Here is a 55,270-nt window from a genome sequence, read left to right as displayed (position 1 = left end):
TACACACCGAGGGCGACCTCGTCGACCGTGCCGAAGGCGATCTGCCGCACGCGGCCTTCTCGATCGACGATCATCATCGACGGCGTACCCCGGAGTCCGTATCGCTGCATGGTCGCAGGGATGTCGTGACCTGCGACCGGACGATCGATCGCCACCGGGAACTCGATCCGGTACTCCGAGAGGAAGACCTCGAGCGCCTCGCGTCCCATCACGGCATGATGCTCGAAGACCGTGTGCAGCCCGAGGACGACGAGCTCGCTGGGATCGAACATCCCGTGAAGGCGCTGCGCCAGGGGGAGCCCGTGACTCACGCATCCGGGGCAGAGCATCTGGAACGCTTCGACGATCACCACTCGTCCGCGGAGGGATTCGGGGCTGATCGGGGCGCTGTTCACCCACCCCGAGACGTCGAGCGCGAACGTATCGGCGTCGGGCAGCGACTCAGGCACCGGCGGTCTCCTCGCGAGAGGGCAGCCGCTCGGCGACGTATTCGGTGAGGTCTGCCAGACGGTTCGAGTAGCCCCACTCGTTGTCGTACCAGGCCGACACCTTCACCTGGTCGCCGATCACGCGGATCAGGCCCGCATCGAGGATCGAGGAGTGCGGATCGGCGACGATGTCCGATGAAACGATCTCCTCCTCCGTGTAGCGCAGGATGCCTTTCAGCGGCCCCTCTGCGGCCTCCCGGTATGCGGCCTTCACCTCTTCGACGGTCACGGGCCGCGAGGCGGTGACGGTGAGGTCGGTGATGGAGCCGGTGAGCACCGGCACGCGCAGGGCGAAGCCGTCGAGCTTTCCCTCGAGTTCGGGGATGACCCGGCCGATGGCCTTGGCCGCTCCCGTGCTGGTCGGCACGATGTTGACTCCGGCCGCTCGAGCGCGGCGGAGGTCGGAGTGCGGACCGTCCTGCAGGTTCTGGTCGGCGGTGTACGCGTGCACCGTGGTCATCAGGCCGGCCTCGATCCCGAAGGCATCGTGGAACACCTTCGCGACCGGTGCCAGGCAGTTCGTCGTGCAGGAGGCGTTGGAGATGATGTGGTGCCGCTCGGGGTCGTACGTGTGCTCGTTCACGCCGAGGACGAACGTGCCGTCGTCGCCGGTCGCCGGCGCTGAGATGATGACCTTCCGAGCGCCGGCCTCGACGTGCTTCGCGGCGAGCTCAGCTTTGGTGAACAACCCGGTCGACTCGATCACGATGTCGACACCGAGATCGGCCCACGGCAAGCGCAGGGGATCACGTTCGGAGAACACGCGGATCGCCTGCCCGTTGACGAACAGGTGGGTATCGTCGTGCTTCACCGGCCCCGGCAGGGTGCCGTTGGCTGCGTCGTACTTCAACAGGTGCGCAAGAGTGCGCGTGTCGGCGAGGTCGTTGACGGCGACCACCTCGAGATCCGAGTTCTTCGCGAGCAGGGCTCGGAAGTAGTTGCGCCCGATGCGTCCGAAGCCGTTGATGGCGATCTTCGTGGACATGATGCTCCCTCCTGTGCCGGGTTCCGGCATTGTGACTTTTGACCTATGCCAAAAATATCATGGGGAGAGAGGCCGGGGGCTGAACACCCTTCCGTTGACGGCGTGCGGAGGCGTTCGGGTCGGATCCAATGCCGGAATACCAAGTAGTGAAGCCTTCGAGAGCCGAAGATGATGGTCGATCTACATAGCCGAACAAAGGGGTATTCGTGGACAGAAGCCGAGTCGTTCTCGAGAGCATCATGCGTTATCCGGTGAAAGGCCTGGCGGGTGTGCCCACGCACGACTCCGTGCGGCTCGACCCCGGTCGTGGATTGCGCTGGGACAGGGCATTCGCGATCGCCCGCAACGATTCGACTCTCGACGCCACGGGATGGCGACCCCGCGAACACTTCTTCCACCTCGCCCGCCACGAGCACCTCGCCCGGATCTCTCTCGGGCTCGTCGACGCAGACTCCGACTCGCCCTTGCTGACTGTCGAGACGTCAGCGGGAGCGGCGTCGGGAGGACTCGGTGGTTCGTGCCCCGAGAGTGATATGCCGACGATCGATTCGCGGACCATCGACGATCTCCTGCGTCGAACTCTGGGGACGGATCGTGACGAGCCTCGGCTGGTGGCCACCACATCGGCGGGGCTATGGGATTGGGAGCACGCAGATCTATCGCTCATCAATCTCGCCACTTTGGAAGAGCTCGGACGTGAGGCTGGCGTGCGCTTCGATCGGCGTCGGGTCCGCGGGAACTTCTACCTCTCCGGGCTGAAGCCTTTCGAAGAGTTCGAGCTCGTGGGGCGACGAATCCGCGTGGGCGACGTAGAGCTCGAAGTGTTCCAGCCGACCGATCGCTGCCGCGCCACCACTATCCGTCCGGAGGAAGGCGTATCCGACCTCAACGTTCCTGCCCTCTTGGCCGCGCGCTATGGCCACGCCTTCTGCGGTGTCTATGCGCGGGTCGTCCGGGGAGGAACCGTCCGCGCAGGCGATGAGGTTCGCGACACAGGCGCTGCTGCGCTCTCCGCTCGGGAAGGCAGACCCAGCTGGCCGCGCACCGCACGCGTGGTGGGTCGGGTTGAGGAATCAGATGATGTCGTGAGCCTGTGGCTCACAGACCCACTCGACCTCCTCACCACGGCAGCTCCGGGAACCCATGTGCAGGTGCATCTTCCTGGCGCTCCCACCCCCAACTGGCGGTCGTACACGATCTCGGGAACCGCTCCCGGGAGGTTCCGCATCAGCGTGAAGCGCGATGGGCTGGTGTCAGGGATGCTGCACGACGCGTACGAGGTCGACGAGAAGATGCTCGTCACAGGGCCGCATGGTGTCGGGAACGACGACGCGTCGCGCGACCTTCTGGTGGTCAGCGCCGGCATCGGTATCACCCCCACGTTGGCTGTGCTGCGCTCGCGCGCAGCACAGGGTGGGACCGGGCGAGTGCGCGTTATGCACAGTGTGCGCGATGCGGCGTCACTGCCTCTATGGGCGGAGGCATGTCAGGCGGTCGCCGAGATTCCGGATGCGACGGCGCACCTGCACGTCACACGCACAGACCCACCGGAGCACCGGGGCGGCTTCACGGCCGTCGGGGAATCGATCGGTGCCGCTGCCCTCGCGTCGGCGGTGGCGGAGTTGGATCTCGACCGCGCCGATGCGTCCGTGTGCGGACCGACGGGCTTCGCGACCGACATGCGCGACCTGCTCACCCGACTCGGGTTCGCCCCCGATCGCATCCGCATCGATGCCTTCTACTCTCCGGCGAGCCCGGAGTGGGGACCTCCGCGCACGCCCCGAGCCGAGCTCCCGCTGAACGTCGATTCCGCGTCTGAGTCCTTCGTGTGGGAGCCCGCGGCGGGGAGTCTTTTGAACGCCGCCGAGCGTGCGGGGCTCGACTGGCCGAGTGAATGCCGCGTCGGGGTCTGCGGCACCTGTGTGCGCACCGTGACCGACGGAGAGTTCGAGTACCTCAACGAGCCGGTGTTCGAGCCGGGGCCAGGGCGAGTCGTCGTCTGCAGTGCCGCGCCTCTGACAACGCTGCGCCTGGATGAGCCACTCACACCAGGCCTCAGCTGAAGAGCACCACCAGGTACACCGCGAACGTCACCAGGTGCGCCGCGCCGTGCATCGCGGTCACACGTTTCGCGGCGAATGTCGTCACCGACAGCAGCAGCGTGACGCCGAGCATCAGCAGGTTCGCCGGCGACTCCGCGAGCACGACCGTCTGGCCGGTGAACATGCCGATGATCAGCACTGCGGGGATCGTCAGGCCGACGGTGGACACCAGAGCTCCGAGGCCGAGGTTGTTCACGCGCTGGGCTTCGCCGCCGAGTGCAGCACGCACTGCGGTGATCGACTCCGGCAGGAACACGATCCCCGCGATGAGCACGCCGGCGAGGGCGACCGGCGCTCCGAGGCGACCCAACCCGTCGTCGAGCAGCGCAGCCATGTCGTGCGACAGGAGGACGATGGGGATGACGGTGATGACAAGCAGCGCGAGGCGGACGATGATCTCCGTGCGGTGCTCGGCCAGCACCTGGCGGATCCCGCCTGCGGCTTCCGCCTTCTCCTGATGCTGCGCGGTCTGGAGCAGGCGCGGGTCGACCTCGGTGAAGTCACTCGCCTGCGCACCCATCTGCCGGTAGAGGAAGAAGGCGTAGAGCACGACAGTGAGCACGATGATCGGGATCTCCTGAGCCGTCGTGTACGAGCCGTCGGTGCCGATCAGGGCGGGAAGGCCGAACGCGAGCGCGACGAGCACGACCAGCATCGACAGGTACGCCGAGGTGCCGGTGCGGTTGTGGGCCATACCGCGATGGCGGAGTCCGCCGAGGAGGAGAGCGAGGCCGATGACGAGGTTGAGGATGATCATCGAGACGGCCATGACCGAGTCGCGGGCGATGGTCGCATGCTCGCCCGGTCCGAGCATGACCGCGGAGATCAGGATGACTTCGATCAGCACGATCGACAGCGTCAGGACGAGCGAGCCGTAGGGGTCGCCGAGCCGATGCGCGAGGGCCTCGGCCTGCTTCACGACGCCGAACGCGCAGACGAGGATCACCGCGATGATCGCCCCGAGCGCGATGATGAGGACGGGTACTGGCACAGGGGGCGCCAGCACCGGGTGGAGGAGGAGGAGTGCTGCGAAGGCGCCCCATCCAAGCACGACGCGGACGATATCCGTGACGCCGATCAACTGCCTAATCTCCGTGCGTGACATCGCCGGACTCCTTCGAGGTGGGGCCGTCCCCGAATGATAACCACGACCGGGTCGTCCCGGCCGCAGCGCTGTATCAGCGCACTGCATCTGATGGTACGCGGTCGGTCGTGGCGGGTGGCCTCGCGATCGACGGCGGTGGGCTCACTCCCGAGCGGAGGTCTGGGAGAGTGCGTCGATGTAGCGCTCCACATCGCGGCGGAACGCCGATTCACGACGTCGACGGCGCTCGACGCACGCCCATTGCGCAGTAGCCCAGACGAGGAATCCCGCGGCGAGGACGAGCTCGAGCCAGATTCCCCGCACGCCGACGGAGAGCGCGGCGGCACTGACCATCGAGAACGAGGTGATGCACAGGACGAGGGTGGCGCGGGCGGCCCTGGGTTCGCGGGACACGATCCAGACCGGCCAGGCGGAAGGTTGATTCACGGGAGACTCCTGTCGGGGTCGTCCCCGGTCTGTCTCACCGTCAGAGGTCGTCCTCCGTCGTTGTTTCCTCCCCCAGGGTAGCAAACCGCGTCGGCGTCGCGCCCCTTCGCAGGGCGGGCACGTTCTCTGATAGCTTGGCGGCAGGTTCGATCCTGAACCAGCGGACGAGGGCGCAGTACCCGCACAGCGACAAGACTGACCAGAAGGTCATTTCGTGTTGCCATGTGCGTGTGGAACCGCCTCGCATCCTCCCCGTCGTCCCTCCCGGACGTCTCCTCCCCGCGCGTCGCAGCAGCCCTCTCGTGCTGTCATCCGGCCGCGGGCGGTCCTGCATGCGCAGCCTCAGAGCTCCCTGGCCAGCAACGACCGAAGAGGATCGCACCATGTCACGTGAGTCTCCGACTCTGGATCCGACGGCGCACAAGAAGGCACCGCCCCTCGGCGGACGCTTCGTCGGCGCCGCCTCGAACTACATCGACGAGCGCACCAGCGTCTCCGGGCTCCTCAAGGAGTTGAGCCGCAAGGTCTTCCCCGACCACTGGTCGTTCATGCTCGGCGAGATCGCACTGTGGGCGTTCGTGGTGGTGTTCATCTCGGGCACCTTCCTGACCTTCTTCTTCCAGGCCTCGATGGTGCCGACCCACTACACGGGCGCATATGCGCCGATGCGCGGGATGGAGATGACCGCCGCCTTCGACTCGGCCCTGCGCATCTCGTTCGACATCCGCGGCGGGCTCCTGGTGCGACAGATCCACCACTGGGCCGCGCTCGTCTTCGTGGCAGGCATCGGACTCCACATGCTGCGCGTGTTCTTCACGGGCTCGTTCCGCAAGCCGCGTGAGCTCAACTGGGTGATCGGGTTCGTGCTGTTCGTCCTGGCGATGGCTGAGGGCTTCACCGGCTACTCACTGCCCGACGACCTGCTCTCCGGCAACGGCCTCCGCATCATCGACGGCATGATCAAGGGTCTCCCCCTCATCGGCACCTGGACCTCGTTCATGCTCTTCGGCGGAGAGTTCCCGGGGACCGACATCATCGGACGCCTCTACACGCTGCACATCCTCATCCTTCCGATGCTGGTGATCGCGCTGATCGTGGTGCACCTGATGCTCATGATCATCAACAAGCACACCCAGTTCGCCGGCCCCGGCCGCACGAACGACAACGTCGTCGGCTACCCGATGATGCCGGTCTACGCGGCGAAGATGGGCGGCTTCTTCTTCATCGTCTTCGGGGTGATCGTGGTCCTCGGCACGTTCTTCCAGATCCTGCCGTTCTGGATCTACGGACCGTACGACCCCTCGCCGATCTCGGCCGGCACGCAGCCGGACTGGTACATCGGTTTCGCCGACGGGGCACTCAGGCTCGCGCCGCCGAACTGGGACGTCGTGATGTTCGATCGCACCTGGTCGTTCGGGATCATCGTCCCGGTCGTCGTGATGGGATTGTTCATCGTCACGGTCGCGATCTACCCCTTCCTCGAGGCGTGGGTCACGGGAGACAAGCGCGAGCACCACATCGCGGAGCGCCCGCGCAACTCGGCCACGCGCACCGCGATCGGCGTGGCGGGCATGATCTTCTACGCCGTCCTGTGGGCTGCGGCATCGTCCGACCTCATCGCGACGCACTTCATGCTCACGATGGAGGGGGTCATCCATTCCCTGCAGGCACTGTTGCTCCTCGGGCCCATCAGCGGCTACTTCATCACGAAGCGCATCTGCATCGCGCTGCAGAAGAAGGACCGCGAGATCGTGCTGCACGGCTTCGAGTCGGGACGCATCGTGCGTCTGCCTGGCGGCGAGTTCGTGGAGGTGCACCAGCCGGTGGACGAGTACGACCGCTGGAAGCTCATCGATGTCGAGGGCTATGCGCCGCTCGTGGTGCGTCCGAATGCCAAGGGACGCATCCCGTGGACGGAGAACGTGCGCTCGGCCGTGTCGCGCTGGTTCTTCGAGGACCGCTTGATGCCGCTCACGCAGGCCGACATCGACGCGGTCGATGCCCATGGCACGCACGCAGCAGCTGAGGTCGAGACGGGAACGGCGGCCGATGCGGTGGGCAGCGGGAATGCCGACCACCGAGAGAGCTGATCGCTGGCGTCCGAGTGCGGCGTTCGGGCTCTGCGTCTCGGGCGTCGTGCTCGGGTTCTTCCTCGGCGGGTTCCAGGGCGCGTTCGGGGCCTTCGTCGTGGCCGTCGGGGTGATTTCCGTGCGTCGAGCGCGAGCGAAGCAGGAGTCCATTCCGAAAGCGGCATGTACCTTCGTGGTGTTGAAACGCGGCGGGCTTCCGCTCGCGACGATGCTCTTCCGGTTGCCCGATGGCAGTGCGGAGGCGATGGCGGATCATCTGCGTGAGCGCGGCTGGAGCACCCTCGAGCCACCCCTGGACGGACCGCTCACTCCTGTCGGTCGGGTCGGCGTCGCATTCCGGGGGGACCGGATCCTGACGGTGCACGACCTCGGTGACATCGACGCGCGACCGCTCCTCGTTGCTGATCGGGTGACCGACCTCCCCTCGGACTGGGGTCGGGCGGCGCAGCAATCGGGCTACGTGCTCCTCCTCGTCGAGGAGGGCGTGTACGCCCCTGGTGCGGCGCCAGCTCTGGGGGCGTACGCGCTCCTGCAGGGAGTGGAGCACGTCATAAGGCCGTATTAATTTCCCGGTCAGAAGCAAATTTGACTTCCCCTGGTTCCGGGCTACGGTCGGAGGTTACGCCAGCCACCGAAGGGGAAGCGAGTAACCATGTCCGGAAAGTCCATCCAGGGTCGCGACAGCAAGAAGACGCCGCAGCTCTCGCTCAAGGAGAAGCGAGCAGCGAAGCGGGAGAAGAACGCACCAGCCGAGTTCATCAAGCCGCGCAAGGGCGCGAAGGGCTGAGCGGACTCGATGAGGCGGGCGCATCTTCGCATCGAGGGGATGCGCCCGTCGTGCCTCAGCGGAAGACGCGGGTGATGCCGCTCTCCATCTGGGTGAGCTGGATGTAGACCAGGAGACGGAGGGTCGGCCCCAACAAGGCGCGGAGAACGTGACGCACGACCGTACGGCGGCGCCGGGTGCCCGCCCAGGTGAGGGTCACCTGGAGTTGCATTCCACCCGCGGCATGTTCGAGTGCGAAGGTGATGACTCTCGCTGAGTCGTTGTCTGAGTCCGGATACGTGAAGCGCCAAGTCACGTACGCCCGGTCCTCGAACCGATCGAGGTAGATCTGCTGACGCATGCTGGAGTTTCTGACGGCGACCGGCTTGCCGTTGCGGGAGGTGCTCGTCGTCGCATCCCAAGGGCCGAAGGGCGTGGCGCCCGCATGCACCTCATCGACCACATGGTCCCACTCGGGGATGCGCGTCGCTGACGATAGCAGCGCCCACACGTCGTCGAGCGGGGCGGGAACGAAGATCGAACGCCTGCCGGAGAAGCTGTTCTTCTCGAACGTCGCGGGCCGCGAGAGACCGAGGCGCTGCGCATCATCCAGGCGGGATCTCAGCTCGTCCGGGTCGAGGTCGAGTCGTCGCAGGATCTCCTCGATGAGACCGCTCGGTTCGTCCACGAGCGCACGCAGCACGGCTGCGGAGTCACCACGACGGCCTCCGCTCGACGCCTCGGTCCATACCGCAACCGCTCGTTCTGTCCATTCGTATCCCGAGGTTTCGTGGAAGACGATGCGACCAGAATTCTCCCCCTCTGAGGCGACGCCGACGAGCTCAAGCTGAGCAGCGTGCTGTGCGGTGACCGCTGAGCGAGCAGTGTCGAGGCTGCCACCCATGCCACGCAGGACTTGTCCACCCGCGTGTGGGTCGATCGTCAGGGCGAGAAGCAAGTGATCGATGTCGGCGTCACGCACGCCGAAGCGGGAGGCTTCCTCCATCGCGGCAAGCGACAGGGCGTGCAACGTGGTGGCGGCCTGAACGAATCGGCTCATGAGTTCCTCCTGGGGACGATGATCGTCGGATCGATCCGCTTGGCATGCTTCTTGTGCACTGCCTGGCGGGTGACGCCCAGGGCGTCGGCGATCGCCTGCCAGCTCATACCGGATCGCAGGGCGGCTTCGACCTGGCGCAGTTCGAGGGCATCGGCGAGCGTGCGCAGTGATGCCACCGCTCGCAGCCCCGCACGAGGGTCGGTGGTATCCGCGGCGACCTGTGCGACATCGAGGGATTCCATGCTGTCAACCTACGTTGCTTAGCGAGGCGCTGTCAACCCGGGTTGCTAGCGGAGTGGGATCCGGCGCCTCACTCCCCCGCGCCCTCCTTGAACTGACGCTCCCAGTCGCGCAGTTCGGATCGCCCGATGAGCGAGTCCAGCGACACCTGGAACAGCAGCCCCTTGCGGGCATTGACCTGCTTGATGTTGTCGACGATCTGGGTGGTGACGGCTGCCAGCGCGTCGCGCACCTCACCGACCCGCTCATCCGGTGCGTCCCACAGGTCTGGTCGGGTCAGCAGATCGAGCAGGTAGTCGGGCTCCAGCGCCGCGACGAGTCGTGCCAGCTTGTCCGAGTACTCCGCCTCGGCGAGCACGCTCTGGTCTTCCCCCGCCTTCGCATCCAGCCGCACGAACAGCTGCTCCACGTGGGAGGCGAGCGCATCGATGCCCACGGCCGTCTCGGCGGCGACGGGGTTGTTCGGCACGTTCGCGTAGTCGGCGCGCAGCTCGCGCAGGCGATTCACCCGCAGACGGATGCCGGCGGGCATCGGATCGGTCGCTGCGACGGCCTTCGGTGCGCGGCGGCGCCCGCGGAGCAGGCCGATCGCCGTGCCGCCGGCGGCGAGCAGCACGACGCCGCCGATCACGACCGGTAGCAGCCAGTCGACTCCCCCACCGGCGCTTCCGCCCGGCGACGACGGCGTCTCCTCGACGATCTGCTGCACGGTCTCGACGAGTGCGGTCTGGGTGTCGCCGCCTGCTGCGGCCTCGTTCGTGTTCGCGATGGCCAGCGCTTCGTCGCTGTCGATGGCCGTCGATGTGGCCTGGAGATCGTTCCCGATGGCGAGGATCACGGTCTGCTGATTCGCTCCCCCCGAGATCTTCTCGAGGATGTACGTGCTGTAGGGGCTGTCCAACGCGGCATCCTTCGGGAGGACGACGACCGCGATCGAGCCGTCGGTCGGCACGACACCGGCCAACGCATCCGTGACCGTCGACCCGCCCTGCATGCCGGGGGCGACGTACACGTTGCCCCCGGCCAAGCCGGCGATCGCGTCATCGATCCACCCCGATCCGGATGCCGCGACGATGACCATGCCCACCTCAGAAGTTGTTGATCACGGAGGCGAACACGAGATCGATCCGCTCGGCGTCGGAGGCGTCGAACATCTGGCCGCCGGTGGCATCCGCGATGCGCTGCAACGCCGAGGTGTCGGCGCCCGAACCGTAGGCGATCGGGAAGATGCGCACCGGGGCGTCGGAGCCGCCCTCCTTCGTGCTCTTGCCGATCTTCGCGATCAGCGAGTCGAGCGAAGTCGTGGAGTCGGTGTCTTCGCCGTCGGAGAGCACGACGATCGCGTTGATGCGTCCGGGCTCGGCGCGCTCGCTCATGGCCTCGTATGCCGTGAGGATCGCGTCATACAGCGGGGTGCCGTTGCGCTGCGCGTAGCGGAGGTCGTCGAGTGAGGAGTCGAGCTTCTCGCCGTCAGCGCCGAGCGGGGTCACATCGCGCAGCTCCTGGATGCCCTCGCCCTCTTCGGAGGAGATGCCGGTAGTGAACGCCCACACGCCCACCTCGTCGGTCGACCGGAAGTGGTCGAGCGTAGTCTGGGCGCCCTCGATGGCGCCGTCGAGCCGCGAGCGACCGTCGCCGATCGGGTCGTCCATCGAGCCGGAGATGTCGATGAGCTCGAGCACCGACGAGGGCTTGCGCACCTGCGTCCACTGGTCGATCGCGGTGGAGATCACGTCGACCTCGGGCTTGGGCAGCGTCACCGTGGGCTGTGCCGGATCCACGCCGAAGTTCGCGGTGAACAGGTCGCCGAGCGGAACCGACTCGTCGAGCGGGCGGAACCCGTACTCGGGCAGGACCTCCTGGGCGGGCTTGGTCTGCAGGAACTTCGCGAAAGCCTCCCCCGCGGTCCGCTGCTCGGGCGTGACCCACTCCGCGCCGAGAACGGTGACGGGGTTGTCCGACCACATCGAGCCGCCAGAGGGGTACACCGCGACGAGCTTGGTCTTCGGTGGAACCAGGGTCTCGCCCGGCTGCACGGTGTGCGAGTCGGGGTTGCCCTTGTTGTAGTTGAGCAGCGACGTCTCCTCGAGCGCGACGGCCGAGACGTAGGCCGATCCGTTCGCGCCGTTCTGCGTCTCGTCGTAGAGCGTCGACAGCACGTTGCCGGTGGTGTCGCCGTAGTGGATCACGCACTCCTCGAACACGCGCGAGAAGTCGGCCGCGGCATCCACGTCGGCTGAGGTGAGGCCTTCGGCCTTGCCGGATGCCTCGTACGACTGCATCAGGATGGTCGAGAGCCCGGTGGTCGAGGTGTTCGGGTTCGTCTTGGAGATCTTGAACGCGCCCCAGATGTCTTTGCCGACGCTCCCCCAGCCGTCCGGGTTCTGGCACAGGCCCTCGAGCTCGGTGATACTGATGGGCTTGTCCGGCCAACCGAGCGCCTTCGCCATCGGCTCCGGCATGCCGAAGACGACAGGGGTGCGGGTGAACGACGCAGGTGTTCCGACGAGGTTCGGCGACGCGGCTGCGGCGACGCGGTCGGTCCAGACGGTGGATGCCGGCGACCACAGAGTGGGCCACAGGGCGCGGTCGTCGCTCGGCCAGTCTTCGCCCGAGGTGAGGTAGCGCGCGGCATTGCCGGATGAGACATTCGTCGGTCGCACCGTGGCGCACGTGTCGAGCGCGTCGTGCTCCGAGGACTCCTTGAACGCGGTCGCCAGCTCATCGAGCATGTTGACCTTCTCCGACGAGGTCGCGATGGTGATGTGCGTGCATCCGTCGTCGGGGAAGCCTTGGCCGCCCTCGGGTGTCGGGTCTTCTCCCCCGCCCGTGCAGGCCGCGAGAACCAGCGCGGCGATGGCGGCCGTCGCGAGGGCGGCAGGTGTTCGCCGGAAGATGGTCCGTCGTGCGGTGCGAGGCGCGCTCATGCGCCTAGGCTACCCAGGTATCGGCCTCCCGATCACGGGGTTCCTGCGCGCATGAACTCCTCGGCCTCTTGCACCTGCTCCGCAGAGGGACGGATGCCGGTGTAGAGGACGAACTGCTCCAGCGCCTGCAGGGTTGCGACCTCGGCTCCCGTGATCACGGTCTTGCCCGCCGCGCGGCCCGCGGCGATCAGCGGTGTCTCAGCGGGCAGCGCCACGACGTCGAACACGACCGATGCCGCGGCGATCGCCTCCCCCGAGAATGCCAGGGCGTGCTCCTCTGAACCGCCGGCCATGCCGATCGGCGTGACGTTGACGAGGATGTCCGCCGTGGCGTCGCCGACTTCTGCCGCCCAGGCGAAGTCGTACAGGCCAGCCAGGGCGCGTCCGTTCTCCTCGTTCCTGGCGATGATCGTCACTCGCGCGAACCCGGCGTCGCGGAACGCGGCGGCGGTCGCCTTCGCCATGCCGCCCGACCCGCGCAGCAGCACCGACGCCGCGGAATCCAGCGCATTGCTCTCGATGAGCTGCGCGATCGCGGAGTAGTCGGTGTTGTGGGCGGTGAGCACGCCGCCGTCGTTCACGATCGTGTTGACCGAGTCGATGGCGCTCGCCGAGGGATCCATCCGGTCGACGAGGGCGATGACCTCCTCCTTGTAGGGCATCGAGATCGCGCAGCCCCGAATGCCGAGTCCGCGGACGCCGGCGATGGCCTGACCGAGGTCCGTAGGCGCGAACGCCTTGTAGATCCAGTTCAACCCGAGTGCCTCATAGAGGTGGTTGTGGAAGCGCGTCCCGTTGTTGCTCGGCCGTGCCGACAGCGAGATGCACAGGGTCATGTCCTTGTTGAGCAGCGTCACCCGATCAGGCTACTCGCGCCGCGGTCACGCCTGGGGCGATGCGTGAGGGCGGGGTCCGGCCACGTCTGGAACACCGAAAAACCCGTGGTGAGATCGAGCGATCTCTCCTATGGTGAAGGTGCATGCACAAGGGGATTGATCGTCCCGTTTCTCCCCACGAAACGGCGGCCCACCCCAGGGGCAGACGATCCGTGCATGCGATTGGGCCCTCTCGAGTAGTTCAGTCCCCAATGGGCTACTCGAGGGGGCCGCTATCGTTCATCCTCCCACCGAAGTTGAAATTTGTCCCCCAAAAGGGGGACAAGAGCTTCGAAAAGGAGCTAAGCTGTTTCTGACGCACCCTCCGGTCGTCTTCGGCCCTCATCGCTCCCCCCGCGGTGAGGGCCACACCATTTTCCAGGGGCCTTCCGCTCGCTGCGCCCGCCGATCGACCAGATGACGGCCGGATGCCGCTCGTGCAACATTTGGATTACCTTCTTGCTGCGGCTATTCCCCTCGGGGTCTCCTCCACTAGCGTTAGCGATGTCGGGGCATCCCTGCGTCGGCTTCTTCATCAGCAGAACAGGCAGTACATGAGCACCCAGGGCACGGTTAAGTGGTTCAACTCGGAGAAGGGCTTCGGCTTCATCTCCCCCGACGACGGAGGCGCTGACGTCTTCGCACATTACTCAGCCATCGAATCGTCCGGCTACCGGTCTCTCGAAGAGAACCAGCGAGTCGAGTTCGACGTGGCGCAGGGCCCCAAGGGCCTTCAGGCAGAGAACATTCGCCCCGTCTGAGACGGGCGGAACTCAGAACTCCCCGACCGGATCGCGTCCCTGATGCGTCATCCGGCGGGGAGTTCTGTGCTTTCCGGCGTCCGGAGCGGGTGCGGGAGCACCTCGAACGTCGGGCCGTCCGCCGTGTCCGGCAGGCGTCAGGGCGGGTTCAGCCGAGCAGCAGCGAGCGCAGTCCGTCGACCGACGAGACGCGGAACGCGGCGTCGTCTCCCTCGTGAGAATCGCTGAAGCCCCACTCGACGAAGACCACCGGCACGTCGTTGGCATTGCCGCCCTCGACGTCATGGTGCCGGTCGCCGATCAGCACCGGTCGTGAAGTGTCGGCACCGAGCTCGCGAAGTCGACGAAGGGCCTCGGCCACGATGTCGGTCTTCGAGGCGAGCGTCGACTCATCGGGGGTCGCGCCGACCGTCGTCAGGAACGCGGGACGGAGACCGAAGTGGTCGACCAGTGCATCGACCTGGTTCTCGGGCTTCGAGCTGGCCGTAGCCTGCGGCACGCCTGCCGCGTGCAGCTCATTGATGAGATCGACGACGCCCGGGTAGGTCGCGACGTCGGTCGTATAGCCATCGGCTTTGCCGAGGGTGCGGTAGAAGGCGACCGCCTCGGCGGACTGCTCCGGCGTCATGCCCGCCTGGTCCTGGAACGACTGGAACATGGGGGGACCGATCCAGTGCACCAGCTCTTCGCGCGTCGGCGCCGGGCGGCCGAAGTGCGTCAGCGCGACATTGAGCCGGCGGAGGATGCCGATGGATGCGTCGACGATGGTGCCGTCGACGTCCCATAGCACGCAGGAGTAGGGGGAGTGAGGCATGCCTCCAGCCTATGGGCGTGCGAGGGGGCGACCGCCCTCCCTGCACAGGTGTGCAACCGAAAAGGTTCTACACACCTCGTGTGAGCACGTACTGACCACATATAAGGTCGTGACAACGGCGGATGCGCGGGCGAGAATGGGGGCATGTACGTGTCGGTGGAAGTCATCACGATGCTGGCGACAGCAGCGACGCTGCTGGTGGCGATCATCAGCGGATTCGGTTGGATGATCAACCGGATGGACGCGCGATTCGCGGCGCAGGACGTGAAGTATGAAGCGCGCTTCGAGCGGATCGTTGAACGGTTCGATCGGATCGATGAACGATTCCGTGAAGTCCAGCTCGAGATCACCGAGGTGAAGATCGCGGTCGCGCGCCTCGAAGGACCGACTCCACGTCTGCTGTCGGCACGCTGAACGCGCTGACGTTTCGGCAGGCGCGGTTCAGAACAGGCGGGGGATGCCCGACTCGATGCCCTTCATGTCGTCGTAGTCGAGCACCAGGCAGCGGATGCCGCGGTCTTCGGCGAGCACGCGGGCCTGGGGCTTGATCTCCTGCGCGGCGAAGACGCCCTGCACGGGGGAGAGGTGCGGGTCACGGCCGAGCAGCTCGAGGTAGCGGGTCAACTGCTCCACGCCGTCGATGTCGCCGCGGCGCTTGATCTCGACGGCGATGGCGGCACCTTCGGCGTCTCGCACCAGCAGGTCGACCGGGCCGATGGCTGTCGGGTACTCGCGGCGCACGAGAGTCGCACCCTCGGAGATGCGGTCCACCTGTTCGGCGAGCAGTCGCTGCAGGTCGGCCTCGACGCCGTCTTTCTGCAGCCCGGGGTCGATGCCCAGCTCGTGGGAGGTGTCGTGGATGATCTCGTAGATCTGCACCCGCAACGCATCGCCGGTCTTCTTGTGCGTGACGCGCCAGACCTCGACGACGCCTGCGCTCGCCTCTTCCTCGCCCGGGTCTTCGCTCGACAGCGAACACGGTGGGCTCATCCAGTTCAACGGCTTGTAGCTGCCGCCATCGGAGTGCACGAGCAGACTCCCGTCTCCCTTGTGCACGAGCAGACGCGTGGCAAGCGGGAGATGGGCATTGAGCCGACCGGTGTAGTCGACCGAGCAGCGGGCGATGACGAGACGCACCCGTCGAGCCTACTTCGTCGGGGGTGCTGCGCGGTCGCACTCGACGGGCGCGGCGGTCATCGGTCGAGGAAGGAGCCGATCGCCTGGAAGAGGCCGAGCTCGGTGGCCGCCGAGCGGGCGATGAGGAAACCGATGATGCCGATGATCCATGCGGTGTTCTCGGCGCCGGTGCGCTCCATCCAGGCTGCGAAGCGCTCCAGCGGGCGCTGCACCAGGGGAGCCGCGACGAGGCGGAGGATGAGCAGCACGACCGCGGGCAGGATCATCAGTGCGCAGTAGCCGACGAGCGACAGCACGCGTAGAGGAGTGTCGATCCCGGCATCGGCGAGCATGGTCATCGCGACGATATAGGGGAGCATGGTGGCGATCTCGACCAGTCCGGCGGCGATCGCCACGGCCATCACCGCGGTTCCGCGGGTGCGCGGGTCGAGCAGTCGGTCCCGCCAGCGACTGATGCGTCCAGGACCAGGAGAGGCGTCCGTTGCGGCCGCGGCCGCGGGAGAGGGTGGGGTCATCATCGAGGAGCCATCCGCGTCGCGGGCCGTGGGCATTCCCGTCCACGGTGAGACGTTCGGGGCGACGGCGGGTGGTGACGGCGTCGTCGCGGTCGTCGCGGTCTTCGCGGCCTTGTCGCCGGTCGGCATCGCGAACGCGGTGATGAGGAGCGCGACACCCACGACGAGGCGGATGACCAGGCCGGTGGGGGATGCGAGGAAGTCGGAGGCGACGTCGACGAGGTTCACGAGCCCCCAGAGGAAGAGGAGCCCGACGAGCAGATAGAACGCGGCGATCGTCACCAGATACAGCAGGATGCGTCCGGCGCGCACCCGTCCGGGATGCAGGAGCAGGAAGACCGGGATGAGGAGCGTACCGACGCTCAACCCGTCGATCAGCGCCAGGAGCGCGAGGGAGAGGGGGAGCGGCAGCCCGCCGAAGAGTTCCATGTCTCCACGTTCACGGAACAGCGTCGGCCCCGGATCGGGCGAAAGTATCGTCTCCGCCGAGTTCCTCATCCCTTCGTCGGATGCGCGGCGGCGCGCACCGTGGTTGCATGAGGGCATGCACGAGCCGGTCGAAGGCGGATTCGGCGCCTGGTACCGCCGGCACCGCTGGTGGGCAGACCCGCTGGGGATGGCGCTCCTCGCGGTCGCGATGGCGGCACTCGGATTCCGCGGCATCTGGGGGCCGTTCTCGATCCTGGAAGACCCCGTCTCGCCGTGGTGGGCGCTGGCACTCGCGCTTCCGGCCTGCGCGCTCGCCCTCGGCAAGAGGCGCATGCCTGTGCCGGTCCTGGTGCTCGTGACAGTCCTGTTCGTGGTCGATCTGCTCACGGTCGGCGGCATCGGCACCCTCGTGGTGCTGCTGGATGTGCTGTGGACGGCGGCGTTCCTCGCCGGCCCGAGGGGTCGTCAGGTACTGCTCGTGCTGCTCGGCGCCGCGACGCTCATCCTCTTCGTCGTCGCCTGGCTCTTCACCGACGTCTCCTTCGCCGTGGCCTTCCTCATCGGCGTGCAGTTCGGTGCGATCTTCGGCACCGACTACTGGTGGGCGGTCGCCGTCTCCCAGGCGCACGAGCTCGCTGAGTTGCATCGTCAGCGCGCAGAGGATGCCGCCGCTGTCGCTGAGCGCGACCGCGCCGAGGCCGTCCAGCGGGAGCGCGAGTCGATGGCGAGAGAGCTGCACGACGTGGTCGCCGGCCACGTGATGGCGATGGCGATCCGTGCGGAGGCTGCACTGTCGACCCGGCCCGACCGCGCGAAGGACCGAGAAGCCCTGCAGGCGGTGCGCGATGCGGGGCTCGACGCCCATGGCGCCCTGCGATCGATGATCACGGTGCTCCGCCGCGGCGACGGAACCCTCGCGCCCACGCCGCGCTGGGCGGATCTCGGCGGCATCGTGCAGGAGGCGGAGCGCGCGGGGCTCGTCGTGCGCCTCTCCGTGGACGAGGTCGATGATCTCGGTGCGGCGCTCGAGCAGGCCGTCATCCGCATCGTCCGGGAGGCTCTGACCAACTGCATCCGGCATGCGAGTGGCGCCGACGTCGACATCGTGATCCGGCAGGACGATGCCGAGGTGCGGGTGCAGGTGCGCTCGCGAGGCGGCGTGGCCAGTCGTGCCGCCGCACATGGCGACGAGGGCTGGGGGCTGCAGATGCTCCGTGAGCGCGTCGCCGCGCTGGGCGGTGTCTTCACTGCCGGGCCGGTCGCCGGCGGATGGTCGGTCGAGGGCGCGATCCCGACGGAGGTGAGGGCATGACGGCCCCGAACGTGCTGCTCGCCGACGATCATGGCGCGATCCGAGCGGGGCTGCGCATCATGCTCGAGGCGCAGGGCATCACGGTGGTCGGCGAAGCCGCGGATGGCGATGTCGCGGTGCGCAACGCCGCTGCGCTGCGGCCGGACGTGGTTCTCATGGACCTGCGGATGCCGGGGCGGGACGGGATCTCGGCCACCAGGGAGATCGTCGAACGAGGCCTGGGAGATGTACTGGTCCTGACGAGCTTCGATGAGGACGAGCTCGTCTTCGGGGCCATACGCGCGGGAGCAGTGGGGTTCCTCCTCAAGACGGTCGACGCGCCCACTCTCGCGCAGGCCGTGCGGGCTGTCGCCGCGGGTGAGGGCGCACTGGACCCCCGCGTGACCCGTCGTGCGCTCGCCGCAGTGGCCGAGAGCGCCGTGCCACCGGTCGCCGTTTCACGGCAGGCGGTGTTCCCAGATCTGACGGTCAGGGAGCAGGAGGTGCTCGACGGGATCCTGCAGGGGTGGTCGAATGCCCAGCTCGCCACGCGGCTGCGCATCTCGGTGCCCACGGTCAAGACGCATGTCTCGAACGTGCTCACCAAGCTCGGCGCACGCAGCCGCTCGCACGCGGCAGCGCTCGTGCGCGGTCGCGAGGACTGAGTCTCAGTCCTGTGCGGTGGTCGCGACCGGAGTCTTCTCGTCTTCGCGCAGCGGACGGGCGGCACCCGAAAAGAGCCCGGACATCACGACGAGCGCGACCAGGATGAACAGCGTGTTCAGCAGCCCGATGTGCTCGCTGATGACACCGAGCACCGGAGGCCCGCCGAGGAAGGCGACGTAGCCGATCGTGGCCGCTGCGCTCACCCGTGCTGCCGCCTTGGCCGGGTCGTCTGCCGCAGCCGACATGCCGAGCGGGAATCCGAGGGATGCGCCGATGCCCCAGAGCGCCGCACCGACGAGCACGAGTGGGAACGTGGGGGCGAGGATGAAGAGCAGAATGCCTGAGGCCGCCGCCACGGCGAGGATGCGCAGCACCAGGACGCGACCGAATCGATCGACGAGCGGCCCGCCGAAGAGGCGAACCACGGTCATCCCGACCGAGAAGACGGCGAGGGAGATGGCGCCCGTGCCCTCGGCGAAGCCATGACCCTGCTCGGTGCCGAGAGCGATCCAGTCGTTGGCGCCGCCTTCTGCGAACGACATGCCGAGCATGACCACGCCGATCAGGTAGGTGCGCGGCTCGCGCCACGCCTCGAGGGCGGTGTGCATGCGTGCGCGGAACGAGGGCTTCTCGTGCGGCTCCGGATCGAGGGCAGCCTCGCGCACGGGCACCTGGAAGAAGCAGACGACCGCGATCACGGCGATCAGGGCCCCCATGATCGAGGCATGGGTGGCGACGTTGATCGCGAGCTGGGCCGCGAGGGCGCCGATCCCCGCGCCGATCACCGTGCCGAAGCTGAAGAAGGCGTGGAAGACCGGCAGGATCGTCTTGCCCATCTGCTGCTCGATCGCGGTCGCCTCGACGTTCATCATCACGTCGACCGATCCGTTGCCGAAGCCGAACAGCACCATGCCGAAGATGACCACCGGCACGGAGCTGAAGACGTTCGCGCCCAGGCCGACGAGGACGATGCCGGTCGCGAACGTCAGCATCGTGAGGAGCATGCCCCGGCGCGCACCGATGCGCGCCATCACCACGGGACCCGTCGAGATGCCGATGATCGATGAGATGCCCATGCCGAGCAGGATGAGCCCGACCTGTGCATTGTCCAGGCCCAGTGCCTCCTTGATGCCGGGCACCCGCGACGCCCACGTCGCGATCGACAGGCCGCTCGCGAGGAAGATGGCGAAGATCGCCGCGCGCCAGCGCACGAACTGCGAACGGGTGAGGGCTGTTTCCATGCCGGACAGCCTATCGAATCGATTCGACCCAAGGGAAGCGAGGGGAGCTATCCTCGAAGTATGAGCAGTCAGGAGACGCCGCGTCGGCCCACGATCGCCGACGTCGCACGCGAGGCGGGCGTGGCCACGTCCACCGCCTCGGTCGTCTTCAGCGGCAAGGCGAACGTGGCAGCCGCCACACGGGAGCGCGTGCTCGCTGCCGCCGCCGAACTCGGCTACGCCGGACCAGACCCGCGCGCGGCATCCCTGCGCCGAGGGCGCAGCGGCATCGTCGCAGTGGTTCTCGAAGGGCACCTGCGCGCGGCCTTCCTCGATCCGGTCACCACGGCCATGATGGACGGGCTCACCGACGGACTCGCAGATCTCAGCGCCGGCATCCTCCTCATGCGCGATGAGCCGGGGGAGGAGGGCGCGGCGATCACCCATGCCCCCGTCGATGCGTTCGTGTTGATCGGATGCTCCGGACGCACCAGGGCCTCACTCGAGGTGGTCGTCGGCCGTGGCCTTCCGGTCGTGGTGATCGAAGGAGATGCCGGTGAGGAGATCCCGCGCATCACACTGGACAACGTCGCCGCCTCCGCCGACGTCGCCCGTCACGTCCGCGACCTCGGTCACCACGACGTCGCACTCGTCACGCTCCCGCTCGACAGCGACCGGGAACGTGCGCCGGTCACGCCGGAACGGATCGCGAACGCGACCGTCGACGTCACGGTCCATCGTCTCGAGGGCATGCGGCAGGTGTTCCCGGACGCCCCGGCCATCTCGGCGTCCGGCAGTCTCATCGACGAAGGAGTCCTGGTGGGGCGGATGCTGCTCGCAGATGCCGCAACGCGGCCCACGGCCGTGCTCGCGCAGAGCGATTTGCTCGCGGTCGGAGTGATCCGCGCCGCCGAGGAGCTGGGTCTGCGGGTGCCGGAAGATCTCTCGGTCGCCGGATTCGACGGCATCCCGCTCGACGGCCTCGGCGATCTCGCGCTCACCACGAGCGTGCAGCCGGCCGTCGAGAAGGGGCGCGCAGCGGGTGAGCAGGTCGCCCGCATGCTCGGGGGCGATCGCGGAGTGACGCAGCACCTCACCTGTGTGTTCCGCGCCGGCACGACGACCGGACCCGCGCCGCGCTGACGGGCGCATCGCGACGGTCAGCTCCGCTCGGGGCCGATCGGCAGCGCGGTGTCGCCGAAATCGAGGATGCGGTAGCGGCCGCAGTCGACCACCTCATCGGGGATGGCCGGTTCGGGGAGGGCCCATGGCACCGTCTGCGCGTCTTCCACGAGGAACGACACCTCGCCGACGTCGAAGTCCCGCCGGTTCACCAGCCAGGCGTATCCGTTGAGCTCATGATCGACCTGAACGAGATGGGCAGGATCGTCGAGATGCAGCTTGGGCAGGCGCACGGTCCAGAACTGACCGGCACCGGTGCGGCCTGAAGCATTCACCCAATCGGTGACGCAGACGAGATCGGGATCGGCTTCCTCGCTCGCGGCGGCGAGTCGCGGGACGCTCAGCACTCCGCCGACCACGAGCACAGCGGCAGCAGCCGCGGCGAGGAGGGACTCCACGCGGAAGGGCATCCGCCAGGAGTGCGGCAGAGCGACGAGCGTGAGCACAGGCGCGAACGCGAGGGGCTGGAGGTAGCGGGCCGCATGGGTGCCGAGTGCGATCGCGCCGATCAGGACGAGCGCCGGCATGAGCCACGCGACGGCTGCGACGAACCGGGTTCCTGCGTCGCCGGCGCGCACGGTGCGCAAGACCGCGAGCACGATGAGGGCGACGACGATCAGGGCGCCGAGAACTCCGGGCGGAGTCGAGATCCGGTCGGTGAATAAGCCTGCGTAGTACCCCAGCGACTCGTTCCACAGTTCGGGCTGAACGTAGCCGGCGCCGGTGTTGGCGATCCATGCCCGAAGCGGAATGCGTCCGAGGAAGCCGAGTGCGGTGCCGACCAGCAGCACGGCCAGGAGCATCGCCATCCGGACCCTCTGCGGCGATCGGATGGCCATCACGGCGAGGAGGAGCGTGATCGGGACCACCGCCCACACCGCGTAGAGCGGGTTTGACAGGGTCGACACAGCCGCCGTGGCCCCGAGGGCGAGGAGAAGTCCGACACCGCCTGATTCGCGGTCCATCACCCGGCGTGCCAGCCCGACCGACAGCACGACGGCGACCACTGTGGCCGAGTAGTACGTGGTCGTCGACTGCAGCGAGGCGAGATCGAGGGCATCGCGCGAGCCCGACAGGTCGGTCATGGCGAGGACGCAGAAGGCAGCGAGCCCCAGGAGCGACCACGTCACCGGTGCCGTGCCCTCGCGCCGGCGACCCGCGACGACGCGGATCGCTCCGTAGAGGGCGAGCATGTTGAGAACGGCATTTACGGCGAGCAGGCCGTTCACGCCGAAGGGAAGGAGGAAATCGAGCAGGGCGAAGGCCGCGGACTCGGGCACGAACAGCACGCTCGACATCGCCCAATCCAACGGCTGGCCCGAGACGACCGACCTCGCGAACAGGGCCACGATCAGGGAATCTCCGTCGCGGAACAGCAGCTCTGAGCGGGCGGATGAGGCGACCTGCGCGGTCGTGATCAGAGCGAACGCGAGAGATCCGAGCCACCCGGCCAGCTCTCGCACCCACACCCGCCGCATGCGACCACTCTTGCACGATCGTGCAAACTGCGAACCTCGGGACCTTCTCGCCCCGGTAAACTGAACGGGACACCCCCCCGCCTGAGCCGTGAGGCCGACGATCCCCGAGGGAGCCGCGTATATGCTGATGCTCCTCGCTGTGTTCCTCCTCGGGTCGCTGTTGATGCCCGTTCTGGTGCGCTGGCTCGGGGCTCAGGCTTTCGCGATCGCGGCCCTCGTACCGGCAGCCGCTTTCGTGCATGCGCTCGTCATGACGCCGCAGGTCCTCGACGGCCCGGTGCCCTTCGAGTCGGTGGAGTGGATTCCGCAGCTCGGGCTCAACCTGTCCATGAACATGGACGTGCTCGGCTGGGTGCTCACGCTGATCGTCACCGGCGTCGGCGCCCTCGTGCTTCTCTACTGCCGCTGGTACTTCTACGAGGACTCGGCCGGAGTCGGACAGTTCGCCGGCGTGCTGCTGGGCTTCGCCGGTGCGATGTACGGCCTCGTCCTGACCGACGACCTCGTGATGCTCGTCATGTTCTGGGAGGTGACGAGCATCCTCTCGTACCTCCTGATCGGCCACTACCGCCGTCGTGCGGCCAGCCGTCGTGCGGCGCTGCAGGCCCTGCTCGTGACGACTCTCGGCGGACTCGTCATGTTCGTCGGCGTGGTCCTCCTGGTCGTGGACACCGGCACCTCGAGCATCCGTGAGATCCTCGAGATCGCACCCACCGGACCGCTGGTGGACGCCGCGATCGTGATGCTCCTGATCGGTGCCATCAGCAAGTCGGCCCTCTTCCCCTTCCACTTCTGGCTCCCCGGTGCGATGGCCGCCCCGACTCCGGTCAGTGCGTATCTGCACGCGGCCGCGATGGTGAAGGCGGGCATCTACCTCATCGCCCGCTTCGCGCCGATCTTCGCGTTCAGTGCACCCTGGCGGCCGATCGTCATCACCCTCGGCATCGTGACCATGCTGCTCGGCGGCATCCAAGCCCTCCGCGAGACCGACCTCAAGCGCATCCTCGCCTTCGGCACCGTGAGCCAGCTCGGCTTCTTCGCGATCGTCGTCGGCTACGGCACGCAGGCGACGGCTCTCGCCGGTCTCGCCCTGGTCATCGGGCATGCGCTGTTCAAGTCGGCGCTGTTCCTGATCGTGGGAGTCATCGACCGTCAGCTGTCCACCCGTGACATCAACGAGCTCTCCGGCGTCGGCAGGCAGGCGCCTGTCATGGCGACTGCCGCGTTCATCTCAGTCGCATCCATGGCCGGAATCGCGCCGACCATCGGATTCGTCGCCAAGGAGTCAACGCTCACGGCCCTGCTCGATGATGCTCAAGGCGGTTCGGCCTGGGGTCTGGTCGCTCTCATCGGAATCGTCCTCGGTTCTATGCTCACTGCGGCATATGGGGTGCGCTTCCTCTGGGGTGCCTTCTGGAAGAAGCGCGACGAACGGGGCCAGCAGCTGCCGGACACCGCATGGCCCGATCCGCCGGTCGGCTTCCTCTCCGCGCCGATCATCCTCGCCGGGGTGACGCTCGCCGCGGGTATCGGTGCCCCAGCGCTCGACACGGCTCTGCAGGGATACGCGCTCACTGCGACGCCAGGACTCGACCACGCGGGTGAAGCAGTCGAAGGCCCGGGCCACCTTGCGCTCTGGCACGGCTTCGAACCCGCACTGGGCATCTCGATTCTGTCGATCCTGCTGGGAATCGGGCTCTTCCTGCTCACCCGCAGGACCGGCTGGGACCGCAAGGCCCGGCTCCTGCGATTCACCGCTGCCGACGTGTACTACTTCGTCATGCGCGGGGTCGACCGTCTCTCGGTGCTCAGCACCACTCTCACGCAGCGAGGCTCTCTCCCGGTCTACGTCGGCACCATCTTCGTGGTCTTCGTGGCGGCCGAGGTCACGGCCCTGATCGGGAGCGACATCGATCGCTACAACCTGTCCCTGTGGCACACCCCTGCCCAGATCGTCGTCGCACCGATCATGGCTGTCGCCGGAATCTTCGCCGTCCGCGCGCAGAAGCGCTATACGGGTGTCGTGCTGGTCTCGGTCACCGGGCTCGGGATGGTCGTGCTCTTCGCGACGAGCGGTGCACCCGACCTCGCCCTGACGCAGATCCTGGTCGAGACGGTCACGATGGTCACGTTCGCCCTCGTGCTGCGGCGGCTACCCGCCCGGATGGGCGAGCACAACGCCTCGGTCGGTCGCATCCCGCGCGCGCTGCTCGCGATCGGCGTGGGAGTCACGATGGCTTTCGTCGCCGTCGTCGCCACTCAGTCCCGCGTCGCCGATCCGATCTCCGAGGCGTTCCCGAAGCTCGCCTACGAGATCGGCCACGGCAAGAACGTCGTCAACGTGGCGCTGGTCGATCTTCGCGGCTGGGACACGATGGGCGAACTCTCGGTGCTCGTGCTCGCGGCGACCGGTGTGGCCTCCCTCGTGTTCGTCACGCATCGCGCAGACCTGCTCGCGGCCACGAAGAACCTTCCGCGTGCCACCCGCCGGGCTGCCCGCAGTCGCCCACTCGTCGAGACCACCGAGGGCATCAGGTTCCAGACCTCCGAGAACGAGAGCAGCCCGCGTGCGTGGCTCGTCGGCGGACAGAAGATGAAACCGGAGAACAGGTCGATCCTGCTCGAGGTGATCGTCCGCGTCCTGTTCCACACGATCATCGTGGTCTCGATCTTCCTGCTGTTCGCCGGCCACAACCTCCCAGGCGGAGGCTTCGCCGGTGGACTCGTCGCCGGAATGGCGCTGGTGATGCGTTACATCGCCGGCGGTCGCTGGGAACTGGGTGCGGCAGCACCGACCGACGCGGGTCGACTGCTCGGCACCGGGCTCATCCTCGCCGTCGGCACCGCGGTCGTCCCCCTGTTCTTCGGGCTCGCACCGCTGACCAGCACGTTCTGGGAGTGGGAGATCCCCGGCATCGGACACATGGAGTTCGTCACCTCCACCATCTTCGACGTGGGCGTGTACCTCGTCGTGATCGGGCTCGTCCTCGACGTGCTGCGGAGCCTCGGCGCCGAGGTCGACCGTCAGGCAGCGCTGCGTACGACGCCGGGACCTGAGGGCTTCCTCTCCCGGGGCGGGAGGGACAGCTGATGGACGTCTCCCTCACCCTCATCGTCATCATGGCGATCCTCTTCGCGTGCGGTGTGTACGCGATGCTCGAGCGCAGCCTTACCCGCGTGCTGATCGGCTTCCTGCTGCTCGGCAACGCGACCAACCTCCTGCTGCTGATCGTGATGGGTGTTCCGGGCAACGCTCCCTTCTTCGGCACGGAAGGCGAGATGAGCGACCCGCTTCCGCAGGCGCTCACACTCACGGCCATCGTGATCACGTTCGCCGTCTCGGCGTTCCTCCTCGCCTTGATCTACCGCTCCTGGCAGCTCGGCCAGGCCGACACCGTCGAGGACGACGAAGCCGACATCGCGCTCCGCGAGCGCACCGACGCCGACGAAGACCTCATGGACGACGAGTCCGAGACGGACGACGACGACGCCACGACCGACTTCGTCGGGGTGCAGACGGCTCCAATCACGGTGCTGCACATGCGCGATCACCCCTCCATCCACGACGATGCGCCATTCGACGCCCCGACCGGTTGGGGGAGCGAACACTCCGAGTCCTCAGACGAGGGCCGTGAACCGAGCCCAGACAAATCCCACGACCGCGATGAGAACGAGGAGGACAGGCCATGACCGCCCTCGTCCCGCTCCTCGTCGGACTCCCGCTTCTCGGCGCCGCGATCACCCTCGTCTTCGGCCGCAACGCACGCCTCCAGGTCGTCGTCACCGTGGCCACGCTGGCCGCCGTCTCGGTGATCGCCGCCGTGCTTCTGGTCGTGGTCGACTCCGGCGCACCGCTCGCCGTCTCGGTCGGCGGCTGGCCGGTGCCGTTCGGCATCGTGCTCTACGTCGACAGGCTCGCAGCCCTCCTGGTGCTCATCTCCAGCATCGTGCTGCTCGCCGTCCTGCTCTTCTCGATCGGCCAGGGCGCGGCCGACGGCACCGACGAGACACCCATCTCGATCTTCAACCCCTCGTATCTGATCCTCGCGGCTGGCATCTTCAACGCCTTCATCGCCGGGGATCTCTTCAACCTGTACGTCGGATTCGAGATCCTGCTCGTCGCCTCGTACGTGCTCATCACGCTCGGCAGCACCGAGTCCCGCATCCGCACGGGCGCGGTCTACATCGTCGTCTCGCTGGTCTCATCGATCCTGTTCCTCGCCTCGATCGCGATGATCTACGGTGCGCTCGGCACGGTCAACATGGCTCAGATCGCTGAGCGGATGTCGGAGCTCCCGCAGGAGACGCAGCTGGTGCTGCACCTGATGCTCGTGGTGGCGTTCGGCATCAAGGCGGCCATCTTCCCGGTGTCGTTCTGGCTGCCTGACTCGTACCCCACCGCGCCGGCTCCGGTCACTGCCGTGTTCGCCGGCTTGCTGACGAAGGTCGGCGTCTACGCGCTGATCCGCACCGAGACGCAGCTCTTCGCCTCGAACAGCATCGACACCCTGCTGCTGATCATCGCGCTCGCGACCATGATCGTCGGGGTGCTCGGCGCAGTCGCGCAGGCCGAGCTCAAACGAATCCTCTCGTTCACGCTCGTGAGCCACGTCGGCTACATGATCTTCGGTCTCGCGATAGCGACGCCGGCGGCGATCGGCGCGACGGTGTACTACATCGTGCACCACATCGTCGTGCAGACGACGTTGTTCCTCGCGGTCGGGCTCGTGGAACGTCGAGCGGGAAGCACGTCGATCCTGCGAGTCAAGGGACTGCTGAAGGTCGCGCCCGTCATCGCGATCCTCTACTTCGTGCCGGCGATCAACCTCGGCGGCCTGCCACCCTTCTCGGGCTTCATCGGCAAGTTCGCCCTCTTCGAGGCGGCGGCATCCGTCGGCACACCGCTCATGATCGTGCTGATCTTCGGCGGCATCGTGACCTCGTTGCTGACCCTCTACGCCCTGATGCGCGCCTGGAACCTCGCCTTCTGGCGCGAGGAGGAGGACTCCACCGAGACCGAGGGCCGCATCTCCTACCTCGGCAACGCTCCGGCGGCCGACGAGCAGCAGGAACGTCGTCGCATCCCGAAGATCATGACCGTCGCGACCGGTGGAATGGTCGCTGTCACCCTCGCCCTGACGATCTTCGCCGGCCCCCTCTATGCCCTCTGCGATCGCATCGGCGCCGCACTGCTGCAGCCGGTGAGCCTCGTGCAGCTGGAAGAGGAGGTGGGCTGATGGGCCGAGACCTCAAACGCCACCTCTGGCGTGACATCCGGGTGCAGCTGCCGTTCCTGGCCTGGCTCGTGGTGCTCTGGATGCTGCTGTGGGCGCAGTTCACCGTGCTGTCCTTCCTCACCGGTCTCGTCGTCGCGATCTTCGTCACCCGCGTCTTCCGCCTGCCGACCGTTGCGCTCTCGGGCCGGATCAACCTCTGGTACGCCGCGCTCTTCGTGGTGCAGTTCCTGTTCGCTGTGCTCAGCGGAGCGCTCTCCGTCACGGTGCAGGTGTTCGACTTCCGTCGTCAGCCGGGCACGGCGATCATCGCGGTGCCGCTGCGCTACGCCGATGACCTGGTGATGACGCACGTCGCGGTCGTCTCGTCTCTGATCCCCGGATCACTGGTCGTGGAGACAGATCGCGACCGGCGCATCCTGTACCTGCACGTGATCGGAGTCCGAAACCTCGCCGACGTCGAGGAGCAGCGCGCCGGGGTGCTCCGCTGGGAGCGTCGGGTCGTGCGCGCACTCGGCGACCCCGCTCAGTATCGGGCCCTCAAAGCCGACGAGCGGGCCGGTCTCGGCGCGACGAAGGGCGGTGCCCGATGAACATCCTGCTCCTGCTGATCATGGTTGTGTTCGGCATCGCCGCGATCCTCACCCTGATCCGCATCGTGCGCGGGCCGTCGATCCTCGACCGCGCCGTCGCCTCCGATGTGCTCCTCACCGAGGTGATGTGCGTGCTCGGGGCCGAGATGGCGATCAACGGTCACACTCGCAACATCCCGGTGCTCCTGATCATCGCGGCGATCGGGGTGTTCGGGTCGATCTCCGTCGCCCGGTTCGTCGCGAGAAGGGACAACACGACACCATGAACGTGTTCGGTCTCATGATCCCGGATGCCGTCGTCGACGTGGCGGTCCTGATCCTCATCCTGCTCGGGGCGCTGCTGTGCCTCTCAGCCGCGGTCGGGCTGCTGCACTTCCGCGATGTGCCCTCCCGACTGCACGCGGCGACCAAGCCGCAGGTGCTCGGGCTGCTGCTCATCTGCATCGCGATAGCGCTGTCGCAGCGTTCGATCGGCGGTTTCCTGTTCGGCCTCGTGCTGGTCGCCCCCATCGTGCTGATGCAGTTCGCGACCGCGCCGCTCTCGGCGCACATGGTCGGGCGGCAGGCCTATCGCAACGGCACCATCGAGCAGCGCGGCCTCGTCGTCGACGAACTGGCCGAGTCGAAGCAGACTCCGCCCGCCGCCGGCTGAACGCTTTCCGCCGCTCAGAGGCGGGCGGCGAACTCGTGGATGAGGCGGGCCGCGGGCTCGGAGTCGCTGATCAACGTGCCGTGACCGTGGTCGGGGATGACTTCCAGCTCTGCGCCGGGGATCGCGTCGAGGATCTCGCGGCACCAGCTCATCGGGGCGAGCGGGTCGCTCTCTCCACGCAGCACGAGCACGGGGCACTGGATGCGGACGAAGGCGTCTTCGGGCTCGTGCACGATGGTGGCGCGCATCTTGCGGAAGAGGTGGGGACCGCCGCGGAGGTACTCCCTGGCTCCGCGCCAGATGACCAGCGGCCGCTCGCCGACGAGGTCGGTCAGCAGGTACCGCGCCTGTGCGCCGACGTTGCGGGCCGCCTTGTTCACGGTGGGCCCGGCCAGCACGACGCCCTCGACGAGGGATGGATGCCGCGCGGCGAGCTCTGCTGCGATCTGGCTGCCCATCGAGTGCCCGATCACGATGACCGGACCCGAGTCGACGTGCTGCAGGTAGGCCGCGACGAGATCGGCATGCCGTTCCATGGTGAGGGTGCGCGTGGGCTCAGGGGCCTCGCCGAAGCCGGGCAGGTCGACCGCGATGACCCGTCCCTCGAGACGCTGCACGATGTCGAGGTAGACGCTGCGGCCCATGCCGATGCCGTGCAGCAGAAGGTACGTGTGCGGACCTTCGCCGAACGTCTCGGCGATGAGCGTCGCGCCGCCGTGCTCGAACTCGAGGAGCGTGGCGGGCGTGCCCTTGGGGGCGAGGTAGCTGGATGGCACCCCTCAAACGTATCCGAGCATCCTGGGGCGTCGCTCCGGGTGATCGGGCGCGACGCGTCGCTCAGCCGGCCGGCGTCAGCACCAGGGTGTCGACGGCTGCGGCTTTCACGGCCTGGGGCGAGTACGCCCACGGCTTCTGGATGCCGGCAGCCCAGTCGGCGGTCTGGTCGGTGTAGTGCTCGTCGTAGGCGTGGCCCGATGCCCCGGTGAGGTGGTTCCAGGTCGAGGCGTCGAAGTCGGACAGGTCGACCACCATGCGCATCGACGGCACCGTGGTGGTGGCGTACGAGACGCCGAGCTCCCACCCGGTCGCGTTCACCACGGACGCTCCTCCGCTCACGGGGAACGGCCCACGGTTGAAGAGTGCTTCGACCGGAGCGATGCCCGAGGTGCCGAGCGTGTCGCTGGTGAGGGTGATCGCGTGCAGTTCTCCCCAGTTCCAGCGCGCGACGGCGGTGCCCTGCAGGGCTGCGAGTTCGTCGTAGGCCTCTTCCGCCGACAGCGCCAGCATCTGCTCCATCCCGTCGACATCGATCTGCTCGTTCACCCAGAGCGGGTCGGACGGATTCTCGAGCAGGTCGGCGACGACCGTGAAGAGCCGACCCTGACCGTCGATCGGCAGCGGTTGCTCGCGCTCGGCGAAGATGTTCTGCACCAGGTTCGACCACAGCACGTTCGCGTAGGCAGCGGCCGAGGACGACGCCGCGTTCTGGGCGTCCCACGATCGCAGCAGCTCCACGGCTTCGTTCGGGCCGGCGCCGGATACCTCGACGTCGTCCATGGCCGCGGCCAGTTGGGTGCCGATCCACATCTCGTTGTCCATCTGGATCTCACGCATGTCGTCGGCGGTCAATGGGGCGACCGCCGCGCGCCGCTCGATCAGGTGGGCGATCCGCGCCGCGCGGTAGCCGTAGTCCCAGTCGCGGGAGAGGAAGTAGGCGTAGTCGTCGGTGACGATCGCGTTGTTGGCGGTGACGATGTATCCCGAGTTCGGGTTGTACGACACGGGCAGCTCCTCGAACGGGATGTAGCCGGTCCAGTCGTAGCTGCTGTCCCAACCCGGCTGCGGCATCCACCCGTCGCCGGCACCGCGGATCGGGAGGCGTCCTGGCGTCTGGTAGCCGATGTTGCCCTCGGTGTCGGCGTAGATCAGGTTCTGCGCCGGTACGTCGAAGAGGGATGCGGCGTAGCGGAAGTCGTCGAAGTTCTGCGCGGTCGAGAGCGCGAAGATGGCGGTCGCCGCGGTACCGGGGTCGAGGGCCGTCCATCGCAGGCTGACGGCGTACTCGGTGTCGTCTTCCGAGCCGGGAGCCGGTGTGGTCGGGGCGGCGGAATCGGCCTCGAGCGCGGGCTCCGGATCATCGGCGATCGCCGTGAAGTCGTCGGTGAGTCCGGAGATGATGGGTCCGTGCACGGTCGAGCGGATGGTCAGTTCGATGTCGTCACCACCGGCGACCTTGATCGTCTCGGCGCTCTCCTCCAGCGGCACCAGCGCGCCGTCGCGCCAGTACTGGTCTCCCTCGACCCGCTCGACGTAGAGGTCGGTGACATCGGTGGTGAGGTTCGTGAAGCCCCAGGCGACCTTCTGGTTGTGTCCGATCACGACGCCGGGGAGGCCGGAGAACGAGAAGCCGGCCACATCGAACGGGCACTCCTCGTTCACGGTCGAGCACTTCAACTGCACCTGGTACCAGACCGAGGGGAGTGATGCTCCGAGGTGCGGATCATTCGCGAGTAGGGGCATCCCGGTTTCGGTGAGGTCTCCGGAGACGACCCACGAGTTCGACCCGATGCCCTCGCCGACGTTGCCGACCAGCACGCTCGCGGCCTCGATGACGCTCGACGTCTCCTCCCACTCGATCGTGGTGCTCGCCTGCTCGACCTCGTCGTCGGTCTTCGACGACGAGAAGGATGCCGGCTCGGCATCGGAGCCGAGGGCCGGCACGGTCGAGATCTTGGGGACGATCACCGGATTCTCGTCGAACGGGTAGTCGGGGTAGAGCTTCTGGAGCAAGGCATCCGTATCCGCGGCAGCCGTGCCGTCGCCGTCCGCGCCCTCGCTCAACTCGGCGGCGAGCAGGGACCGCTCGGTCTCGTCTTCGATGTTGCCGCGGAGGTCCCAGGCCATCGCCTTGAGCCAGGCGACGGAATCCGCGGGCTCCCACGGTTCAGGTGCGTAGTCGGGGTTCTGCAGGCCGATGACCGCGTACTCGAGGGAAAGCTCTGCGCCCGAGCGTGAAGCCAGGTAGGCGTTGACCCCATCGGCGTAGGCCTCGTAGTAGCTGAGCGTCGTGTCATCCATCGCCTCGACCTCGGCTTCGGCGACCTTGCGCCAGCCGAGCGTGCGCAGGAACGCGTCGGTTCCTGCCTGCGACTCCCCGAACATCTCCGCGACGCGGCCGGCGGTGACGTGGCGGCGGAAGTCCATCTCGAAGAACCGGTCCTGCGCGTGCACGAATCCCTCGGCGTAGAACAGGTCATCGGTCGAGTCGGCGGTGATCGTCGGGATGCCGCGGTCATCGCGCTGCACCGTGACCTCGGCCGCGAGTCCGTCGAGCTCGATCGATCCCTCGGTCTGCGGGAAGGAGCGCTGGATCGTCCAGGTGACGAAGAAGGCCGCAGCCACCGCGATCACGACGATCCCGGCCAGGACGAGGAACGCGACGCGTCCGATGCGAACGCCCAGTGAGGGGCGAGAAGGTGCGGCGGACTCCTGCGAATCGGTCATCATCGTCGAGAACACTTTCGGGTAGACAGGTGGAACTCAGTCCCACCGAGCCCCAGTGCGCGTTCCAGGGTCGCGCCTTCGCATCATATCCGTCCGAGCGCTCGCCGCGAGGTGTTCCGCGACGAGCGCCCGACCGATCACCCGATCAGGCTCGGCTGCAGATCGCGCAGGGTGCGTCGATGTGTCATCCGCGTCACCCCGATCATCGCGAGCAGCAGGGCCCCCACAAGCCACGCTCCGAGGACCGCCAGATCCCAGCCGGCCCGCGCGTAATCGCCGCCGTACATCAGCTGGCGCATCGCATCGACGACGTATCCCAGAGGGAGGACGTGATGAAGTGCTGCCAGCGGAGCGGGCAGAGTCTGCCAGGGGAAGGTACCGCCGGCGGTGACCAGCTGCAGCACCATGAGCACCAGCCCGAGGAACTGCCCGACCGAGCCGAGCCAGACATTGAGCGCGAGGATGATCGCCGCGAACGTCGCCGATGCGAACACCATGACGCCGAGCGTGCCGAGCGGATGGTCGAACGTGAAGCCGAGTGTGATGGCCAGGATGCCCATGAGCCCGAGCATCTGCACAGCGCCCAGCATGGCCGGGGTCAGCCAGCCGGCGAGTGTGATGCGGACGGGGGAGTGCAGTGCCGTGATGGCGCGCCGGGAGATCGGCTTCACGATCAGGAACAGCGCGTAGATGCCGATCCACGCCGACAGGGCGGCGAAGAACGGCGCGAGGCCCGCGCCGTAGTCTTCGGCGGAGGCGACCTTGTCGCTCGACACCTTCACCGGGTCTGCGATCGTGTCGGCCTGCAGGGAGCGCAGTTCCGGTGTGGATGCCGGGATCGCTTCGACGCCGTCGGACAGCCCGTCGCGCAGCTCGGCCGTGCCGGATGCCAGGGTGGCGAGTCCGTCGCGTAGCTGAGCTGCACCGTCGTTCGCTGCCGATGCGCCCGTCGCGACGGTGCCGGCGCCACCGGCGAGCTCGGTGGCGCCCGAGGCGAGAGTTGCCGCACCGGCCGCGAGCTGGTCGACCTTGCCGACCGCGGCCTGCACCTGCGTGTTCCCCTCCTGAAGCCGTGCACCCAGCGGATCGAGCGTGGCGAGCACCTGATCGATCTCTTCGGGCGTGAGCCCCTGCTCCGTCAGAGCGTTCGTGATGTCGGTGCGCACCTGCGGCAGGGCGTTCGCGGCCTGCTGCACTGCGGAACCTGCCCGGTCGGCGACGTCGGCGAGTTGGCGGTTGCCTGCGCTCACCTGCTGGGCTCCGTTCGCGAGGGTCTGCGCCCCTGCTGCGAGTTGGGCCGTGCCGTCGGCCAGCTGTGCGGTGCCCTCGGCGAGGGTGGAGCTGCCGGACGCCGCGGTGCCTGCGCCGTCAGCGAGCTGTGTCGCGCCATCCGTCGCCGTGATCAGTTTGTCGCGCACGTCGCTCAGTCCGGTGAGCAGTCGCTCCGCGGCCTGACTGCCGACCATCTCGGCCACCGAACTGCGGATCTTCTCCACTGCCTGCGTGCCCATCGACGAGGCGAGATAGTTGTTCGCGTCGTTGGTCTCGAGGTCGATGCGCGCCTGATGCGGGTCGGTGCCTGCCGCCGAGGTGAGGGCGGACGAGAAGTCGGCCGGGATCGTCACGGTGAAGTCGACGGAGCCGTGGCGCAGCGCCTCGGAGGCTTCGTCCGCCGACATAAGCTGCCAGTCGAAGGCGTTGCCTTTGATGAGGTTCTCCGCCACGTCTTCGCCGTAGTTCACGGTCTCGCCGGTCGTGGGCGAGGGAGCGCCCTCGTCGTCGACCACGAGGGCGACGGGAACCTCGGGGAACTTCGCGTACGGATCCTGGTTCGCCCAGAGATAGAGGCCCCCGTAGAGGATCGGCACGCAGATCAGCGCGACCAGGGCGATGATGCCCATCCTGCTCGCAGTGAGTCGCCGGAGCTCGGCGGCGATCATGGCGGGAACCTTCATCGCGCGTCTCCGTTCTCGGGGGTGGTCTCAGGGGTGAGCTCGGGATCGGGCTCTGGCTCGGGCTCGGGCTCGGGCTCGGGCTCATCGAGGGTCAGCGGCTCGATCGGCCCGGAGGCGTTGATCGCGTCGAACTCGTGCATCCGCTCCAGGGCGATGGCCGCGGAACCGCCGACGATCACGAGCATCGCGTAGCCACGATCGGCGAACTCCGCGGAGATGCGCCACCAGCCGTCCGGACTCCCGCCGTGACGGTCGGGGGAGACGAGGACGATGCCTTCGACTCCGGATCGCAGCACCGCGAGCTCGCACAGGATGCGTACGCGAGCGGCGGGGTCGATGTTGCCGATCGGCACGGAGGCGAGTTCGACGAAACCCAGCTGTGTGAGCCAGCGTCGCGCATGCAGCGGCGTGGCGCCGAGGCCTGCGAACATGAGCTCTTCCCCCACGACTCCGGCGAGGGTGATGTCGGGGTGCGGGTCGCTGACGTCAGGGGCATCGACCAGGGCGACCCGGCGACGCAGCGACTTCGGATCCTCCGTGCCGTCGATGCTCACCCGGCCGGAGTCTGGGCGCATGCGACCGCTGGCGATCAGGCCGAGCACCGTCGGGCGCTGTTCTGTCTCGGCGAGAGCGAAACGCACGGACCCGGTGTGGAACTCGAGCGACGTCGACGGGAGCGCCTGAGCGTTACGGCCCTTGCTCACGTCGTGCAGTGAGATCTTCATGCGCTGGCCTCCTGGGAGGGGTCGACGTGGACGGATTCGGGAGGGACGGCGGATGCGCCGACGTCGGGGTGCGCGGCGAGCAGTTCGTCGGCTTCGCGCCACGACAGACCGGCGATGCTCAGGACGGCTCTCACGGCGAGATCGGCAGCGCCCGTGCTGGCGGCATCCGTGCGGGAGATGACCGTGCGGGCCATCTCTTCGATGAGGCGTGCGAGTGTGGGCGCGGCGAGGTCGGTGCGGAAGCTGCCGTCGTCCTGCCCGCGACGCACGAGTGCCGCCACTGTGCGGCGCAGCGGGGCGAGCGCGGTGGCCGTGTGTTCGACGTGTGCCTCGTCGAGGGCGAGCGCTGCGGCAACCTGCACATGTGCAGCCTCGTGCCAGAGGAGCGCGGCGAGACGGGCGAGCGCGAGGCGGGCGTCGTCGTCGTCGTTCGAGGCGGCGATGGCGTTGAACCGCTGGGCTCCGGCGGAGATGAGTTCGCGGATCAGGGCGTCGCGATCGTCGAAGTGTCCGTACAGCGTGCGTCGCGAGAGGCCGGCGCAGCGGGCGATGACATCGATGGATGCGTGCGGGTCTGCGGCAAGCGTCGAGCGGGCGGCGGACAGGATGCCGGCGCGGTTCTCGACGGCGTCGCGACGGGGTGCACGAGTGGTCATGCCCCCATGGTACGTATAGTGCACAGAGTTGTGCAAGATAGTCGGCGGAAATCCTGCCTTCGACACTCCGGGAGGCGGGCACAGCTTTCGGAGGGCGGCGTTGTGTTATGTTACGCGTTGCGCGCTGGCGCGTTATTGGGGGTGGCGCCGGTTCCGGAAGCGTGAGCATCCGGTTCGCGAGTGTCGACCGTATCGAGTGGTGGGGGAACCGCTGTGGTCGAAGGAGGGTGTGATTTGGCAGGCTTCGATGTCGAGCTGGAACGCAGAAAGCTGAGTGATGACGTCTATCGCAGGTTGCGAGACGCGATCGTGGATGGCGAACTGCGTCCGGGCGAACGCATTCGCGACTATGAGCTCGCAGACGAATTGGGGACGTCCAAGACACCGATCAGGCATGCACTGGCCAGACTCGCCGAACAGGGGCTCGTCGAGATGCAGCGCAACCGCTTCACGCGGGTGGCCCCGCTCGATCTCGACCGGATCAGAGACGCGATCGCACTCTTCGGAGACATCTGGATAGGTTCGATCCGGCACGCGATGCCCTTGATCGAAGCGGATGACGTCGCCTACCTCGTCGATCTGACGGAGGACATGACGGCCGCGAGCCGCGACCGCGACATCCTGGCCTTCGGGGTGGCGCTGCGAGCGATCGCCACCGGCTTCGCGCGAATCGAAGGCAACCCCATGCGAGTGGACGTGATCGAGCTCCTCGGACCGCAGATCCGTCGCTTCACCCAGCACGCGCAGGAGGCGTTCGACTGGGTCGCGAGCGAGGAGTCCACCCGCGAGATCCGAGACGCCATCAGGCAGCTGGACGCCGTTCAGGTGCGCGCAGCCGTCGTCGTCCTCTTCGACGACGTGCTTCCGAGCATCATCGACCGCACCGAGAATCCAGATCTCCGGGACGAAGCGCCCGTATAGACGCGCATCGCGCCGAGACCCGATATCGCTCCGGGCTTCGGCGCGACGAAGCGTCAGTCGGTGCCGGAGTCGAAGGCTGCGCCCTCGGATGCCGTGTCGACGGCATCTGCAAGGGTCTCGTCGGCTTCGGAGATCGAGCCGTGCACCGACTCGGTGATCTCGCTCGACTCGCCGGCGGTCACGCGGCCGACCAGCTCGCCGGTCGCACCTCCGACCAGGCCGAGGCCGGCGTACTGCTCGAGGCGCGCACGCGAGTCGGCGATGTCGAGGTTGCGCATGGTGAGCTGGCCGATGCGGTCGACCGGACCGAAGGCGGCGTCGCCGACGCGCTCCATCGACAGCTTCTCGGGGCCGTACGAGAGGTTCGGCGAGACGGTGTCGAGGATGGTCCAGTCGTCGCCGCGGCGCAGACGGATCGTGACGGTGCCCGAGATCGTGAGGCCGACCCAGCGCTGGATCGACTCGCGCAGCATGAGCGACTGCGGCTCGAGCCAGCGGCCCTCGTACATGAGGCGACCGAGGCGGCGGCCCTGCTCGTGGTACGTCGCGAGGGTGTCTTCGTTCAGGATGCCGTTGACCAGGCGCTCGTAGGCGATGAACAGCAGCGACATGGCGGGAGCCTCGTAGATGCCGCGCGACTTCGCTTCGATGATGCGGTTCTCGATCTGGTCGCTCATGCCGAGGCCGTGGCGTCCGCCGATCGTGTTCGCCTCCATGACCAGGGCGACCGGGTCGGAGTACTCGACGCCGTTGATCGCGACGGGGCGACCGGCCTCGAACGTGACGGTGACGTCTTCGGTCTCGATCGCGACGGACGGATCCCAGAACTTGACGCCCATGATCGGGTCGACGGTCTCGAGTGAGACGTTCAGGTGCTCGAGCGTCTTCGCCTCGTGCGTCGCACCCCAGATGTTGGCGTCGGTCGAGTAGGCCTTCTCGGCGGAGTCGCGGTACGGGAAGTCGCGGGCGACGAGCCAGTCGCTCATCTCCTTGCGGCCGCCGAGCTCGGTGACGAAGTCGGCGTCGAGCCACGGCTTGTAGATGCGCAGACGCGGGTTGGCGAGCAGGCCGTAGCGGTAGAACCGCTCGATGTCGTTGCCCTTGTAGGTGGAGCCGTCGCCCCAGATGTCGACGCCGTCCTCTTTCATGGCGCGCACCAGCATGGTGCCGGTGACCGCGCGGCCGAGGGGCGTCGTGTTGAAGTAGGTCTTGCCGCCGGAGCGGATGTGGAACGCACCGCAGGAGAGGGCGACGAAGCCCTCTTCGACCAGGGCGGTCTTGCAGTCGATCAGGCGCGAGGCCTCGGCGCCGTACTCCAGCGCGCGGCCGGGGATCGATGCGATGTCGTCTTCGTCGTACTGGCCGAGGTCGCCGGTGTACGTGTAGGGAACGGCGCCCTTCTCGCGCATCCACGCGACGGCGACGGAGGTGTCGAGTCCTCCGGAGAAGGCGATGCCGACGCGCTCGCCGACGGGCAGGGACTGGAGGACCTTGGACATGACTCCCAGTCTATCCGCGGGCGGCGTGTCGCCCCGTCTCGCCTCATCGCGTGCGAGGGGGCTTCAGGCGAGGAGGACTTCGACCCTCAGCGCGGCATAGGTGCCCATGGCGCGTCGATCGCACGTCAGGAGCGGGACGGCTGCGTCGCGTGCGGCCAGACCGACGAGTCCGTCGTAGACCGACGCTCCGGCGATGCCGGCGTCGGCGAAAGTCGTGATCGCGATCTTGGCCGATGCGGCGGAGAGCGGTGCGAAAGCAGGGAAGGATCGCTCGATGATCTCGCGCGCGCGATCGGGACTGACGCGCGCTGCACCGGGCATGCGCGTCAGCACTGAATAGGCCTCGATGGCCGCGTGCCCGGCGAGGCCGAGCACACGATCCTGCGTGAGTTCGAGCACACGTTCGTGCGCGGGGTTCCTGTCATGAACCAGCGCGATCGCGGCGCTCGTGTCGAGGAGGAGGTCAGCGCTGATCGGCAAGTCGCAGCTCCCGGACGTCGTCCACCGTGAGCGTCGGTCCGCCCGTGATGACGAGACGCCCGTCCTTCTCGATGAGGTTGTCCGGGGCATCGATCTCGATGCGGATGCCGTTGCCGTCGAGGATGAGATCGATAGGACCAGGGATCAATCCGACGCGCTCGCGGAGCGCAGCGGGGATGACGATTCGCCCTGCCTTGTCCATGGTTGCTTTCATGCCATGAGAATACCATTCGAATGGCGCGTCGCGAGGTGATGCGGGTGCTTCATATCGGTGGTCCTTGTTCAGGATCCGCCGCTACATTGTGGCCATGCAGAGAGCAGGGTCGCGCAGGTGGTGGTTCATCGCGGGAGGAGCGCTTCTCGCCGCGATCCTGGTCGTGCTTGTCGTCCTGGCGGTCCAAGCCTTCCGCGGGTCGACGCTCGCGCGGCAGGACATGGCGGCGCACCTGTCGTTCCCCGCGACTTATCACGGCTTCGAAGAGGCCTCGGAACTCGCCGGTTTCACACTCAACGAAGACGGCACAGCCGAGGTCTCGGCGCTGATGCTCGGCACCGAGGAACGGGAGCTCGACGACGGGCGGGTGTGCCTCGACGGCGACGTGACCCCGGTCGTCGGGAAGGCCAGCTGGCGGACGGACGATGCGGGGTGGGTCGTCATCGAGGCGGGCGAACGGCAGACGCGTCTGAGCCAGGACGATCCGATGCTCATGGGCTGGGGTTGGGGCAAGGTCTATGTCCTGACGCCCTGCACCGAGGAGTACACGGCGACGTTCGTCTCCCCGAACGCCGACTACTCCGACTGAACGACATCTTCATGGCGTAGTCGAGTGTGAGCTAGTGGTGAAACGAGGCGCGCGTGCGGGGGTGCCGATGCGCGACGTGCCAATGGACGGGTGACACGTCTCCGCTTTCGCCGATGTCGCGCAGGCAGAGTGCCGCAGTGGTGGGAGAGTAGGCCCCACGGAGGTCGGACATGGGTGGAGCAGTCCTGTGGGGTCTGGTCGCGGCGGCGCCGCTGTTCATCGGCGCGGTGCTCGCGCTGCTGCGGAAGTGGCCGCCGCGCTGGCTCGGCATCGTGCTGGGATTCGGTGCCGGCGCGCTGATGGCTTCGATCGCGTTCGAGCTCTGGGAAGAGGGGCTCGATCTCGCCGGTCCCATCCCGCTCGTGGTCGGGGTCGCGGCCGGTGCGCTCAGCTACTACATCGCCGACCGCATCCTCGATGCGCGCGCCGCGAAGACCAAGGAGCAGGCGGGCGGAGGCCAGCTCGCAGTCGGGGCTCTGCTCGACGGCATCCCTGAGCAGCTGGTGCTCGGCATCGGGCTCGCATCCGGTGAGCCGGTCAGCATCGCGCTCGTGGTCGCCATCCTGGTCTCCAACCTGCCGGAGTCGATCGGCTCGGCAGCCGACCTGCTCGAAGGCGGCATGGCAAAGTCGCGGGTGCTGCTGCTCTGGGCGGGCGTGACCGTGATCTGCGCGGTCGCCACCGTCGCGGGCTTCGGTCTCGCGAGCATCACCGGCGACGAGTTCCGCTCGGCGGCGAGCGGCTTCGCGGCGGGTGCGCTGCTGGTGATGCTGGTCGACTCGATGATCCCCGAGGCGCAGTCCAAGGCCAAGGAGTCGACGGGACTCGCGACCGTGCTGGGCTTCGCGCTCGCCGCGGGCCTCGCCCTCGCATCCTGAGCGCAGAGGAGCGACAGGCAGGTGGTCCGCCCGCGCGTCAGTCCTTGCCGCGGAGCTGATCCCGGCGGACGCTGCGGCCCGTGATGCTCTCGATGCGGAACGACAGCGGCAGGTTCCGATCCTCCCCGGCCCACGGGTGCACGCGAGCAGCCTCGCCTGCCGCTTCGTCATCGGGGACCCGCGAGAGGCTGCCGTGCATCAGCACGCTCCATGCCGTGTTGCCGAGGGGGTCGTGGTAGTCCACCTCGAACGCGACCTCCAGCGGCTCGCGGGTCAGGATTCCCAGCACGCCGTCAGGCGCGGTGCGAAGGAGCAGGTCGTGACCGGAGACCGCGAAGTTCACGGGAAGGATCTGCACCCGACCCTCGTGAACGAAGCCGACCCGGCCGATCGTGGTGGTGGTCAGCAACTCGTAGGACTGCTGCTCTTCGAGCACTCGAATCATGCGCGCATCCTTCCCTCTGGCGCCAGGCTATCCAGCGCGGCACGCGCCTTCAAGGGATAGGCCGGATGCCGAAGCGGTATACCCCGCCATCCGGCGGACTCGAACCGTCGGATCGGCCTCGGCTGGCGGGTTACTCTCGTTTGCGGCGTGCGGGAGGCTGACGGAACGCCGCTGCGATGGCGGCCGAGGACAAAGGAGTTCTGATGACTGACACGACCCTGGCGCGACCGCCCTTCGACCCCGAGCTCGAGGCCGCTCTCGCCCTCGTCGGCGACCAGCTGCCGTCGACCTTGACGCCCGAGATGATCCCGCTGCTGCGCCAGTCGCCGGTGAGCGGCGACGAGGAGATCTTCGTCGTACTCGCCGAGCGGGGTTTCGCCCGGCGTGATGTCACGATCGCCGGCCACGACCGCGACGAGATCGTCGTCTCCGTGATCGAGAAGGAGGGCCGCACGGGCACGGGCCCCGGCTTCTTCCACACCCACGGCGGCGGCATGATCATCGGCAACCGCTGGCTCGGGGTGGTCGGCTTCCTCGACTGGGCCGAGCGTTTCAACGGGGTGATCGTCACCGTCGAGTACCGGCTCGCCCCCGAGTTCCCCGACCCGTACCCCGTCGAGGATTGCTACGCGGGCCTGCTGTGGACCGCCGAGCACGCCGGCGAACTCGGCATCGACCTGTCGCGGCTGTTGATCGGCGGCGGCAGCGCCGGCGGTGGGCTGGCAGCGGGCACCGCCCTGCTCGCCCGTGACCGCAAGGGCCCCGAGCTGATCGGACAGCTGCTCATCTACCCGATGCTCGACGACCGCGACGAGTCGGTGTCGTCGCGGCAGATCGACGGGATCGGGGTCTGGGACCGTGGGTCGAACGTGACGGGTTGGACGGCCCTCCTCGGTGAGCGCACGGGAACGGACGACGTGTCGATCTACGCCGCCCCGGCACGAGCGACCGACCTGAGTGGACTGCCGCCCGCGTTCATCGACTGCGGAAGCGCCGAGGTGTTCAGAGACGAGGATGTCGCCTACGCCACGAAGCTCTGGGAAGCCGGCGTGCAGGCCGAGTTGCACGTGTGGGCAGGGGGGTTCCACGGCTTCGACATGTTCGCCCCTCACGCCGCGGTCGCGCAGGCCATGCTCGCCGCGCGCGACAACTGGGTGAACCGGCTGCTCTCCTGAATCCGTCTCACCCTACGGGGTCGCGTATCGACCCCGTAGGGTGGAATCCCCCGCGCGATGGAGCCCGACATGCAAGATCTGCTGGGGCGTCTCACCGCCCTCGACCCGGACGCCAGCGAGACGCTCAAGGTCGTCACCTACTTCGACGCTCTCGTCGCCCGCTCCGTGGGGGTCGAGAGCATGCTGCGCGGCGCGGCGGTGCTGAGCGGGGCGACCGTCGGGCAGCGCGACGGTCGACAGATCGTGCGCGTGCGGGCCGACGGCGTGCGCATCGATCCGGTCGAGCCGTCTCACTCCTGGCCCGTGCGAGCGAGCGGCCCGGATGCCATCACCTGGATCGAGCGCGATGGCGACGCGCATACCAACGACGCGATGATCCTCGAACGGCTCAGTCTCGCCCTCGGCATCATCCGCGCGCGCCGTTCGGTCGGTCCGGAGAGCGCTGTCGAACTCGCCATCAGCTCGTTTGCCGGCGTGGAGGAGAGGGCCGCAGCGCTGCCGCGGCTCCGCCTCACAGCGATGGGGCTGCGGCTTGTCGCCTCACCTCCCGATCCGGCGCCGCTGCCGCAGCATCCCTCGGCCGTGGTCGCCACCCGGCATGGCCTCACTCGGGCGACGATCCTGGATGCCGAGACGGATGCCGTGCGGGCCTGGTCCGAGAGCGCCGGACTGCGCCTGGGGCTCGGGGTCGCGGGCTCGGGTGAGCGGCTTCCCGAGTCGTGGTCGTCCGCCCTGGTCGCGGTGCGCCTGACAAGTCCTGCGGAACCCGTGGTCGATGCCGCCGACCTCGGGGCGATGCTGCTCGTCGCAGAGGCCGCCGAGTCGGGTCCCCTCCACCCGGATGCCGTTGCGCTCGCCGGCCTCGACGACCGCAGCAGGGAGCTTCTCGACGCCGTCGCCGCGGAGCAGAGCGTGCGCGCCGCGGCCCTGCGTCTCGGGCGACACCACTCGAGCGTGCAGGAGAGGTTGACCGCGCTCGTCGAGATTCTGGGGTACGACCCGCGCTCGTCCCGCGGGCATGCCCGCTACGTGCTCGCGCGGATGCTGCTGACGCTCGGGTCCTGACCGTCTCGCCCGCGGCTCACTCGAAGCCCGGATACTCCTGCAGTTTCGACTCGAACTCCGCCCGGTCTGCCTCGCTGAGCACCCCGCTCGCGATCACGGTCAGCTGCAGTCCCTCGAGCGGCTCACCCGTACGGGCGTTCTGCGCCTCTCGCGCCGCCAGGAACCCGCCGTCGGGATCGTTGGAGAGGTCGTAGATGCTCGCGTAGAAGCGGAGCGGATCAGGGAAGTTCTCGGTGTAGTACTCCCAGGTCGTCTGCGTGCGGGGGTCGTCGCTGCCGTAGAGCTTCGTGATCATCGTGGGGTCGATGCCGGACATCTTCGGATCGTTGAAGGAGTACAGATCCCATAACCCGTGCTGGACCACGACCTCGCTGATCACCGCCATGACGTCGAGTTTGCGGTCGTAGTCCTGGATGGGCTCGTTCGTCGCCCAGGAAGCCGATGTGTACTCGACCAGCATCGACTCGCCGCCGTAGCCGTTGCGTTCGGGGCGCAGATCTTGGTCGCCCACCTGCATCCAGGTGTAGCCGAACTCCTCGGTGAGTCGCGTGCGGATGTCGGCGAACATCGCCTCGGACTGCGCGCGCACCTCTTCGAGGGACTGCTGGGTGAGCGTCTGCTGGGTGTCGGTGCCCTTGATCCCCGGGTACGCCTCTGCATGCTTCTGGGCAGCGGTCTTCGTACCCTCGTAGTTGCCCGATGCCGAGGTCTGGAGGGCGCTCATACCGCCGACCGTTGCGACGTTGAACAGGATCGTCACGACGAGCGCGATCGCTCCGAGCATCCGTCCCCTGGTGGTGAACAGCGCGGCGATGACAGTCGCGACCACCAGGAGTTGCAGCGCGAGCATCGTGACGCCGTAGAGGGTGTCGGTGCCCCCGGCGACGAGTGTGCCGAGCAGGATCAGTGCGAACAGGATCGCAGCGGTGAGGGCGATCCAGCCGAGGGCGTTCGCCGTCTTCTTCACACCGTCGTCGGGTGCGAGTGTCGCGGTCGCGGTCGCAGGAGTCGGCCGGGGCCCTGTGACATCGCGTCGGGCGCCGCGGTAGCCACCGGGCGGAGGGAGGGGCGGTGCACCCTCGGTGCCGGCGAGGTAGCGTGCCCGCTGCTTCTCGTGATCCATCACCACGGCTTTTCCGTTCCCGAACCGCCGGGGTCGTCGCCCTGCTGCTGATCGCGTTCCTGCGTGCCCTGTTCGAGCTTGTCCTGGAGGCCCTTCAGCTTGTCCTCGGAGGGCTGGTCTCCTTCGCCGGGCTGCGGCTGGGGCTGCTGCTCCTGATCTTGCTGCTGCTGTTTCTGCTTCAGTCGATCTTCGGTGCTGTCTAGCGAATCCGACATGTCGCGCTGCGGATCGGAGGACTGCTGCTCGGCCTCTTCGCTGCGGCACGCCTCCGGGGTCTCGACGGTGATCGTCAGCGCCTCGCCGTAGAGCTGCGCGGCGGTCGCACCGTCGCCGTCGGTGCGCGCGGCATCGCCCATGCGTTCGACGACGAGTGCGAGGTTGATCCGCACCCCGCACACCTCCAGTCCCGTCGCGAGGTCGAGCGCCTCTTCGAGCTGGACCCGTGCTTGCGGCAGCTGCTCTGCCGCGCCGAGCGCCGTGCCGACGTTGAACGGCGCCTTGAAGGGCTCGAACCAGTTCAGGAACTCCTGTCCGCGCGCGGATGCCTCCGACCCGGCGAAGTCATCGGCCACGTAGGCGGTGATGGCCTGGTGGGCGAAGGCGTACATCGTCAGCAGCTTGCCCACGAAGAACAGGGCGGCCAGCGTGAGCGGGAGCGTCCCGATCGCGACCCATCTGCGGATGCTGCGGCGCCGACGGTTGGACCGCAGAAGCGCGGTAGCTCGTTCGGCCTGGGGGGATCCAGCGGCCGCCGTATCGGGGCGTGTCGAAGGGCCGGTCACGCCTCACCCCCTCACAGTCGTCGACCGCGCGGCTGGAGAAGAGTGGTCCTCGAAGCGGCACGACGAAGCGCTGAACATCCTATCCGCGCAACCTCTTGATGCCGCTCAGCCGACCTCGGGATGCCCGAGGCCGGCTGAATGCGCTCGTTCCCACGAGCGGTCGATGGGCGTGCTACTCGGCCGCGGTGACGCGGAAGGAGTCGAAGGACACGCTCGTGGCAGCAGTGGAGCTGCCCGAGCGGTTGCCGCTCAGGCCGACCCCGCCTGCCGGCTGCAGAGGGGTGTTGTCTGTCGCCTTGAGCTGCCAGTCGGTCGGCTCCGTCGCTCCGGTCGCCCAGATCTTCGCCTTGATCGACGCCTGCGCGCTGCCCGTCACCGTGACCTTGAGCGTGTAAGAGGTGTTCGCCGTGAAGGCGAGCCCGGACACGGTCTGGGTGGCGAGCACGGTGCCGTCGCGGTGCGCGACGAGCCAGACGCTCCCATCCGAGCGGAGCCAGGCGCGAACGAGGTACCGCCCGGCGGTGGAGTCCCGTGCGATGACGCCGATGTAAGTACCACCCGTAGCGGGGGGCTGATCGATCCGGAACGTCGTCTCGAGAGCCGGACTCGGAATCGACGGCGTGTTCAGGGTCGCGTGCCGGGTGTCACCCGCGGCCAGATTCATCTTCCCGGTTCCGTCGGCGACGGTGGCGGTTGCCGACGAGCCTCCCGCGATCTTCCAGGCGCCGCCTACGGCCGCGGTGCCCCAACCGGGACCGGAAGTGCGATCGAACTCATCGCTCGCGAGCGGTGCGGGGGCCGTCACGACGGCCTCCCGGGTGGTGGTTGCCACGCCGCCGAGGTTGTCGGTCACGGTGAGGGTGACGGTGCGCGTGCCGGCCGTCGCGTAGGCGTGGTTCGCCTTCGCGCCCTCGCTGGTCGTGCCGTCGCCCCAGTTCCAGCTGTAGTTGCTGATCGTGCCGTCGGCGTCGGCAGATGCCGAGGCATCGGTCACGATGGTCAACGCCGACGCGGAGAGTGTGAACGATGCGGTGGGCACCACGTTGGCACCTTGGATGAGAACCGGCTTCTTGATGGATCCCACGAGTCCCTGACTGTCGGTGACCGTCAGCTTGACCTCATAGGTTCCGGGCGCCGCATAAGTGTGCGCCGGAGTCTTGCCGGCCGCGGTCGAACCGTCACCGAAGTCCCATCGGTACTCCGCGATCGTCGTAGAGCCAGGGGGTACTGAGGAGCTCGCGTCGAAGGCCGCGTCGAGCCCGGTCACCGTTGCCGTATAGGCGGCGACGGGGGCTGTGGAGCCGTTTCCGACGCTGTAGTGGGTCTTGATCTGTCCCGCGGTCAGGCCATACGGGTAGACCGCGAACTCATCGACGTTGCCGAGGAGGGGAGTCGTCTTCGGTGCGTTCGCCCAGCCGGTCAGGTTGCCGTTGCCGATCTTCCAGAAGCCGTTGAAGTCCTGCGCCTTGGTCACTCCGGGGAGGTGTCCGTTGAGCTTCCCGTCGATGAAGAGCTTCATTCCGTCGGGGCTCACCGACGCGACGACATGATGCCAGCGGTTGTCGTTGTATGCCGTTGCGGTCGTGAGAACCTTCGTGCCGTCGTTGTAGACCCCGAAGTTCAGGCGGCCGTCGTCTGACATGTAGACGGTTCGGTCGAAGTTCTTCGAGAGCACGGTGGCCGAGCTCTGGAAGTCGAACAACAACCCGCCGCTGGTCGTCGAGGTCTGGAACCACAGCTCGGCTGAGAACGACGAGGGTGCTGCGGCCTTCGTGGTCGTGTCGACTCGCCCGGTCACTGTGCCGTCGAGGGCTGTCGCACCGGCTACGCCCTTCGGCACACCTGACGACTGAGGCGTCGCTCCTGAGCGGAGGATCGGACTGTTCGTTCCCGCCACATCCTGTGCGACGGTTCCCAATGGGTAGTACAACTCGGGGCCGTCAGCGAGCACGGCGTTGGAGTACGCCGGAGTGGACTCGGCCACCGTGGCAGTCGTCGTCTTGCTCGAAACCGTGTGGCCGTTGCTGTCCGTGGCCGTGAACGTGTATTGCTGCTGTGAACCTGCCGGCGCTGTCGTGTCTTCGAAGGTCACCGCTGGCAGGTTCCACCAGGTGGAGTCCATCTTCGTGGTGAACAACGGCGTGGTCGAGCCCGCGCGGCGCAGCTCGTATGTGAGCGTGAGGTCGTCACGGTCCCAGTTGGCGGGAATCGTGACCTTCACGCGGCCGGGGACGAGCGAAGTCGCGGTCGGCACCCACTTCTCGCCGGCGAGGCGGGGTCCGTCCTTCGGGCCCTCGGGAGGCGTGGTCGAGAAGCGGACGAGCCCTTCGAACTGTCCGTTGTTGACGGAGCGGAACTCGCCGCCGATGGAGATCATGTTGCCCGTACCGGTGATCGACAACCCGGCCTGGCCGAGTCCGGTCGTGGTACCGACAGCCCAGTCGGGCGTCCACACGTAGGGAGAGGGCGCGGGCGTTCCGGCCCAGTCCTTGTACTGAGGCGTCGCCGGCTGAGTTCCGAGCGTCCCGCGCGCATCGGCGGTGAAGGCCTCGGAGTAGCGGTGTGTGCGCGGGGACTGCTCCGGGTGCAGGCCCATGGTGCCGCAGGCGTGAGTGTGGCTGGTGGTGTAGACGACCTTGCCGGTGGAGTAGACGCCGTAGTGGTCACCGAGGCAGTCCGCGATCCAGCGGACCTTGCCCGTCCCGGCTTCAGCAGCGAACGTGCCTTCGAGGTTGGCGACATCGGCGTTCGCGTACGCCCAGCCTGTGCCGTAGACCCCGGTGGCGTCGGTCGCGAGGCTGAAGATTCCGGACTTTCCGGCGGAAGGGCCTGTGCTCACACCGTTCTTGACCGTGTCGGGAAGCTCCCATGCGGTGTCGACTGCGCCGCTGACCTTGTCGACGGCACCGATGCCGCGCAGCCCCGTGTCGCCGTTGATCTGGGAGAAGCGTCCGCCGATGATCGTGTCGGCTCCGGCCGGGTCCATCACCAAGGCGTCGACCTGAAGGTCGGTCTGGGGCGCCCAGGGCAGGAGCTTGCCGTCGGACGCGTTGAACGCGGTGAGGTTCTTCCGCGCGGTCCCGTTGGCCTGGGTGAACAGACCGCCCGCGTACACGCTCGATCCCGATGTGGTCAGGGCGTACACGCCTGATCCGCCGATGGAGGGGATGAAGCCGGGGACGAGCTCGCCGGTCTTCGCGTCGATCGCGGCGATGTTCCAGCGGTCTTTGCCGTTGACCTTGTTGAATGAGCCGCCGATGTAGATGCGGCTGCCGTCGGGAGAGGCGGTGACCGCCTTGATCACGCCGTTCACCTGCGGTGCGAACGGCAGGAGCGCGCCGGTGTTGATGTCGTAGGCGAGCACGTTCGACCGTGCGGTGAGGGCGGTGCCGGGCTTCGCCTTCGGCTCTCGGGCGTTGTCGAACTTGCCGACGGCGTACACGGTCGAGCCGATGGTCGTCTGGGCCCAGACGTAGCCGTTGTCGATCTGCACGGTCGGGATCGGATCCGACGTCACGACGTTGTCATCACGCTGCAACAGAGGCGGCAATGTCGGTGGTGCGTCGGCCGCCACGGCGGCTCCGCCGCCGAACGAGACGAGTCCCGCCACGACCAGCACTCCGACGATGGACCCGACTGCGCCCTTCCGGGCGCGCTTCAGTGCTCGTTTCATCCCCATGTTCTGCTTCCCCAGTCATCTGATGCCGACGCGCACGCCGACACGACATCGCAGTGTGATCCGGACCGCTGGAGCTTCCCCAAGCTCACGTTCTCAGCGATCGGCTCACGACTGCGAACCCCCGTCGCGACCAAGACAGTCCGCGACGGGTAACACAATACCATCGGGGTCGGCGGGCTTCCTGAGAGCTGGCCGCCGCCTACGTCCTGTGGATTTCTCGCGGTGCGCGCAGCCGGCGGAGCCTCGCGATCAGCATCGTGGCGCGGGTGAGCTCGACGCCGAGGATGGCGAGGGCGACGAGCGCCGCGATCCAGTACAGCTCGGTGACGTTTCCGACCTCGCCTGACCCGGCGGAGGTGGTGGTGGTCGAGGGGGCCTCCGGCAGGGTGGGCGCGGTGTCCGCCGTCCGGAGTTCGTACTCGACTCCGAGCTGACCCGCGATCGCTTCGAGGTTCGTCTCGTCGATCACCGAGAGAGCGTCGGCACCCTGGTACTGGATGTAGTCGCCACTCTCATCTGAGATGCCGCCCGTCGTGATGCGCATCGGGCCGCCTTCGGCCGTGCCGTAGCCGAACACCGCTCCGGAATCCGTGTACTTCTCGCTCGAGCTGAACGACTCCGGCGGTGTGTCGACGGTCTGCTCTCCGTCGCCGAAGTAGAAGACCATGCGCGAGCGGTCGGGCGATGACTCGGCCGCCGAGGCGAGGGTCTCCGACAGCAGAGGTGCCGCGATGCCGATCGAGCTTCCGCGCGACTGGCTGGTGACCTCGGGGCGCAGTACTTCGAGCGAACCCATCAGTGCCGTGGTGTCGGTGGTCAGCGGCATCCGCAGCTCGGCTGCCGCATCCGAGGTGATGAGCGCGAACCGTGCTCCCGGGTACTCCTCGACGAGCGCTCGCACGTCTTCGCGGATGCCGTCGAGTCGCGGTTCGCCGTCGCCCCAGTCCTCCGCCACGATGCTGGCCGTGGTGTCGACGACGAGCACGATGTCGGTGTCGGTCGCGAGCGTCTCGGTGGCGCCGCCCGGAATGCCGGGGCGCAGCAGCATCGTGCAGCAGGCGAGCACGAGCACCAGACGCATCGCCCACAACACGCGGTGACCGGTGAGCGCACGGGGGTCGGTGAGCGAGACGCCGGCAGATTTCGGAGGCCGCACCAGGATCCAGATGGCGAGGGCGGCGACGGGGGCTGTCAGCAGTGCGATCAGGAGCGGATCGAGCACGGGTTGGAAGATCACAGTCGAACCCTCCACAGCACCACGACAAAGGCGAGCAGGCACATCGAGAGCAGCACGATCCACAGGTTCGGGGTGTCGGTCCAGACCACCCGTGCTTCGCCGCGCAGCTCGGTCGCCTCCTGCTCCTGCACCTGGGCGACGATGTCGGAGACGGTCGTGGTGTCGCGCAGCCCGAAGGCGGCGCCGCCCGTCGCCTCGGCCGCGGCAGTGAGCTCTGCGCTGACGTCGGCATCCTTGCCCTGCACCGGGTTCAACGCGAAGACGCGCACGTCCTTCGAGGCGGCGTAGGCGGCTGCTTCCTCGAGCGTCACGATCGAGGCGCCGTTGACCTCGTTGTCCGTGGCGAAGATCACCGATCGCGAGCGGTCGTCGTCGGGGCGGTCGAAGCCCATCGTGCACGCCGCGAGCCCGTCGCCGATCAAGGATGCGCCGTTGCCGTTGAGCGTGCCGATCCAGTGCTCCGGCACCGCATCTCCGAAATCGAAGCTCTGGGTGATGCTCTCCAGGTGCTCGCGGATGAAGTCGTAGTCATCGGTCAGCGGGAAGATCTGCACGGGCGAGCTGTTGAAGATGGTCAGGCCGATCCGCTCGCCCTCGAAGCTGTCCAACAGTTCGTCGAAGACCGTCAGCACCTCGACGTCGACCTCGGTCATGGAGCCGGAGACATCGAGACACAGCATGATGTCGCGGCTCGTGTTGACCGGCTGGATGGTCTGCGCCGACATCGGCCGCGCGGCCACGACGCCGGCGACGATCGCGGCGGTCGCCCCCAGAGCGAGGATGCCGGAGAGCGCGAGCGCCCGACGCGCAAGCGCCCGACGGAAGGTCGGCAGCGTGCGCAGGCGCTCCGCGCGGGCGATGCGTGCGGCGTCGCCGCCACGGGCTCGCCCGTTCCGTCGGAATCCGACGACGAGGCCGATGGTCAGCGCGACCATCACGACGGCGGCCGCGGCCACCAGCATCCAGACGTTCGCTAGTGCCACGTGCGCACCACCGTCCTGGCGGCTTCGGCTCCGGCCACCGGATCGATCACCGGGCCCGGACGGAAGATGCTCGGGTAGTAGTGCCTGCCCAGCGCATCGACGAGGGCGGGATGCACGCCGCGTGCCACGAGGTCGTCGAGCGCGAGCACCGGAGCCTCCAGGCCGCTGTACTCGTTCACGAAGGTTCGCACGACCCGACTCAGCTCGAGGTTCGCCTGTCGGGCGGAGAGGCGGCGTTCGGTGTAGTCGGTCTCGATCTGCTGGATGCGTGTCAGATACTCGGTGCGCAGCTGCGAGAGCACGTCGATGACCAGGGGCGCCTGCCCGGCATTCTCGTCTGCGAAGGACACGGCGCGGCGAGGCCGGGTCAGCACGATCAGCAGCCAGGCGCCGGCGATCAGGAGAGCCAGGATGCCGAATGCGAGCAGCATCCAGCCCCAGCCGTACTGCGCCGGCGGGTAGAGCTCGTCAGAGCCGGGCATTCGACCTCCGATTCAGCAGCTGCAGTAGCTGCGTGACGGCGTCGTCCTGCCCGTCCAGCGTCGAGTGGCTGATCTCCATGCGCGTGAGGAGTTCGGCGAGATGCGCGGCATCGGCCTCGCGCTGCGCTGTCAGCTCCTGCACGATCTCGCGGTCGCCCTGCACGAAGCCCGGCACCTGCCAGCGGCTGTCCACGTCGCTGCGGATGCGTCCGGTCGCATGGTCGAGCACCGGATCCGCGTCGCGCACGGTGAGCCACAGTACGTCGTGCTGCACGCGCAGTCGGCGCAGCATCCGCTCGGTCTCGCTCGTCACGGGGGCTTCATCGGTGATCACGACCACGATCATGCGGCGGGAGATCGTGCGGGTGACGAACGACAGGAGGGCGTCGCGGTCGCTCGGAGCGCTGCTTTCGTCGATGGCCCGATCGATGGTCCGCAGGGCATGCTCGAGCGCGCCCTCGCTGCGGCCTGGCGCGAGTCGGCGCACCTTCGACGAATCGCCGTAGACCGTGGTGAAGTCGTCGCCGTGGCGCAGGGTCAGTACGCCGAGCACACCGGTCGCGAGGATCGCCAGCTGCTTCTTCGACTGCTCGTCGGCGGCGAGAGCCGACATCGAGCGGCCGGTGTCGACCACGAAAAGGACGGTGTGCATGCGCGTCGCACGCGAGCGCTTGACCAGGGGCGTGCCCAGCCGTGCGGTCGCCCGCCAGTCGATGTCGCGCACCTGATCGCCGTACTCGTACTTGCGCAGGTCTTCGAAGTCGAGGCTCCGCCCGTGCAGCAGCGACGCGTAGGCGCCGTCGAGCGCGTGCAGCGACTTGCGCGTCGAGTGGATGAAGAGCTTGCTCTTCACCTGCGTGATCAGGCTGGCCATCGGGGCGGTCAGGGAGTGGGAACCGACGCGAAGATCTGGTCGATGATCTCTTCGCTGCGCACGCCTTCGGCATCGGCTTCGAAGGTCAGGAGCACGCGGTGGCGGAGCACGAGATGCCGGAGCTCGCGGATGTCTTCCGGCAGCACGTGCGAGCGCCCTTTGAGCAGGGCCAGCGCCCGGGAAGCCTGCAGGAAGGCGATGCTCGCACGCGGGCTCGCGCCGTACTTGATGAAGCGGGCACGCTCTTCGCCGATGTACGGCGCGGGGTTCCTGGTCACATAGGCGATCGACACGATGTAGTTGCGGATCGCGGCGTCGACGTAGATGCGGCTCGCGACGTCTTGGAGCAGGCGCACGTCGTCGAGGCTGACGGCGCCGGCCACGTGCCGATCGGGGTCGAGCACGCCGGAGTCGATGCGGCTGAGCACCTCGAGCTCCTCGGCGGGGCTCGGGTACTCGACGATCTCCTTGAGCAGGAAGCGGTCCATCTGCGCCTCGGGCAGCTCGTACGTGCCCTCCTGCTCGATCGGGTTCTGCGTCGCGATCACGAGGAACGGCTTCGGCAGGTGGTGGATCTCGCCGCCGATCGTCGTCTGATGCTCCTGCATGGCCTCGAGCATGGCGCTCTGCGTCTTCGCACTGGAGCGGTTGATCTCGTCGAGCAGCACGAAGTTCGCGTGCACCGGACCGAGCACGGTGCGGAACGAGCCCGTCGCCGCGTCGTAGATCTGGCTGCCGGTGATGTCGCTCGGCAGCAGGTCGGGTGTGCACTGGATGCGCTTGAACCGCGCCTTCACCGTGTCGGCGAGGGTGCTGGCCGCGGTGGTCTTGGCGAGGCCGGGGACGCTCTCGAGCAGAATGTGGCCGCCGGCGATGAGCGACACCAGCAGGCTCGTTCGCAGCCGGTCCTGGCCGACCATCTTCGCGGAGTAAGAGGTGGAGATGATCCGCAGCACCTCGGAGGCCCTGGCCATCTCGGCGTCGGTCGGTGCGCTGTTCGCGGGAGCAGCGGCGACTGCCGGCGTGGGGGCCTGCGCGGGAGCGGGCGGAGGCGGCGGCGCCGCGGGCTGCGGGGATGCGGCGTTCAGATCTTGCATGCTCTCTCCTCCTGGGGAGCATGGCGCTTCTCCCCCCCAGCCAGGGTAGTCGTCGTATCGGGGAGGACACTCCGCCAGAATTGCCATGAACCTGATCGAAGGAATCGAGCAATACGGATGTGAGCCCCGACAACGAGGTGATTGAACGCTCGATCCGCGAACCGGCGGTGTTCGAGTCGCTCTACAGCCGCCATGCGACGTCCGTGTACCGCTATGCGGCGCAGCGCCTCGGCGACCACGCCGCCGAAGACGTGATGGCCGAGACGTTCCTGGTGGCCTTCGAGCGGCGCTCGGCGTACGACGTCACGGTGCAGAACGCCAGACCATGGCTGCTTGGCATCGCCACCCGGCTCATGCGCAAGCACGTGCGCCTGGAGGCGGTCGCGTGGAAAGGGGTGTCCGCAGACCTCGCGGCGCAGATCGTCCCGGACTTCATCGAGCAGGCAGGTGCCCGGATCGATGCCGAACGGCTGACTAGACGGTTGAGGAAGGCCCTTCGTCGGCTCTCGAAAGCAGATAGAGACACACTCCTGCTCTACGCGTGGGGTGACCTCGACTACGCATCGATCGCCCTCGCCATGCAGGTGCCGATCGGCACGGTGCGCTCTCGGCTCAACCGGGCACGGCGGCACTTGCGCCGTGCCGCCGGAATTCCCACCATCGAACAGGAGACGGATCATGGACGAGTTGACACTGCTCCGCAGCACTCGTGATCAGACCCGCGTGCCGAGCCACGAGGCACTGGCGCGCGGTCGGGCCGCGCTCGTCTCGCAGATCGATGGCGAGCTTCCGGTCACGCTCTTCGCACACGTAGGCGATGACACTGCTTTCGTTCCTCTGAAGACCCGTCGCCGTCGTCGCACGGTCGCCTGGGCGGGATTCTCCGTGCTCGGCGCCGCGAGCGTGATCGTCGCCCTCGTGGCCACCAACGTGCTGGGCGTCGCCGGCTGGAACGGGGGCGCCGATCCTGCAGCTGCGAGCGCGCTTCGTTCCGCCGCGGCCGCAGCGATCCAGGTCAGCGACCCCGTCGTAGGCCCCGGGCAGTATCTGTTCGTCCGTACCGACGGCGTGTTCACGGGCGTCGGGACCCTTGAAGAGGATGCAGACCGAATCAGAGCACAGGGAGGCGAGATCCAGCCGTCCGACGATGTCGCCATCCTGGTGTCCACCCATGACGAGCTCTATGTGCCGGCGGAGCGCAAAGACACCTGGGTGTGGATCTCCTGCACATCGCAACCATCCCAGACGTTCGGACCCCGCTCGGAACGCTTCGCGGAGGAGTACGCGGAGGACATGAACACCTACGACCTCGACGTCATCCGGCAGTTCCCCGGGGGCGTCACGCCGGGTGGTGGCAGCTTCGGGGGTTACGCCGAGGGGACGACGACGAGCATCGATTACGACGCTCTTCCCCGGGAACCGCGCCTGCTTCTCGACAGGATCTACGAGCTGAACGAAAACTCGGGGCAATCGCGCGACGGTCAGGCCCTCGAGTGGATCATCAGCACTCTTCAATGGGGCATCGTGCCGGCCGACTTCCGCGCCGCACTTTACAAAGCAGCAGCGGAGATCCCGGGCGTGGAGATCACGGACGCTCAGGCCACGCTCGACGGAACCACGGGCATCGCGATCGGCCGCCTCGAGACGGCCTCCAACACGCGCCATGAGTTCATCGTCGACCCCGAAACGGGACAATACATCGGTGAACGACGAGTGACCCTCGACGGGTACGCCGGGATGCCTCCGGGGACGGTCACCGATTGGACGGCCGTGACCGCCGCCGTCGTCTCGTCCGCACCGACGGATGCTGCGAGCTGCGGCGGTTAGGCGTCGTCACTGGCCGAAGATCGCCGAGGTGGCCGCGATCCATC

54 protein-coding genes and 1 riboswitch (2 of these 55 cut by a window edge) are annotated in these 55,270 nt (G+C 67.6%); of the genes, 22 read left to right on the top strand and 32 right to left on the bottom strand.

Annotated elements, in window-relative coordinates:
- A protein-coding gene (locus tag ACIQTX_RS01310) for a TlpA family protein disulfide reductase (RefSeq protein ID WP_402967885.1) crosses the window boundary here: on the bottom strand, positions 1-449 show its 5' portion. The gene continues 106 nt to the left of window position 1, outside the view; the window shows 449 of its 555 coding nt (coding positions 1-449); it begins with the start codon at positions 447-449; its stop codon lies beyond the left edge, outside the window.
- Positions 442-1,473, bottom strand: coding sequence for a type I glyceraldehyde-3-phosphate dehydrogenase (gene gap / locus ACIQTX_RS01305; RefSeq protein WP_402967882.1), 1,032 nt, complete (start codon positions 1,471-1,473; stop codon positions 442-444). Before gap ends, ACIQTX_RS01310 begins: the two co-directional genes overlap by 8 nt.
- A 206-nt stretch (positions 1,474-1,679) precedes the next feature.
- On the opposite strand from gap, the gene ACIQTX_RS01300 reads away from it, so the two are divergent.
- Positions 1,680-3,536: an MOSC domain-containing protein gene (locus ACIQTX_RS01300; protein WP_402967879.1), complete on the top strand. Its 1,857-nt coding sequence runs from the start codon at positions 1,680-1,682 to the stop codon at positions 3,534-3,536.
- Here ACIQTX_RS01300 and ACIQTX_RS01295 read toward each other — a convergent pair.
- Together ACIQTX_RS01295 and ACIQTX_RS01290 are read right to left on the bottom strand one after the other, a co-directional pair.
- Positions 3,529-4,680, bottom strand: coding sequence for a calcium:proton antiporter (locus tag ACIQTX_RS01295; RefSeq protein WP_402967876.1), 1,152 nt, complete (start codon positions 4,678-4,680; stop codon positions 3,529-3,531). The genes ACIQTX_RS01300 and ACIQTX_RS01295 overlap by 8 nt on opposite strands.
- 141 nt (positions 4,681-4,821) lie before the next feature.
- Positions 4,822-5,106 (bottom strand): hypothetical protein, encoded by a 285-nt coding sequence (locus tag ACIQTX_RS01290; protein WP_402967873.1) that lies wholly within the window; start codon positions 5,104-5,106, stop codon positions 4,822-4,824.
- A gap of 139 nt (positions 5,107-5,245) precedes the next feature.
- Positions 5,246-5,310, top strand: a riboswitch (guanidine-III (ykkC-III) riboswitch).
- 179 nt (positions 5,311-5,489) lie between these two features.
- Here ACIQTX_RS01290 and ACIQTX_RS01285 point away from each other — a divergent pair.
- The 3 genes from ACIQTX_RS01285 to ACIQTX_RS01275 all read left to right on the top strand — a co-directional run bounded on the left by ACIQTX_RS01285 (position 5,490) and on the right by ACIQTX_RS01275 (position 7,983).
- Complete coding sequence (locus tag ACIQTX_RS01285; RefSeq protein WP_402967870.1) at positions 5,490-7,196, top strand: cytochrome bc complex cytochrome b subunit; 1,707 nt, start codon at positions 5,490-5,492, stop codon at positions 7,194-7,196.
- Positions 7,174-7,761 (top strand): hypothetical protein, encoded by a 588-nt coding sequence (locus ACIQTX_RS01280; RefSeq protein ID WP_402967867.1) that lies wholly within the window; start codon positions 7,174-7,176, stop codon positions 7,759-7,761. The genes ACIQTX_RS01285 and ACIQTX_RS01280 overlap by 23 nt, the downstream gene beginning before the upstream one ends.
- An 87-nt stretch (positions 7,762-7,848) precedes the next feature.
- On the top strand, positions 7,849-7,983 hold the full coding sequence (locus tag ACIQTX_RS01275; protein ID WP_258131296.1) for a hypothetical protein: 135 nt from the start codon (positions 7,849-7,851) through the stop codon (positions 7,981-7,983).
- Between the two features lie 55 nt (positions 7,984-8,038).
- On the opposite strand, the gene ACIQTX_RS01270 is transcribed toward ACIQTX_RS01275, so the two are convergent.
- From ACIQTX_RS01270 to ACIQTX_RS01250, 5 genes are all read right to left on the bottom strand, one after another.
- Positions 8,039-9,022 (bottom strand): Clp protease N-terminal domain-containing protein, encoded by a 984-nt coding sequence (locus tag ACIQTX_RS01270; protein ID WP_402967864.1) that lies wholly within the window; start codon positions 9,020-9,022, stop codon positions 8,039-8,041.
- On the bottom strand, positions 9,019-9,264 hold the full coding sequence (locus tag ACIQTX_RS01265; protein ID WP_402967861.1) for a hypothetical protein: 246 nt from the start codon (positions 9,262-9,264) through the stop codon (positions 9,019-9,021). Before ACIQTX_RS01265 ends, ACIQTX_RS01270 begins: the two co-directional genes overlap by 4 nt.
- A gap of 68 nt (positions 9,265-9,332) precedes the next feature.
- Positions 9,333-10,343 (bottom strand): hypothetical protein, encoded by a 1,011-nt coding sequence (locus ACIQTX_RS01260; protein ID WP_402967858.1) that lies wholly within the window; start codon positions 10,341-10,343, stop codon positions 9,333-9,335.
- A 7-nt stretch (positions 10,344-10,350) separates the two neighbouring features.
- The gene (locus ACIQTX_RS01255) at positions 10,351-12,189 is read right to left on the bottom strand and encodes a substrate-binding domain-containing protein (protein ID WP_402967855.1); all 1,839 of its coding nucleotides are present in this window, start codon (positions 12,187-12,189) and stop codon (positions 10,351-10,353) included.
- Between the two features lie 32 nt (positions 12,190-12,221).
- Complete coding sequence (locus ACIQTX_RS01250) at positions 12,222-13,046, bottom strand: shikimate 5-dehydrogenase (protein ID WP_402967852.1); 825 nt, start codon at positions 13,044-13,046, stop codon at positions 12,222-12,224.
- A 572-nt stretch (positions 13,047-13,618) separates the two neighbouring features.
- Here ACIQTX_RS01250 and ACIQTX_RS01245 point away from each other — a divergent pair.
- The gene (locus ACIQTX_RS01245) at positions 13,619-13,825 is read left to right on the top strand and encodes a cold-shock protein (protein WP_028501254.1); all 207 of its coding nucleotides are present in this window, start codon (positions 13,619-13,621) and stop codon (positions 13,823-13,825) included.
- Between the two features lie 148 nt (positions 13,826-13,973).
- On the opposite strand, the gene ACIQTX_RS01240 is transcribed toward ACIQTX_RS01245, so the two are convergent.
- Complete coding sequence (locus tag ACIQTX_RS01240) at positions 13,974-14,639, bottom strand: HAD hydrolase-like protein (RefSeq protein WP_402967849.1); 666 nt, start codon at positions 14,637-14,639, stop codon at positions 13,974-13,976.
- Positions 14,640-14,783: 144 nt separating this feature from the next.
- Between ACIQTX_RS01240 and ACIQTX_RS01235 the strand changes: the two genes are divergently transcribed.
- Positions 14,784-15,053 carry a response regulator gene (locus ACIQTX_RS01235; RefSeq protein ID WP_402967846.1) on the top strand — a complete coding sequence of 90 codons (270 nt, stop codon included), beginning with the start codon at positions 14,784-14,786 and terminating at the stop codon, positions 15,051-15,053.
- Positions 15,054-15,080: 27 nt separating this feature from the next.
- On the opposite strand, the gene nucS is transcribed toward ACIQTX_RS01235, so the two are convergent.
- Both nucS and ACIQTX_RS01225 read right to left on the bottom strand, forming a co-directional pair.
- Positions 15,081-15,776, bottom strand: a complete 696-nt coding sequence (nucS, locus tag ACIQTX_RS01230) for an endonuclease NucS (RefSeq protein ID WP_105527152.1) — start codon at positions 15,774-15,776, stop codon at positions 15,081-15,083.
- Positions 15,777-15,832: 56 nt separating this feature from the next.
- Positions 15,833-16,720: a GAP family protein gene (locus tag ACIQTX_RS01225; RefSeq protein ID WP_402967842.1), complete on the bottom strand. Its 888-nt coding sequence runs from the start codon at positions 16,718-16,720 to the stop codon at positions 15,833-15,835.
- Between ACIQTX_RS01225 and ACIQTX_RS01220 the strand changes: the two genes are divergently transcribed.
- Positions 16,719-18,032 carry a sensor histidine kinase gene (locus ACIQTX_RS01220; protein ID WP_402967839.1) on the top strand — a complete coding sequence of 438 codons (1,314 nt, stop codon included), beginning with the start codon at positions 16,719-16,721 and terminating at the stop codon, positions 18,030-18,032. The two genes, ACIQTX_RS01225 and ACIQTX_RS01220, sit on opposite strands and share 2 nt — an antisense overlap.
- Positions 18,029-18,676, top strand: a complete 648-nt coding sequence (locus tag ACIQTX_RS01215) for a response regulator (protein ID WP_402967836.1) — start codon at positions 18,029-18,031, stop codon at positions 18,674-18,676. The genes ACIQTX_RS01220 and ACIQTX_RS01215 overlap by 4 nt, the downstream gene beginning before the upstream one ends.
- A 3-nt stretch (positions 18,677-18,679) precedes the next feature.
- Here ACIQTX_RS01215 and ACIQTX_RS01210 read toward each other — a convergent pair whose 3' ends face one another.
- Complete coding sequence (locus tag ACIQTX_RS01210; RefSeq protein ID WP_402967833.1) at positions 18,680-19,918, bottom strand: MFS transporter; 1,239 nt, start codon at positions 19,916-19,918, stop codon at positions 18,680-18,682.
- Between the two features lie 60 nt (positions 19,919-19,978).
- On the opposite strand from ACIQTX_RS01210, the gene ACIQTX_RS01205 reads away from it, so the two are divergent.
- Positions 19,979-21,040: a LacI family DNA-binding transcriptional regulator gene (locus ACIQTX_RS01205; protein ID WP_402967830.1), complete on the top strand. Its 1,062-nt coding sequence runs from the start codon at positions 19,979-19,981 to the stop codon at positions 21,038-21,040.
- A gap of 17 nt (positions 21,041-21,057) precedes the next feature.
- Here the strand turns inward: ACIQTX_RS01205 and ACIQTX_RS01200 are convergent, their stop codons facing one another.
- The gene (locus tag ACIQTX_RS01200; protein WP_402967827.1) at positions 21,058-22,557 is read right to left on the bottom strand and encodes a hypothetical protein; all 1,500 of its coding nucleotides are present in this window, start codon (positions 22,555-22,557) and stop codon (positions 21,058-21,060) included.
- A 121-nt stretch (positions 22,558-22,678) separates the two neighbouring features.
- On the opposite strand from ACIQTX_RS01200, the gene ACIQTX_RS01195 reads away from it, so the two are divergent.
- From ACIQTX_RS01195 to mnhG, 6 genes are read left to right on the top strand one after another with little or no spacing between them, the layout of a single operon-like run.
- On the top strand, positions 22,679-25,648 hold the full coding sequence (locus tag ACIQTX_RS01195) for a Na+/H+ antiporter subunit A (protein WP_402967824.1): 2,970 nt from the start codon (positions 22,679-22,681) through the stop codon (positions 25,646-25,648).
- Positions 25,648-26,247 carry a Na(+)/H(+) antiporter subunit C gene (locus ACIQTX_RS01190; protein WP_402967821.1) on the top strand — a complete coding sequence of 200 codons (600 nt, stop codon included), beginning with the start codon at positions 25,648-25,650 and terminating at the stop codon, positions 26,245-26,247. Before ACIQTX_RS01195 ends, ACIQTX_RS01190 begins: the two co-directional genes overlap by 1 nt.
- Positions 26,244-27,794, top strand: a complete 1,551-nt coding sequence (locus ACIQTX_RS01185) for a Na+/H+ antiporter subunit D (RefSeq protein ID WP_028501265.1) — start codon at positions 26,244-26,246, stop codon at positions 27,792-27,794. Before ACIQTX_RS01190 ends, ACIQTX_RS01185 begins: the two co-directional genes overlap by 4 nt.
- Positions 27,794-28,384, top strand: a complete 591-nt coding sequence (locus ACIQTX_RS01180; RefSeq protein ID WP_402967818.1) for a Na+/H+ antiporter subunit E — start codon at positions 27,794-27,796, stop codon at positions 28,382-28,384. Before ACIQTX_RS01185 ends, ACIQTX_RS01180 begins: the two co-directional genes overlap by 1 nt.
- Complete coding sequence (locus ACIQTX_RS01175) at positions 28,381-28,650, top strand: monovalent cation/H+ antiporter complex subunit F (RefSeq protein WP_028501267.1); 270 nt, start codon at positions 28,381-28,383, stop codon at positions 28,648-28,650. The genes ACIQTX_RS01180 and ACIQTX_RS01175 overlap by 4 nt, the downstream gene beginning before the upstream one ends.
- The gene (gene mnhG / locus ACIQTX_RS01170; protein ID WP_028501268.1) at positions 28,647-29,036 is read left to right on the top strand and encodes a monovalent cation/H(+) antiporter subunit G; all 390 of its coding nucleotides are present in this window, start codon (positions 28,647-28,649) and stop codon (positions 29,034-29,036) included. Before ACIQTX_RS01175 ends, mnhG begins: the two co-directional genes overlap by 4 nt.
- A 14-nt stretch (positions 29,037-29,050) precedes the next feature.
- Here the strand turns inward: mnhG and ACIQTX_RS01165 are convergent, their stop codons facing one another.
- From ACIQTX_RS01165 to ACIQTX_RS01145, 5 genes are all read right to left on the bottom strand, one after another.
- On the bottom strand, positions 29,051-29,812 hold the full coding sequence (locus ACIQTX_RS01165) for an alpha/beta fold hydrolase (protein WP_402967814.1): 762 nt from the start codon (positions 29,810-29,812) through the stop codon (positions 29,051-29,053).
- Between the two features lie 61 nt (positions 29,813-29,873).
- Entirely contained in the window at positions 29,874-32,540 is a 2,667-nt protein-coding gene (locus ACIQTX_RS01160) for a penicillin acylase family protein (RefSeq protein ID WP_402967811.1), read from the bottom strand.
- Positions 32,541-32,677: 137 nt separating this feature from the next.
- On the bottom strand, positions 32,678-34,495 hold the full coding sequence (locus ACIQTX_RS01155; RefSeq protein ID WP_402967808.1) for a YhgE/Pip family protein: 1,818 nt from the start codon (positions 34,493-34,495) through the stop codon (positions 32,678-32,680).
- Entirely contained in the window at positions 34,492-35,220 is a 729-nt protein-coding gene (locus ACIQTX_RS01150; protein ID WP_402967805.1) for a hypothetical protein, read from the bottom strand. The genes ACIQTX_RS01155 and ACIQTX_RS01150 overlap by 4 nt, the downstream gene beginning before the upstream one ends.
- Positions 35,217-35,876 (bottom strand): TetR/AcrR family transcriptional regulator, encoded by a 660-nt coding sequence (locus ACIQTX_RS01145; protein ID WP_402967802.1) that lies wholly within the window; start codon positions 35,874-35,876, stop codon positions 35,217-35,219. Before ACIQTX_RS01145 ends, ACIQTX_RS01150 begins: the two co-directional genes overlap by 4 nt.
- A gap of 234 nt (positions 35,877-36,110) precedes the next feature.
- On the opposite strand from ACIQTX_RS01145, the gene ACIQTX_RS01140 reads away from it, so the two are divergent.
- Positions 36,111-36,797: a GntR family transcriptional regulator gene (locus ACIQTX_RS01140; protein WP_402967799.1), complete on the top strand. Its 687-nt coding sequence runs from the start codon at positions 36,111-36,113 to the stop codon at positions 36,795-36,797.
- 53 nt (positions 36,798-36,850) lie between these two features.
- Here the strand turns inward: ACIQTX_RS01140 and argG are convergent, their stop codons facing one another.
- The 3 genes from argG to ACIQTX_RS01125 all read right to left on the bottom strand — a co-directional run bounded on the left by argG (position 36,851) and on the right by ACIQTX_RS01125 (position 38,990).
- Positions 36,851-38,296, bottom strand: a complete 1,446-nt coding sequence (gene argG / locus ACIQTX_RS01135) for an argininosuccinate synthase (RefSeq protein ID WP_402967796.1) — start codon at positions 38,294-38,296, stop codon at positions 36,851-36,853.
- Between the two features lie 63 nt (positions 38,297-38,359).
- On the bottom strand, positions 38,360-38,776 hold the full coding sequence (locus tag ACIQTX_RS01130; protein WP_402967793.1) for a PIN domain-containing protein: 417 nt from the start codon (positions 38,774-38,776) through the stop codon (positions 38,360-38,362).
- Positions 38,760-38,990: an AbrB/MazE/SpoVT family DNA-binding domain-containing protein gene (locus ACIQTX_RS01125; RefSeq protein ID WP_402967790.1), complete on the bottom strand. Its 231-nt coding sequence runs from the start codon at positions 38,988-38,990 to the stop codon at positions 38,760-38,762. The genes ACIQTX_RS01130 and ACIQTX_RS01125 overlap by 17 nt, the downstream gene beginning before the upstream one ends.
- Before the next feature lie 94 nt (positions 38,991-39,084).
- Between ACIQTX_RS01125 and ACIQTX_RS01120 the strand changes: the two genes are divergently transcribed.
- Complete coding sequence (locus ACIQTX_RS01120) at positions 39,085-39,579, top strand: hypothetical protein (protein WP_402967787.1); 495 nt, start codon at positions 39,085-39,087, stop codon at positions 39,577-39,579.
- 170 nt (positions 39,580-39,749) lie between these two features.
- Positions 39,750-40,457, top strand: coding sequence for a ZIP family metal transporter (locus ACIQTX_RS01115; RefSeq protein WP_105527136.1), 708 nt, complete (start codon positions 39,750-39,752; stop codon positions 40,455-40,457).
- Positions 40,458-40,494: 37 nt separating this feature from the next.
- On the opposite strand, the gene ACIQTX_RS01110 is transcribed toward ACIQTX_RS01115, so the two are convergent.
- Positions 40,495-40,902, bottom strand: coding sequence for a pyridoxamine 5'-phosphate oxidase family protein (locus ACIQTX_RS01110; protein ID WP_402967783.1), 408 nt, complete (start codon positions 40,900-40,902; stop codon positions 40,495-40,497).
- A 203-nt stretch (positions 40,903-41,105) separates the two neighbouring features.
- Between ACIQTX_RS01110 and ACIQTX_RS01105 the strand changes: the two genes are divergently transcribed.
- Together ACIQTX_RS01105 and ACIQTX_RS01100 are read left to right on the top strand one after the other, a co-directional pair.
- Positions 41,106-42,077: an alpha/beta hydrolase gene (locus ACIQTX_RS01105; protein WP_402967780.1), complete on the top strand. Its 972-nt coding sequence runs from the start codon at positions 41,106-41,108 to the stop codon at positions 42,075-42,077.
- A 69-nt stretch (positions 42,078-42,146) separates the two neighbouring features.
- A complete protein-coding gene (locus ACIQTX_RS01100) occupies positions 42,147-43,142 on the top strand; it encodes a hypothetical protein (protein ID WP_402967777.1) in 996 nt (331 codons plus the stop codon).
- A gap of 16 nt (positions 43,143-43,158) precedes the next feature.
- On the opposite strand, the gene ACIQTX_RS01095 is transcribed toward ACIQTX_RS01100, so the two are convergent.
- The 8 genes from ACIQTX_RS01095 to ACIQTX_RS01060 all read right to left on the bottom strand — a co-directional run bounded on the left by ACIQTX_RS01095 (position 43,159) and on the right by ACIQTX_RS01060 (position 53,399).
- Positions 43,159-44,265 (bottom strand): DUF4064 domain-containing protein, encoded by a 1,107-nt coding sequence (locus tag ACIQTX_RS01095; RefSeq protein ID WP_402967774.1) that lies wholly within the window; start codon positions 44,263-44,265, stop codon positions 43,159-43,161.
- Positions 44,265-45,047, bottom strand: coding sequence for a hypothetical protein (locus tag ACIQTX_RS01090; RefSeq protein ID WP_402967771.1), 783 nt, complete (start codon positions 45,045-45,047; stop codon positions 44,265-44,267). Before ACIQTX_RS01090 ends, ACIQTX_RS01095 begins: the two co-directional genes overlap by 1 nt.
- Positions 45,048-45,219: 172 nt before the next feature.
- Positions 45,220-48,720: a PKD domain-containing protein gene (locus tag ACIQTX_RS01085; protein WP_402967768.1), complete on the bottom strand. Its 3,501-nt coding sequence runs from the start codon at positions 48,718-48,720 to the stop codon at positions 45,220-45,222.
- A 205-nt stretch (positions 48,721-48,925) separates the two neighbouring features.
- Positions 48,926-49,963: a VWA domain-containing protein gene (locus tag ACIQTX_RS01080; RefSeq protein ID WP_402967765.1), complete on the bottom strand. Its 1,038-nt coding sequence runs from the start codon at positions 49,961-49,963 to the stop codon at positions 48,926-48,928.
- On the bottom strand, positions 49,960-50,946 hold the full coding sequence (locus tag ACIQTX_RS01075; protein ID WP_402967762.1) for a VWA domain-containing protein: 987 nt from the start codon (positions 50,944-50,946) through the stop codon (positions 49,960-49,962). Before ACIQTX_RS01075 ends, ACIQTX_RS01080 begins: the two co-directional genes overlap by 4 nt.
- Positions 50,937-51,428 (bottom strand): hypothetical protein, encoded by a 492-nt coding sequence (locus tag ACIQTX_RS01070; protein ID WP_402967759.1) that lies wholly within the window; start codon positions 51,426-51,428, stop codon positions 50,937-50,939. The genes ACIQTX_RS01075 and ACIQTX_RS01070 overlap by 10 nt, the downstream gene beginning before the upstream one ends.
- Positions 51,415-52,302, bottom strand: a complete 888-nt coding sequence (locus ACIQTX_RS01065) for a DUF58 domain-containing protein (protein ID WP_105527128.1) — start codon at positions 52,300-52,302, stop codon at positions 51,415-51,417. The genes ACIQTX_RS01070 and ACIQTX_RS01065 overlap by 14 nt, the downstream gene beginning before the upstream one ends.
- Positions 52,303-52,310: 8 nt before the next feature.
- A complete protein-coding gene (locus tag ACIQTX_RS01060; RefSeq protein WP_402967756.1) occupies positions 52,311-53,399 on the bottom strand; it encodes an AAA family ATPase in 1,089 nt (362 codons plus the stop codon).
- Positions 53,400-53,518: 119 nt separating this feature from the next.
- Here ACIQTX_RS01060 and ACIQTX_RS01055 point away from each other — a divergent pair, with 119 nt between their 5' ends.
- Both ACIQTX_RS01055 and ACIQTX_RS01050 read left to right on the top strand, forming a co-directional pair.
- Entirely contained in the window at positions 53,519-54,112 is a 594-nt protein-coding gene (locus tag ACIQTX_RS01055) for an RNA polymerase sigma factor (protein ID WP_402967753.1), read from the top strand.
- The gene (locus tag ACIQTX_RS01050) at positions 54,078-55,226 is read left to right on the top strand and encodes a CU044_5270 family protein (protein ID WP_402967750.1); all 1,149 of its coding nucleotides are present in this window, start codon (positions 54,078-54,080) and stop codon (positions 55,224-55,226) included. The genes ACIQTX_RS01055 and ACIQTX_RS01050 overlap by 35 nt, the downstream gene beginning before the upstream one ends.
- 6 nt (positions 55,227-55,232) lie before the next feature.
- On the opposite strand, the gene ACIQTX_RS01045 is transcribed toward ACIQTX_RS01050, so the two are convergent.
- Positions 55,233-55,270 carry the end of a hypothetical protein gene (locus ACIQTX_RS01045; RefSeq protein WP_402967747.1) on the bottom strand. 265 nt of this gene lie beyond the right edge of the window, so 38 of the gene's 303 nt are visible here — the last part of the coding sequence; its start codon lies off the right edge, out of view; the stop codon is at positions 55,233-55,235.

This window comes from Microbacterium sp. NPDC090281 (genome assembly GCF_044769635.1).
GTDB lineage: Bacteria > Actinomycetota > Actinomycetes > Actinomycetales > Microbacteriaceae > Microbacterium.
The sequence above is the reverse complement of the archived record's forward strand: the minus strand, read 5'-3'. Positions and strand labels throughout refer to the sequence as shown.

Excerpts from the sequence above, each read along its gene's own strand:
- gap (WP_402967882.1), bottom strand. The coding sequence starts at position 1,473 with ATGTCCACGAAGATCGCCATCAACGGCTTCGGACGCATCGGGCGCAAC.
- ACIQTX_RS01295 (WP_402967876.1), bottom strand. The coding sequence starts at position 4,680 with ATGTCACGCACGGAGATTAGGCAGTTGATCGGCGTCACGGATATCGTC.
- ACIQTX_RS01285 (WP_402967870.1), top strand. The coding sequence starts at position 5,490 with ATGTCACGTGAGTCTCCGACTCTGGATCCGACGGCGCACAAGAAGGCA.
- ACIQTX_RS01280 (WP_402967867.1), top strand. The coding sequence starts at position 7,174 with ATGCCGACCACCGAGAGAGCTGATCGCTGGCGTCCGAGTGCGGCGTTC.
- ACIQTX_RS01275 (WP_258131296.1), top strand. The coding sequence starts at position 7,849 with ATGTCCGGAAAGTCCATCCAGGGTCGCGACAGCAAGAAGACGCCGCAG.
- ACIQTX_RS01270 (WP_402967864.1), bottom strand. The coding sequence starts at position 9,022 with ATGAGCCGATTCGTTCAGGCCGCCACCACGTTGCACGCCCTGTCGCTT.
- ACIQTX_RS01265 (WP_402967861.1), bottom strand. The coding sequence starts at position 9,264 with ATGGAATCCCTCGATGTCGCACAGGTCGCCGCGGATACCACCGACCCT.
- ACIQTX_RS01260 (WP_402967858.1), bottom strand. The coding sequence starts at position 10,343 with ATGGTCATCGTCGCGGCATCCGGATCGGGGTGGATCGATGACGCGATC.
- ACIQTX_RS01255 (WP_402967855.1), bottom strand. The coding sequence starts at position 12,189 with ATGAGCGCGCCTCGCACCGCACGACGGACCATCTTCCGGCGAACACCT.
- ACIQTX_RS01245 (WP_028501254.1), top strand. The coding sequence starts at position 13,619 with ATGAGCACCCAGGGCACGGTTAAGTGGTTCAACTCGGAGAAGGGCTTC.
- ACIQTX_RS01240 (WP_402967849.1), bottom strand. The coding sequence starts at position 14,639 with ATGCCTCACTCCCCCTACTCCTGCGTGCTATGGGACGTCGACGGCACC.
- ACIQTX_RS01235 (WP_402967846.1), top strand. The coding sequence starts at position 14,784 with ATGTACGTGTCGGTGGAAGTCATCACGATGCTGGCGACAGCAGCGACG.
- ACIQTX_RS01220 (WP_402967839.1), top strand. The coding sequence starts at position 16,719 with ATGTCTCCACGTTCACGGAACAGCGTCGGCCCCGGATCGGGCGAAAGT.
- ACIQTX_RS01225 (WP_402967842.1), bottom strand. The coding sequence starts at position 16,720 with ATGGAACTCTTCGGCGGGCTGCCGCTCCCCCTCTCCCTCGCGCTCCTG.
- ACIQTX_RS01215 (WP_402967836.1), top strand. The coding sequence starts at position 18,029 with ATGACGGCCCCGAACGTGCTGCTCGCCGACGATCATGGCGCGATCCGA.
- ACIQTX_RS01210 (WP_402967833.1), bottom strand. The coding sequence starts at position 19,918 with ATGGAAACAGCCCTCACCCGTTCGCAGTTCGTGCGCTGGCGCGCGGCG.
- ACIQTX_RS01205 (WP_402967830.1), top strand. The coding sequence starts at position 19,979 with ATGAGCAGTCAGGAGACGCCGCGTCGGCCCACGATCGCCGACGTCGCA.
- ACIQTX_RS01200 (WP_402967827.1), bottom strand. The coding sequence starts at position 22,557 with ATGCGGCGGGTGTGGGTGCGAGAGCTGGCCGGGTGGCTCGGATCTCTC.
- ACIQTX_RS01195 (WP_402967824.1), top strand. The coding sequence starts at position 22,679 with ATGCTGATGCTCCTCGCTGTGTTCCTCCTCGGGTCGCTGTTGATGCCC.
- ACIQTX_RS01190 (WP_402967821.1), top strand. The coding sequence starts at position 25,648 with ATGGACGTCTCCCTCACCCTCATCGTCATCATGGCGATCCTCTTCGCG.
- ACIQTX_RS01185 (WP_028501265.1), top strand. The coding sequence starts at position 26,244 with ATGACCGCCCTCGTCCCGCTCCTCGTCGGACTCCCGCTTCTCGGCGCC.
- ACIQTX_RS01180 (WP_402967818.1), top strand. The coding sequence starts at position 27,794 with ATGGGCCGAGACCTCAAACGCCACCTCTGGCGTGACATCCGGGTGCAG.
- ACIQTX_RS01175 (WP_028501267.1), top strand. The coding sequence starts at position 28,381 with ATGAACATCCTGCTCCTGCTGATCATGGTTGTGTTCGGCATCGCCGCG.
- mnhG (WP_028501268.1), top strand. The coding sequence starts at position 28,647 with ATGAACGTGTTCGGTCTCATGATCCCGGATGCCGTCGTCGACGTGGCG.
- ACIQTX_RS01160 (WP_402967811.1), bottom strand. The coding sequence starts at position 32,540 with ATGACCGATTCGCAGGAGTCCGCCGCACCTTCTCGCCCCTCACTGGGC.
- ACIQTX_RS01155 (WP_402967808.1), bottom strand. The coding sequence starts at position 34,495 with ATGAAGGTTCCCGCCATGATCGCCGCCGAGCTCCGGCGACTCACTGCG.
- ACIQTX_RS01150 (WP_402967805.1), bottom strand. The coding sequence starts at position 35,220 with ATGAAGATCTCACTGCACGACGTGAGCAAGGGCCGTAACGCTCAGGCG.
- ACIQTX_RS01145 (WP_402967802.1), bottom strand. The coding sequence starts at position 35,876 with ATGACCACTCGTGCACCCCGTCGCGACGCCGTCGAGAACCGCGCCGGC.
- argG (WP_402967796.1), bottom strand. The coding sequence starts at position 38,296 with ATGTCCAAGGTCCTCCAGTCCCTGCCCGTCGGCGAGCGCGTCGGCATC.
- ACIQTX_RS01125 (WP_402967790.1), bottom strand. The coding sequence starts at position 38,990 with ATGAAAGCAACCATGGACAAGGCAGGGCGAATCGTCATCCCCGCTGCG.
- ACIQTX_RS01120 (WP_402967787.1), top strand. The coding sequence starts at position 39,085 with ATGCAGAGAGCAGGGTCGCGCAGGTGGTGGTTCATCGCGGGAGGAGCG.
- ACIQTX_RS01115 (WP_105527136.1), top strand. The coding sequence starts at position 39,750 with ATGGGTGGAGCAGTCCTGTGGGGTCTGGTCGCGGCGGCGCCGCTGTTC.
- ACIQTX_RS01110 (WP_402967783.1), bottom strand. The coding sequence starts at position 40,902 with ATGATTCGAGTGCTCGAAGAGCAGCAGTCCTACGAGTTGCTGACCACC.
- ACIQTX_RS01105 (WP_402967780.1), top strand. The coding sequence starts at position 41,106 with ATGACTGACACGACCCTGGCGCGACCGCCCTTCGACCCCGAGCTCGAG.
- ACIQTX_RS01100 (WP_402967777.1), top strand. The coding sequence starts at position 42,147 with ATGCAAGATCTGCTGGGGCGTCTCACCGCCCTCGACCCGGACGCCAGC.
- ACIQTX_RS01095 (WP_402967774.1), bottom strand. The coding sequence starts at position 44,265 with ATGGATCACGAGAAGCAGCGGGCACGCTACCTCGCCGGCACCGAGGGT.
- ACIQTX_RS01085 (WP_402967768.1), bottom strand. The coding sequence starts at position 48,720 with ATGAAACGAGCACTGAAGCGCGCCCGGAAGGGCGCAGTCGGGTCCATC.
- ACIQTX_RS01070 (WP_402967759.1), bottom strand. The coding sequence starts at position 51,428 with ATGCCCGGCTCTGACGAGCTCTACCCGCCGGCGCAGTACGGCTGGGGC.
- ACIQTX_RS01065 (WP_105527128.1), bottom strand. The coding sequence starts at position 52,302 with ATGGCCAGCCTGATCACGCAGGTGAAGAGCAAGCTCTTCATCCACTCG.
- ACIQTX_RS01060 (WP_402967756.1), bottom strand. The coding sequence starts at position 53,399 with ATGCAAGATCTGAACGCCGCATCCCCGCAGCCCGCGGCGCCGCCGCCT.
- ACIQTX_RS01050 (WP_402967750.1), top strand. The coding sequence starts at position 54,078 with ATGGACGAGTTGACACTGCTCCGCAGCACTCGTGATCAGACCCGCGTG.